The organism is Crossiella sp. SN42, assembly GCF_023897065.1.
GTDB lineage: Bacteria > Actinomycetota > Actinomycetes > Mycobacteriales > Pseudonocardiaceae > Crossiella.
Map to the genome: position 1 here is coordinate 172206 of NZ_JAMHIV010000016.1, position 45632 is coordinate 217837.

Genomic DNA, 45632 nt, shown 5'->3' on the forward strand with positions numbered 1-45632 from the left:
GGGTCTTCTACTTCGACGACCACTTCCTGGCGTTGTTCAAGAGGACCAAGGACCAGCAGGGGGCCAAGGCCTATCTGGACCGGCTGATGGCCTTCATGCCGCTGGACCTCTCCGACCCTCCACAGTGGACGAACCCGGTGGAGCGCGGACTGGCCGACCTCTGGAGGCGCACCGCACCGCACATGTCGATGGACTGGCGTGCGCGGTTCGCGGTGAGCACGGAGAACCTGTTGGTGGACTGCGTGTGGGAGCTGGACAACATCGCCAACGGCCGGGTGCCGAACCCGATCGACTACCTCGGCATGCGCCGCAAGGTCGGCGGCGCGCCGTGGTCGGCGGGCCTGGTCGAGTACACCGAAGGCGCGGAGGTCCCGGAACGGGTGGCGCACAGCCGCCCGCTCCGGGTCCTCCGGGACACCTTCGCCGACGGGGTGCACCTGCGCAACGACATCTTCAGCTATCAGCGGGAGACCCAGCAGGAGGGTGAGGTGAACAACGGCGTGCTGGTGCTGGAGACCTTCCTCGGCTGCGGCCCGCAGCAGGCCGCGGACACCGTCAGCGACATCATCACCTCACGGCTGCGGCAGTTCGAGCACACCGCGCTGACCGAGCTGCCGCCGCTGTTCGCCGAGCACGCGCTCACGCCCGCCGAGCAGCTCGCGGTGGCCAAGTACGTCAAGGGGTTGCAGGACTGGCAGTCCGGCGGGCACCAGTGGCACCTGCGCTCCAACCGGTACATGAACAAGAACGCGCCCGTGCCCGGCGCGCGGCGGGCAGGCCGGTTCCGCAGCGGGGTCGGCACCGGCTCGCTGCCGATCGGGGGCGGACATGGCTGATGCCACCACGATGCTCGGCCTGACCGGCCCCGGCATGGGCCTGACCCGGATGTCGGCCTTCGCGCCCCCGGTCAACACCGAACCGGTGCAGCCGCACGGGGTGCACTTCGGCGGCGGCGCGCTGCCGGAGTTCTACCTGCCCTACCCGGCCAAGACCAGCCCCCACCTGGAGCGGGCCAGGACCTTCGCCGCGGACTGGACCAGGCGGATCGGCATCGGGCGCGCCGGGGTGTGGACCGACCACTGGGCCGACGCCCAGGACTTCGGGCTGTGGGCCGCGCTGAGCGTGCCGCACGCCCCGGCCCAGGCGGTGGAGCTGGTGGCGGCCTGGGGTGTCTGGGGCTTCCACTACGACGACTTCATCGACGACCGGTTCAAGCGCACCCGCGACCTGGCCGGTGCACGGTCCTATGTGGACAGACTGATGACCTTCCTGCCCGCGGAGCTGTCCGCGATGCCCGTGCCTGCGGACCCGGTGCAGGCCGGGCTGGCCGACCTGTGGACCCGGATGGCGCCGACGCTGCCGCCCTCGGGCCGGGCCGCCTATCCCGGGCAGCTCGGGGAGTTCCTGCGCGGACCGCTGTGGGAGATCCACAACGTGCTGCTGGGCCGGGTCCCGGATCCGGTGGACTACCTGGAGATGCGCCGGCAGACCGGCGGCGGGATGTTCGCCTACGGGCTGGCCATGGCGGCCCTGGGCGGCGACCTGCCCACGGCGGTGCGCGAGCACCGGACCATGCGCGCGCTGGCCGAGATCTTCGCCGAGGCGCCGGGGATCCGCAACGACGTCCTGTCCTACGACAAGGAGATCCGGGCCGGTGACACGCACAACGCCGTGCTGATCACCCAGCAGTTCCTGGGCTGCGACCGCGGCCGGGCGACCGCGATCGTGAACGACCTGCTCACCCAGCGGATCAAGCAGTTCCAGCGGCTGGCCGCGGTGGACGTGCCGCGGCTGGCCAGGGAGCTGGAGCTGGACGCCATCGATCGGGCGTCGCTGACCGGCGTGGTGGACGCGCTGCGCGACTGGCTGGCCGGGGACCACGTGTGGCAGTCCGGCAGCCCGCGCTACCGATGAACCAGTTTCCCTTGCACCAGAACGACAATGGAGGAGTCGCACGATGACCACAGTCCAGCCACGGGAATCCGAGACGGCCAAGCCGGTGCTGCGCAGCGCCTACCAGCGTTCGGTCGCGGAGTACTGGAACGCCGAGCAGGACCCGGTGAACCTCCGGCTCGGCGACGTCGACGGCCTCTACCACCACCACTACGGCCTCGGCGACTACGACCCGGCCGTGCTGGAGGCCCCGGCGGACCGCAGGGACCAGGCGATCATCGACGAGATGCACCGGCTGGAGACCGCGCAGGCGGAGGTGCTGCTCGACCACCTCGGCGACGTCAAGCCCACGGACAAGCTGCTGGACGCGGGCTGCGGCCGCGGCGGCACCAGCATCATGGCCAACCTGCGCTTCGGCTGCGAGGTCGACGGCGTGTCCATCTCGCAGAAGCAGGTGGACTTCGCCAACGAGCAGGCCCGCAAGCGCGGGGTGGCCGACCGGGTGCGGTACCACTTCCGGAACATGCTCGACACCGGGTTCGAGACGGCCTCCCGCAAGGCCATCTGGAACAACGAGAGCACCATGTACGTGGACCTGCACCAGCTCTTCGCCGAGCACGCCCGGCAGCTGGAGATCGGCGGCCGCTACGTCACGATCACCGGTTGCTACAACGACGTCACCGGCGGGCGGTCCAAGGCGGTCAGCCAGATCGACCAGCACTACACCTGCAACATCCACCCCCGCAGCGAGTACTTCAAGGCCATGCAGGCCAACAACCTGGTGCCGATCAGCGTGATCGACCTGACCGCGGCCACCATCCCGTACTGGGAGCTGCGGGAGAAGTCCTCGGTCGCCACCGGCGTGGAGGCCCCGTTCCTGCAGGCCTACCGCGAGGGCAGCTTCCACTACCTGCTCATCGCGGCCGACCGGATCTGACGCCATGTCCGAGGCAGTGGCCCCCGCCCCGACGCGCCCGGCCTGGCTGGCCGGGCCGTCGGGGCTGGGCACCTCCGCGGCCCGCGTCGCCGCCGTGTTCGGCCAGGAACCGCCGCCGGTGGCGGTGGCCGAGCCGCCGCCACCAGCTGTCCCGGAACCGGCGCCCAGCGGCGATCCCGCCTACGCGTACCGGTCCTGGGGCGAGGGGAACTTCTCGCCGGTGTACGTGCCGGTGGTGGAGCGGATCAACCCGGCGCTGGGCACCGAGGTGGACCTGCGGGTGGTGGACTGGGCGCTGGCATGCGGGTTCTCCGAGCAGGAGAGCGAGCTGATGGGCAAGGGCGGGTTCGGCAGGCTGGCCATGCTCTGCCATCCGGACGCCGAGGACCCGGACCAGCTGCTGATCTCGGCGCGGCTGAACGCGGCCTGGTGGGCCGCGGACGACCTCTACGCCGACAGCACCGAGCACGGGGCCACCCCCACCGAGCTGCCCGGCAGGCTGATGCTGGCCATGGCCGCGATGGACCCGGTGCCCGACGCCAGGGAGTTCACCCCGCCGCTGGAGGAGAAGATCGCCGGTGAGCGGGTGCTGGTGGCGCTGCGCTCGGGCATCGAGCACCTGGCCGCGCGCAGCACGCCCGCGGTGGTGCAGCGGGTGAACTACTCGACCTTCGCCATGTTCGTCAGCTGGACCGCCTACGCGGCCTGGCGGCACACCGACTCCTACCCGCCGGCCTGGGAGTACCTGGCCGCGCGGCAGCACGACAACTTCTACACCTCGATGACGCTGATCGACGCGGTCGGCGGCTACGAGGTGCCTGCCAACCTGTACAACGCCCCGGAGGTCCGGGAGGCCGCGTTCCAGGCGGGTCTGGCCAGCGTGCTGGTCAACGACCTGTTCTCGGTGGCCAAGGACGCCGCGGACGAGCTGCCGGTGTGCAACATGGTCTTGCAGATCGCCGCCGACCGGGGCTGCTCCATCGAGGAGGCCACCGAGGTGACGGTGGAGCTGCACAACGAGGTCGTGCGCGACTTCGAGGCCGGGCACCGGCGGCTGGCCGCGGTGCCCTCGCCGGAGCTCCAGCGGTTCCTGCGCGGCCTGCGGGCCTGGATGGGCGGCGGGTTCGAGTGGCACCACACGAATCCCCGCTACCGGACCTGATCCCCACTGTTTTCTTCAGTTTCGATTCCTGTTGACCTGTAACGAGACTTGGCGGTGTGCACGGTGACAGAAGCGTTGGAGTCCGACGTCCGGACCAATGGCAACGGGAACGGCAACGGCGCTCAACTGAGCCTGGGCACGGCGGCGGCGCGGAACCTGGCGTCGACCACCAAGTCCGTGCCGCAGATGCAGGGCATCAGCCCGCGCTGGCTGCTCAAGGTGCTGCCCTGGGTGGAGGCCAGCGGCGGCGCCTACCGGGTGAACCGCCGGATGACCTACTCCATCGGCGACGGCAGGCTCACCTTCAGCAACGTCGGCACCCAGATCCGGGTGGTGCCGCCGGAGCTGTGCGAGCTACCGCTGCTGCGTGGGTTCGAGGACCAGGAGGTGCTCGCCGCGCTGGCCGACCGGTTCGAGCAGCAGGGCTTCGAGAAGGGCGAGGTGCTGGTCACCCAGGGCCAGCCGGCGGACCGGGTGATCCTGGTGGCGCACGGCCGGATCACCAAGCTCGGCGTCGGCGAGTTCGGCAACACCACCTCGCTGGGCACCCTGGTCGACGGCGACCACTTCGGCGACGAGGCGCTGCTGGGCGAGGCCACCTGGCAGTTCACCGCCCGCGCGGCCACCCCCGGCACGCTGTTGTCCTTGCCCCGCAGCGTGTTCCAGCAGCTGGTGGAGCAGTCCCCCGCGCTGCGCGAGAAGGTGACCGCCTACCGGCTCAGCCCGCGCAAACCGCAGAACGCCAAGGGCGAGGCGGAGATCGACCTGGCCTCCGGGCACGAGGGCGAGTACGAGCTGCCGGGCACCTTCGTGGACTACGAGCTCTCGCCGAGGGAGTACGAGCTGGCGGTGGCGCAGACCGTGCTGCGCGTGCACACCAGGGTCACCGACCTGTACAACCACCCGATGAACCAGCTGGACCAGCAGCTCCGGCTGACCATCGAGGCGCTGCGCGAGCGCCAGGAGCACGACATGCTCAACAACACCAACTTCGGCCTGCTGCACAACGCCGACCTCAAGCAGCGGGTGCCCACGCACAGCGGCCCGCCCACCCCGGACGACCTGGACGACCTGTTGTGCCGCAGGCGCAAGACGAAGTTCATGCTGGCTCACCCCAAGGCGATCGCCGCCTTCGGCCGGGAGTGCAACAAGCGCGGGGTCTACGCCGAGACGGTGGACTTCGAGGGCACCAAGGTGCAGGGCTGGCGCGGGGTGCCGATCCTGCCCAGCAACAAGATCCCGATCACCGAGACCGGGTCCACCTCGATCGTGGCCATGCGCGTCGGCCAGGAGGACCAGGGCGTGATCGGCCTGCACCAGACCGGCATCCCGGATGAGTACCAGCCGGGGCTGAACGTGCGGTTCATGGGCATCAACGACAAGGCGGTCACCTCGTACCTGGTCAGCACCTACTACTCGGTGGCGGTGCTGGTGCCGGACGCGCTCGGTGTGCTGGAGAACGTCGAGATCGGGCACTGACGAACATGGCGAGTGTGGAGACGACCCCGGTTCTGGGCACGGACACCATCGGTGAGGTGCTCGCCTGGAGCCGGGGCATGATCGAACCCGCCATGCGGGAGGCGGTGGAGCGACTACCGCAGTCCATGCGGCGCATCGCCGGGTACCACTTCGGCTGGTGGGACGAGCAGGGCAGGCCGAGCGAGGGCAGCAGCGGCAAGGTGATCCGGCCGGCGCTGGTGCTGCTGACCGCGGAGGCGGTGGGCGGCATCCCGGCCGCCTCGGTGCCCGCCGCGGTGGCCATCGAGCTGGTGCACAACTTCTCGTTGCTGCACGACGACGTGATGGACGGCGACACCACCCGGCGGCACCGGGCCACCGCGTGGAGCGTGTTCGGGCTGAACGCGGCGATCCTGGCCGGGGACGCGCTGCTGACGGTGGCGATGGAGGTGCTGGCCACCAGCAGGCAGCCCAGCGCGGCGGAGGCCACCAAGGTGCTCAGCGGGGCGGTGCTGGACCTGCTGGACGGGCAGTTCAACGACCTGTCCTTCGAGGACCGGGCCGATGTGGACGTGACCGAGTGCGTGGCGATGGCCATCGGCAAGACCGCCGCGCTGCCCAGGGCGGCCTGCGCGCTGGGCGGCATGTTCGGCGGCGGCAGCGCGGAGCAGGTGGCGCACCTGGCCCGCTTCGGCGAGGACGTCGGGCTGGCCTTCCAGCTGGTGGACGACCTGCTCGGCATCTGGGGCGATCCGGCGGTCACCGGCAAGCCGGTCTACTCCGACCTGCAGAACCGCAAGAAGTCGCTGCCGGTGGTCTTCGCGCTGACCTCCGGCACCCCGGCGGCCCGCGAGCTGGCCGCGCTGTACCAGCGCACCGATCCGCTGGCGCCCGCCGAGCTGGCCAAGGCGGCCGGGCTGGTGGAGGCCGCGGGCGGGCGGGCCTGGGCGCAGGAGAGGGCGGACGACCTGCTCGCGCAGGGGTTGCAGCACCTGGCGGCCAGCTCACCGCGGTCGCGGGCGGGCGGCCAGCTCACCATGCTCGCCCGATTGATCACCCAACGGGACCGGTGAGGCTTTTCGCCGCACACCAACGATTCTGGGCCGTTCGCGCACTTACCCCGCGCGGACGGCTCAGTTCCGTTTTGTCCCCCGATAGAGTGGATGGATGCTCAACGAGGCCGCGCTCGCGGTGGGGCGGCAGGTGGTCCGGCACACCGTGCGTGCCTGGCTGGACCAGCGCAAGGCGCAGTCGGACCGGCACACCCCGCTGTCCGAGCTGATCGCGGTCGCGGTGCCGGACGCCTTCTCCCGGCGCAAGTTGGAACGCCGGCTGGCCGACATCGGCGACCAGGCCGCGCACCGGCTGCGGCCCTGGTACGACGTGGAGTTCCGGGACCTGCCCGAGCACGAGCGGCGGGCCGCGCTGGACGCGGTGGCCGACGCGCTGGCCGAGGCCGACCTGTCCGACCGGACCCTGTTCGAGGCAGACCTGGACCCGGCCAAGCTGGCCAGGCTGGTGCGCGACCGGGTGCCCTCGGCGGTGGTGCGGGCCGGGCTCAGCGACGCGGCCGCGGACCTGTACTCGGCGGTGCTGGACGAGAGCTGCATGGCGCTGGTCAGTGTGGTCCGGCAGTTGCCCGCCTTCAGCCAGCGCGCGGACGCGGAGTTCCTCAGCCGGTTCGCCGCGGTGGCGGAGAAGATCGAGCTGGTGCTGCACCGGCTGCCCAGGACCTCGCTGGACGCCCCGCAGGGCAGCGCGCACGACGCGGAGTTCCGGCGGCGCTACCTGGGCTACCTGAGCGAGACGCTGGACGAGCTGGAGCTCTTCGGCGTGGACACCCGGCGGTACCGGCCGCACACCTCGGTCTCGGTGGCCTACCTGAGCCTGCGCGTGACCAGCGCAGGCGGGGAGGACGAGGACTTCTCCGCCTCGGGCTGGCGGGCGGCCGACGGCGGGCAGCGGGTGGAGTCCGCGCTGGCCGACCGGTCCCGGACGCTGCTGCGCGGGGACGCCGGGTCCGGCAAGACCACGCTGATGCAGTGGCTGTCGGTGTCCGCGGCCCGCGGCACCTTCACCGGGAAGCTGGCGCCGTGGAACAACCTGGTGCCGTTCCTGGTGCGGCTGCGCGGTTACGCCGACACCGAGCTGCCCGAGCCGCAGGACCTGGTGGCGGCCAACGCCGGGCCGATCGCCGGGCTGGCCCCGACCGGCTGGGTGCACCGGCTGCTCTCCGACGGCCAGGCGCTGCTGCTGGTGGACGGGGTGGACGAGCTGACCGCGGACCGGCGGCCCAGGGTGCGGCGCTGGCTGAAGGGCCTGCTGGCGGCCTACCCGGACCTGCGGGTGGTGGTCACCGCGCGGCCGAGCGCGGCGGACCGGAGCTGGCTGGACGCCGAGGGTTTCCGCGCGGTGCGGCTGGAACCCATGACACCGCTGGACATCGCCGAGTTCACCCGCCGCTGGCACGAGGCCATCCGCGGCGCGGCCCTGCCCTGCGAGCCGGAGGAGCTGGACGAGTACCGCACAACCCTGTTGCGGCACTTGGAGTCCCGGCCCGCGCTGCGCATGCTGGCCACCAGCCCGTTGCTGTGCGCGCTGTTGTGCGCGCTGAACCTGGACCGCCGCAAGCAGCTGCCGCCGGACCGGATGAAGCTGTACGAGGCGGCCCTGGAGCTGCTGCTGGACCGCAGGGACGCCGAACGCGAGGTGCCCGCGGCGCAGGAGCTCACGCTGGAGCCGGCGACCAAGCTCGGCGTGTTGCAGTACCTGGCCTGGAGCCTGAGCATGTGCGGCCGCACCCAGCTGGACCTGGCGGATGCCTCGGGTCACGTGCAGCGGGCGCTGGCCAGGATGCCCTCGGTGGAGCTGCACCCGGCCACGGTGTTGCAGCACCTGCTGGAGCGCAGCGGGGTGCTCCGCGAACCGGTGGAGGGCAAGGTCGACTTCATCCACCGGACCTTCCAGGAGTACCTGACCGGCAAGGAGATCGCCGACCACCACCTGGTCGGTTTCCTGGTCCAGCAGGCACATCTGGACACCTGGCGGGAGACCGTGGTGCTGGCCGCGGGGCACTGCTCGGTGCCGCTGCGGGCCGAGCTGCTGGACGGCATCCTGGACCGCGCGGACGCCGAGCGGCGGCACGCGCGCAAGCTGCGGCTGCTGGCGGCGGCCTGCCTGGAGACCACGCACACGGTGCCAGAGCAGGTGGCGGCGCGGGTGGACGCGGTGCTGGACCAGCTGGTGCCGCCGCGGGACAGCCGCGAGGTGCGCTCGCTGGTGCTGGCCGGGGAACAGGTGCTGCGCAAGCTTCCGTCCACTGTGGACGGTCTGAGTGACGCGGTGGCCACGGCCTGCGTGGAGACCGCGGCACTGGTGAACGGACCGGCCGGGCTGCGGGTGCTGAGCCGGTACGCCTCCGATCCGCGGATCTCGGTGCAGCGGGACCTGGCCTGGGCCTGGCGGCACTTCGATCCGGAGGAGTACGCGGTCCAGGTGCTCGGCAACGCGCCGCTGGCCGACGGCAGCGTGCTGGTGACCGAGTACAACCAGCTCCCGCACCTGCACCACCTGCGGCACCTGCGCTGGACCCGGATCAACGTGATCGACTCAAAGCGGACCGACCTGGAGTTCCTGGCCGGGGTGCCGCACCTGCGCTCGCTCAGCCACACCAACGATCCCGCGGCCGACCTGCACGAGCTGACCGAGCACCCACGGCTGGCCTACCTGCGGCTGCACCAGCGCTGCCGCAGCCTGGACTTCCTCAGCGCGCTGCCCAGGCTGCGCACGCTGAAGCTGACGCCGCCGGAGGGCCTGACCGACCTGTGGTTCCTGGCCGACCTGCTGGAGCTGCGCGAGCTGGACCTCAACGGCTGTCACGAGCTGACCGACCTCACCGGACTGGCCACCTGCAAGGACCTGGACACGCTGAGCCTGGGCCAGGCCTGGACGCTGACCGACCTCAGCCCGCTGGAGCTGCTGCCCAAGCTCACCGACCTGTCGCTGGACCAGCTGACCGAGCTGCCGGACCTGTCCGCGCTGACTCCGCTGATGCCCCGGCTCACCCGGCTGTGGCTCTCGGAGCTGAACGTGCCCGATCTCGAACCGCTGGCCGGGAGCTCGTTGAGCGAGCTGGACCTGCACCAGATGCCGGAGGTGGACCTGAGTCCGCTGGCCGGGCTGGCCGGCCTGCGGCTGCTCGACCTGGGCAACACCGAGGCGGTGTACGACCTGGCTCCGCTGGCCGGGCTGAACCAGCGGATGACGCTGCGGCTGTTCGTGAACCAGGAGGTCCGCAACGAGGACAAGCTGGGCCCGAACATCCGCGTCGTGCGCCACTGAGCCTGTCGGTGCCGTGCGCCAGAATGGCCGCGTGGACGAGGAAACCATGGAACGGGTGCGCAGCGCCGTGCAGTCCATCCCGGCCGGACAGGTGGCCACCTACGGCGATGTGGCCGATGTGTCGCGGGCGCCGTCGCCGCGGCTGGTGGGCCGGGTGCTGGCCGAGGACGGGCACGACCTGCCCTGGCACCGGGTGTTGCGCGCCAACGGGACCTGCGCCCCGCACCTGGCCCGCGAGCAGCTGGAGCTGCTGCGGGCCGAGGGCGTGCTGGCCGACGACGGGAAGGTCAACCTGCGCAAGTACCGCTGGGAGGCGGTGCCGGGGCCGGAGGAGCCTCCTGGTCTGTTCTAGATCCGTTCGTCGGTCGCGCCCGGGTGCGGCACGTGCTGTGGCTGGAAGGTGGCCAGGCGACCCGCCTGGTAGTCCTCCACCGCCTCGATGATCTCGGCACGGGTGTTCATCACGAACGGGCCGTAGCGCGCGACCGGCTCGTTGATCGGCCTGCCGCCGAGCACCAGCACCTCCCAGCCCTGCCCACTGGCCTGTGGCTGGGTGTCGCCCGCCCGCAGGGTGACCGCGGACCCGTGGCCGAGCACCGCGAGCTGGCCCTCTTCCAGGGGCTTGGCCTCCGCGCCGACCGTGCCGCGGCCGGAGAGCACGTAGACGAGCGCGTTGAAGTTCTCCGGCCAGGGCAGGTCGAGCCGCGCGCCGGGGCTGACCGTGGCGTGCAGGTAGGTGATCGGGGTCCAGGTGACGCCCGGACCGGCGTGCCCGTCCAGCTCACCCGCGATCACCCGCACCAGCGCGCCACCGTCCACACTGGACACCAGGCCGACGTCGCGGGCGCCGATGTCCTGGTACCGCGGCGGTGTCCACTTCAGCGAGCGGGGCAGGTTCACCCACAGCTGCACCCCGTGGAACAGCCCGCCCCTGGTCACCAGCTCCTCGGTGGGCAGCTCGCTGTGCAGCACCCCGGCGCCCGCGGTCATCCACTGGGTCTGGCCGTCCGCGATCACCCCGCCGCCACCGGTGGAGTCGGCGTGCTGCCAGGCCCCGTCGATGACGTAGGTGACCGTCTCGAACCCGCGGTGCGGGTGCCAGGGCGCGCCCTTGGCCTCCCCCGGCGCGTACTCCACCGCGCCGAGGTGGTCCAGCATCAGGAACGGGTCGGCCATGGCCAGGTCCACCCCGGGGAAGGGCCGCCGGACCGCGAAGCCCTCGCCCTCCACCGAGTGCGTGGCGTGCACCGTGCGCAGCACCGGCCGCCAGGCGGTGAGCTCCTGGGGCAGCTCGGGCAGGCGGGGCAGGGTCAGGGTGTCGGCGGTGACGGCTGGCATGGCTGCCTCCTCGGTCCCCGGCCGCCTCAGCCGGCGGCCGCTGCCCCCGTCAACTAAGTTGACGCTTCAACTATTCCATCCTGGTCTGGGTCAGCCGCCAGTGGTTGCCGAAGGGGTCGCGCAGGCCGACGTCGATGCCGTAGTCGTGCTGTTCCGGCTCGCCGATGAACTCCACGCCCTTGGCCGAGAGCTCCCGGTAGGTGGCCCAGACGTCCTTGGTGCCGAAGCCGCCTGGACACAGCAGGCCCGCGGCCATCAGCTGGCGGAGGTGGGCCGCGCTGGCCTCGTCCACCAGCGGGGGCGCCGGCAGGTTCAGCGCGATGGGCACCTGCGGGGCTTCCGGGGCGGTGACCGACACCCAGCGCATGTGCTCGAACTGGACGTCGCCGTGCGGCGCGAATCCCAGCTTGTTGACGTAGAAGTCCAGTGCCTGGTCCTGGTCGGCGACCCAGACGTGCACCATGTTGACGGCAGTGATCATGCGGTCACGGTAGCCAGGCCGGGTGCGCCGGGGCTTCTCCAAAACTGCTCTTCACGCGGACGGCTCATGGCCCGGACGAAGCAGCCGGGCACCGGGCCGTAGCCGGGGTGCGCGCGGGCCCGGTAGGCGCTCGGGCTCTCCCCGACGAAGCGGCGGAACTGGGTGCTGAAGGAGCCGAGGCTGGTGAAGCCGACCGCGAGACAGACCTCGGTGACGCTGGTCCGGCCCGCGCGGAGCAGGGTTTTCGCCCGTTCCATCCGGCGGGTGAGCAGGTACCGGTGCGGGGTCTCGCCGAAGGCGGCCTTGAAGCGGCGGCTGAAGTGGGACGGGGACACCGCGGCCGCCCTGGCCAGCGCCGGGATGTCCAGCGGCTCGGCGTAGGCGGTGTCGATCAGGTCGCGGGCCCGCAGCAGGTGCCGGGTCAGTGGCGCGTCCATGCGGGCATTGTCGCGCCGGGGTCAGACAGTCGCGGCCAGGTAGCGGTGCACGACCAAGTCGACCACCCGGTCGTGCGCGCCGAGTGGTTCGGCCACCACCGCGTGCCCGGCCACCCGCAGCGCCTGGTGGAACAGCCCGGGAGCGAGCAGCCAGGAGGCCACCGAGACCCGGCGGCCGGTGCGGCGGGCCGCCTCCAGCGCGGTGCCCAGGCCGGGGGCGGCGGTGGTCACGTAGCCAACCTCCACCTGATCGCCCAACCGGTCGCTCAGCTGGGCGGCGGCCGCCCGGACCTCGGTCAGCGCGCCCTCGTCCGAGGAGCCCGCCGCACCGAGCACCACCGCGTCGCCGGGTCGCCAGCCCGCTTCGACCAGGCGCAGGGCGGCCAGTGCGACCAGTTCTGGGGCCGCGCCGAAGGCCGGGGTCACCGTGACGTTGCGGCAGCCGCTGGCCAGCACCTCGGCAGGCACGTCCACCCGGACGTGGTAGCCGCTGGCCAGGAACGCCGGCACCACCACCGCGTCGTCTGCCAGCACCTCGGACAGCCGGGGCTCGCGGACATCGGCGTAGGCGACGGTGACCGGCTGCCCGAGCCTGCGCGCGGTGGCGGCGGCCAGCGCCTCGGTGACCAGCGCGCCCGCCGGGTCCTTGGTGCCGTGCGCGATGAGCACCAGGGGTCTCATCGCAGCGCTCCGGCCGGGGTGTCCAGCGGGATCCGGTAGCCGCGCTTGACCACGGTCTGGATCAGCCGGGGCTCGCCGAGGGCGGTGCGCAGCCTGCCCACCGCGGTCTCCACCGCGTGCTCCTCGCCGCCGGTGGGCAGCGCGGCCAGCAGCTCGGCCCTGGGCACCACCTTGCCGGAGTGCCGGACCAGCGCGCGCAGCACGGCCATCGGGGCGGGCGCGACCGGGCGGTACTCGCCGTCGACCAGCACCGCCTGGCCGCGTAGCTCCAGGTCCTTCCCGGCCACCCGGAGCCGGGGCGCGCGGGCGGCCAGCTCGGTGCCCAGGTGACGGGCCAGCGCGCCGATCCGGCCACGGTCGGGGGCCACCACCGGGACGCCCGCGGCGACCAGCGGGGCGGCGGTGATCGAGCCGACGCAGGCGACCAGCACCTGGGTGCGCAGTGCCTCGATCAGCTCGGCGCGGCGGCCGCGGAGTTCCGCGTGCGCCAACAGGTTCGCCGCGGCCGGCGCGCTGGTGAAGGCCAGCGCGTCCACCTGGCCGAGGCCGATCGCGTCCAGCAGGCGGTCCAGCGGGGCCAGGTCGGTGGGGCGGGACCAGCGGTAGACCGGCACCGGCACGACTTCGGCGCCGGCCGCGCGCAGCGGTTCGACCACCTCCGGCACGGGCGCGCCGTGTTCCTGCACCGCGATCCGGCGGCCGCGCACGCCGGTGGCCAGCAGGTGGGCCAGCAGGTCCGCGTTGGACTCCGAGGCGGGCGAGAAGGCCTCGGTCAGTCCGGCGGCCCTGATCGCGCCGCGCGCCTTGGGGCCGCGGGCGAGCACGGTGGCGCCGGCCAGCCGCTGCCGCAGCGCGGCGGCCAGGCCCCAGCCCTCAGCGGCCTCCAGCCAGCCGCGGAAGCCGATCGCGGTGGTGGCCACCACCACGTCCACCGGGTTGTCCAGCACCGCCCTGGTGGCGCCGATCAGCTCGGCGTCATCGGCCAGCGGGGTGATCCGGATCGCCGGGGCGTGCAGCACGGTGGCGCCCCGGCGTTCCAGTAGTGCGGCCAGCTCCTCGGCCCGGCGAGCGGCGGTCAGGCCGATCGTGAACCCGGCGAGGGCGGGCAGCGCACCGTCCACAGAGGACGGTGTGCTGTTCACGGCAGCTCCACGTAGACGGTGCCCGCGTCCACTTTCACCGCGTAGCGCGGCAGCGACACCGCCGCGTTGTCCAGGCACTCGCCGGTGCGCAGGGCGAAGGGCTGCTTGTGCATGGGCGAGGTGACCACCGGCTCGCCCGCCCGGTCGCCGACGATGCCACGGGAGATCACCGCGGCCTGGCTGAACGGGTCCACGTTGCCCAGCGCGTGCACCTCCCCGTCGTGCGTGCGGAACAGCGCGACCTGCGCGCCACCCGGCAGCAGGGCGGCGGCGCCGCGCTCGGGAAGCAGGGCGGTGTAGCGGCACACCGGCACCCAGGCGTCGATAGCGGTCATCGTGCAGTCACCTCCGGTATACCCAGCCGCACGGGCACGGGCTGCCCGCGCTCGCTGCGGAACGAGATGCTCGGATCGGGTGTGCCGGGCGCGTTGACGAAGGAGGCGAAGCGGCTCAGCTTCTCCTCGTCCTCCAGCACCCCGCGCCACTCGTCCGTGTAGTTCTCCACGTGCCGCGCCATCGCGGTCTCCAGCTCCTCGGCGATGCCGAGGCTGTCCTCGACGATCACCGCGCGCAGGTGGTCCAGGCCGCCGTCCATGGCCTCGACCCAGCTCGCGGTGCGCTGCAAGCGGTCCGCGGTGCGCACGTAGAACATCAGGAACCGGTCGATCAGCCGGATCAGCGTCTCCCGGTCCACGTCGGCGGCCAGCAGTTCGGCGTGCCGGGGCGTGAAGCCGCCGTTGCCGCCCACGTAGAGGTTCCAGCCCTCCTCGGTGGCGATCACGCCGAAGTCCTTGCTCCTGGCCTCCGCGCATTCCCTGGCACAGCCGGAAACCCCGGCCTTGATCTTGTGCGGGGAGCGCAGGCCGCGGTAGCGCAGCTCCAGCTCCACCGCCAGGCCGACGGAGTCCTGCACGCCGTAGCGGCACCAGGTGTCGCCCACGCAGGACTTCACCGTGCGCAGCGCCTTGCCGTAGGCGTGCCCGGACTCGAACCCGGCGTCCACCAGCCGCCGCCAGATCAGCGGCAACTGGTCCACGGTGGCCCCGAACAGGTCGATCCGCTGCCCGCCGGTGATCTTGGTGTAGAGGTCGAAGTCCCTGGCCACCTCGGCGATGACGAGCAGCTTGGCCGGGGTGATCTCGCCGCCGGGGATGCGCGGCACCACCGAGTAGGTGCCGTTGCGCTGGATGTTGGCCAGGAAGTGGTCGTTGGTGTCCTGCAAGGAGGCCTGCTCGCCGTCGAGCACGTGCGGGGAGCCCAGCGAGGCCAGGATGGAGGCCACCACCGGCTTGCAGATGTCGCAGCCGCGGCCGGCGCCGTGCTTGCCGACCAGCTCGCTGAAGGTGCGGATGCCGGTGGCGCGCACGATCTCGAACAGCTCGGCGCGGGAGTGCGCGAAGTGCTCGCACAGCGCGGTGGACTGCTCCACCCCGCAGGCGGTGAGCAGCTGCTTGAGCATGGGCACGCAGGAGCCGCAGCCGGTGCCCGCCTTGGTGCAGGACTTCAGCGAGGGCACGTCCGCGCAGCCGTCCTCGGTGATGGCGCAGCGGATCTGCGCCTTGGTCACCGCGTGGCAGGAGCAGACCTGGGCGTCATCGGGCATCGCGCCGATGCCGACCCCGCCGCCGGAGCTCGGCCCGGCCAGCAGCGCGCCGGGTTCGCCGGGCAGCGCGCGGCCGACCAGCGGGCGCAGCAGCGCGTAGGCCGAGGCGTCGCCCACCAGCACGCCGCCGAGCAGGGTGGAGGCGTCGTCGGAGACCACGAGCTTCTGGTAGCGGCCGGACACCGGGTCGCTGTGCACGACCTCCAGGGCGTTGGGCGCGGTGGCGTGCGCGTCGCCGAAGCTGGCCACGTCCACGCCGAGCAGCTTGAGCTTGGTGGAGGTGTCCGCCCCGGTGAACTCGGCCGCGCCGCCCAGCAGCCGGTCCGCGACCACCTCGGCCATCGCGTAGCCGGGCCCGACCAGGCCGTAGACCTGGCCGCCGGCCAGCGCGCACTCGCCGATCGCGTAGACGTGCGGATCGCTGGTGCGGCAGGCGGAGTCGACCGCGATCCCGCCGCGCGGGCCCACTTCCAGCCCGGCCGCGCGGGCCAGCTGGTCCCTGGGCCGGATGCCCGCGGAGAACACCAGCAGCCCGGTCTCCAGCTCGCCACCGTCGGAAAGGGCCAGCCGCAGACCGGGTTCCACCCGCTGCACCGACACTCCACAGTGGACGGTGATGTCCAAGCTCTCGATCTTGCGCCGGAGCAGCGCGCCGCCGCCCTCGTCCACCTGCACCGGCATCAGCCGCGGCGCCAGCTCCACCACCGAGGTGGCCAGGCCCAGGCCGCGCAGCACGTTGGCCGCCTCCAGGCCGAGCAGCCCGCCGCCGACCACCACGCCGGAGCGCACGCCCTCGGCCGCGATCCGGATCTCGTCCAGGTCGGCGATGGTGCGGTAGACGAAGCAGCCGGGCAGGTCGTGGCCGGGCACCGGCGGCACGAACGGGGCCGAGCCGGTGGCCAGCACCAACGCGTCGTAGCCGATGATCCGGCCGGCGCTGGTGACCACCGTGCGCTCGGCGGTGTCCACCGCGGCCGCGGGCTCGCCCAGGCACAGCTCGACGCGGTCGTCGCCGTCGAACTCCGCGCCGGGCAGCCGCAGCGCCAGCTCATCCCAACTGTCCACATAGGACGAGAGTGCGACCCGGTCGTAGGCGGGGCGCGGTTCCTCGGCGAGCACCACGATCCGCCAGGTCCCGGCCAGGTCGCGTTCCCGGACCGCCTGCACCAGGCGGTGGCCGACCATGCCGTTGCCGACGACGACGAGCGTGCGAGTCATGCACTTCCTCCTCATCCGCCGGTGCCGGGTCCTGCCGCCATGGTCACGAGCGGCCGTGTCGGGCCCGGGTCACCGGTGTTGCACCCGCGTTACGAAAAGCTCCCGCTCCAGGTCAGAGCGGCGTGCGTCACACTCCGGCGTGCGCGAGGCTGGGCACCCGCACCGCGAGCACCCGTCGCCGCAGGTAGCACCACCAGGTCACGGCCAGGCAGAGCCCGTAGAAGCCCAGGAAGGTGTACAGCGCCGGGGCCAGCGAGCCCGAGCCGGTCAGCGACATGGCGAAGGCCCTGGTGATCAGGAACCCGCCCAGCGCGCCGACCGCGCCCGCGATGCCGATCACCGCCGCGGCCTGCCGTTTCGCCTGCGCGGGCTCGGCCACCCTGGCCGCGAAGATGGCCGGGATCATCCGGTAGGTGGAGCCGTTGCCCACGCCCGCGGTGATGAACAGCCACAGGAACGCGCCCAGGAACAGCGGGAAGCTGTGCTGCGCCAGCCCGGCCAGCACCCCGGCCACCCCGATGCCCATGGTGACGAAGGTCCACAGCGTCACCCGCCCGCCGCCCCACCGGTCGGCCAACCAGCCGCCGAAGGGCCGGGAGATCGAGCCGACCAGCGCGCCGAGGAAGGCGAAGTACCCGGCCTTGGACTCCGGGAAGGTGGAGTTGATCAGCAGCGGCAGCGCGGCCGAGTAGCCGATGAAGGAGCCGAAGGTGCCGATGTAGAGGAAGGACATCACCCAGGTGTGCGGCTGGAACACCGCGGCGGCGTAGGAGCGGAAGTCCGAGCGGGCCACGGTCAGGGAGTCCATGAACAGCCAGGCGCAGGCCGCCGCGATGATGATCACCGGCAGCCACATCAGCCCTGCGTAGGCCAGGTTGATCCCGGTGCTCGCGGAGATCACCAGCGGCACCGCCAGCTGCACCACGGCCACCCCGAGGTTGCCGCCAGCCGCGTTCAGCCCGAGCGCGAAGCCCTTGCGCGACTCCGGGTAGAAGAAGGAGATGTTGGCCATCGAGGAGGCGAAGTTGCCGCCGCCCAGCCCCGCGGTGCCTGCCACCACCAGGAACATCCAGTACGGCGTGGTCGGGTCGGAGACGCACCAGGCGAGCAGCCCGGTGGGGATGAGCAGCAGCGAGGCGCTGATCGCGGTCCAGGCCCGCCCGCCGAAGCGCGGCACCGCGAAGGTGTAGGGCAGCCGGAGCAGCGCGCCGAGCAGGTTGGGCACCGCGACCAGCCAGAACAGCTGGTCGACGGAGAAGGCGAAGCCCGCGGCCGGCAGGCTGACCGCCACCACGCTCCACAGCAGCCACACCGAGAAGCCCAGGTGTTCGGCCAGGATGGAGAAGACCAGGTTCCGGTTCGCCACCCGGCGCCCGGTGCGCGCCCAGAACCCGGGGTCCTCGGGTTCCCAGTGGTCGATCCAGCCTCGTCGGGCGGTGCGGTCGGCGGTGGTCACGGCGGCCTCCGGTGGTTGGGGACGCGCCGAAGTTAGGCAGCCCGGGTTACCCGGGACGTCGCCGCGTGTGACACGGCCGCGAACTCCTCCGCACGGCGCCGGGGTGCCGGGTGTGAGGTCGGCACGGCACGATCGGGTGATTCAGCCAGGTGTGAACTCGTTGCCGGGGCCGCTGCCGGTAGTGATACTCGCTGACCGTCCATTGTGCACACAGCAGATGAGGATCTTGTGATGATGCGGAACCTGGGTCGCCTCGGCGCCGGCCTGGCACTGCTCGCGGCCTTCGCGGGCACCGGTGTGGTCTCCGGTGGCGAGGCCGCCGCGGACCCGTGCGGACACTGGCGCAAAGAGACGATCTTCACCATCGACCACTACTACACGCACTGCGGCCCGACCAGGGTGTGGGTGAACATCAACGACCAGAAGGTGGGCATGCGGCCGAGCACCTGCTTCGACGCGTGGGAGACCCGCTACATCGGCAAGCTGGTCACCTACGCGCACTCCACCGGCGCGCCGTGCTGAGGTAGCTCTGAACAGGCCCTAGCTCTCCTTGGCCGGGGCCTGCTCCTCCACCACTTCCTCCAGCGGACCAGGCTGGCGCTGCCACTTCAGCTTGACCTCGAAGTGCCCCTGCACCCCGGTCCGCGCGATCACCGCGCCGGCCTGGGCGTCCAGCTTCACGCCGAACTTCAGCTCCACCTCATCCGGCCCCAGCTCCTGGAACTGGCGCAGCGCCGCCTCGGCCGCGGTCCGCACCTCGCTGAGCGCGTCGGTGAAACCGGCCCGCGCCTTCTGCAGCACCTGGCCCGGCCGGGCCGCGCGGACCACGCCGGGCTGCTCCTCCAGCTCCACCGTGACCTCGCCGCCCCCGGCCAGCTCGAAGCGCACCAGCTCGCTCATCCGCACTCCTTCATCTCACCGTCCACAAGAGACGGTCACCCAGCTGTAGCGGCGGTCTTGGTCGTCCTGCAGGGTCCGGCGCACCTGTTCCAGCCGCCTGAGCAGCTCGTCCAGCTTGGTCCGGTCGGCAACGTACTCCAGCACCGCGCGGTAGAACATCGTGCGCAGCTCCACCGGCATCAGGTCGGAGCCGTCGAAGCACAGCGTGTCCTGACCCGCGAGCCGCTCGCGCAGGCGGTCGGCCAGCTCCGGCGGGCCCGGTTGCGGCCAGGTGTGCCCGGCCAGGTGCTGGAGCAGCAGGGTGGCCGCCGGGTTGTCGGTGAAGCGGGCGGCCAGGTCGGCGGAGAACGGGCTGGCCGGGGCGACCCCCGGGAAGGCGGGGAACGGGCGGAAGTCGAAGTGTTCGCCGTACTCCGGGGCCGGGGCTGGACGGCCGCCGTAGCCGGTGGCGATGAAGGAGGCCTGGTGCTCGCGGCGGCAGCCGGGCGGATCGTCGAACATGGCCCGGCCGGCGTCCCAGAAGTCGGTGAACAGCGCGGCGGGCGCGCGCGGGCCCAGCACCCGGCCGAAGTCGGTCCAGGCCTGGTGCACCCGCTCATCGGTCCACGGCAGGTCACCGGCCACCCAGCGCTGGTAGACCTCCGCGCCCGCGCGTTGCAGCAGCAGGTTCTCCACCCAGTCGGTGCCCGGCCAGCCCGAGGTGGCCCCCGACTCCAGGCCGAGGCACCAGTCACCGGCGGCCAGCAGCTCCTCCGCGCGCTCCGGGCCGGGAGCCCGCGAGAAGACCAGGCCCTTGAGGTCGACCTTGACCGGCACCGCGTACTGCTTGGCCAGCCCGCCCTGCCGCAGCCGCCGCCACTGCTCGTTGTCCGCCGCGGGCGCGGTCTCCACCGGCCGGACCTGCCCCTGGCGGATGTAGGGCATGAGGTCGCCGAAGCCCGGCAGCACCGCGATGTCCGGCGGCCGCCCGCCCGCGACCTCGGCCTTGAGCACCTGCCCGAGTGCGCGAGTGCCCCGGTACTCGACCCGGATGCCGGTGTTCTTCTTGCGGAACTCCTCCAGGATGCCGGTGAAGGTCGCCTCCTCGGCCCCGGTCCAGGAGGCGAGCAGGCTCACCTGGGCCTCGGCCCGCGGCGCGGTGCAGCCCGCGGCCACCAGCAGCGCCGCGAGGAAGATCAGCAGTGCCCTGGTCATCGGCGCACCCACGTCCCGTACTCGGCCAGCCTGGCCCGGAAACCCAGCGCCACCAGCAGCATCACCAGCACGGCCAGCCCGGGGATGGCCGGCCACCAGGCCCCGCGCCCGCCGACCTCGCGCACCTGACCGGCCAGCTCACCGGCCTTTCTGGCCAGCTCCGGCTGCTCAAGGCCGTCCGGGGGCTGGCGCTGCCCGGCCAGGAAGGCGCGCACGGTGGGGCCGCAGTCCGGGCACTGCCGCTGGATCAGCTCGGCCAGCCAGCGCTGCCCCTCGGCGTCGACCTCCTCGTCGTGCCGCTGCCGCTCCTCGGTGAGCCGGTCCAGCCCGGCCTCGGCGGCGTCCATCCGCTGCTGGGAGCTGAACACCACGCTGGTCAGCGTCAGCAGGGCGAGCACGGCCAGGCTCGCACCGAGCAGCCACGGGTTGAGCCTGCGGCGGAACCGCCTGGCCAGCACCAGCTGGGTGGCGATCAGCAGCAGGAACAGCAGCCCGCCCGGCACCGCCCAGGACAGCACCCGGACCACGGTCGGCTCGGCCGCGTCCAGCGCGGCGCCGAAGGCCTTTCGCTGCAACTCGGCGACCTCGCCCAGCTGGCCCAGCACGCCGTCGCGGCTGTGCAGCAGGCGCGATGCCTGCCACAGGTCGGCGGCACCGAGCACCGGTCCGTTGCCGGGCAGCCGCTGCTGGGTGGCGGCCTGTTCCACCGAACCGGAGTAGGCGGCGAGCAGGCTGTCCACCAGTTGCAGCTGCCGCAGGCCCTCGTCCCCGGCCAGGTTCAGCCCGGCCACCCTGGTCAGGCTCTGCGCGGCGATGGCCAGTTGGTCCCGGTAGCCGTCCCCGGCCCCGGTCAGCGCGGCCGCGCCGGTGCGGAAGCTGCGCATGGCCTCCCGGTCGGCGTTGAGCAGCGCGGTGCGCGCGGTGCCGACCTCGCGCAGCACCGGCACCGCCTGACCGCTGGCCTGCTCGGCCGCGGCGTGCACCTCCAGGTAGGCCAGGGTGGCCGCGAGCAGCGTGAGCAGGGTCAGCCCGAGCAGCGCCGAGCGCAGCGCGAGCAGCAGTCGCCGGGTGTCCAGCCGCATCAGCCCAGCGCCCCCTTACACGCCTCGCAGAACCGGTGCGCACCCGGCCAGACCAGCTCGCACACCGGGCAGACCCGGTCCGGCAGCGGCTCGCTCGCGGGCGCGGGCAGCTGCCTGCCGGGCACGACCGAGATCCCCGAACCGCCCTCCAGCCAGCGAAGGTCCACTTTGGACAGTTGCTCCTTCAGCCTGATCCGCCCGGCCGCCGCGTCCTCGATCTGTGCCACCTGGCCGATCCGGTCCAGTTGCTCGGTGTTGCCGGAGGCGGCGGCCAGCCGGACCGCCTCGCCGAGCAGCTCGGCGGCCGCGCCCCGGTCGCCCGCGTCGAGTGCCTCGCAGCCCTCGATGACCAGCCGTCGCAACCGTTCCTGCCCCCGGTAGTGCCCGTCGTAGGGGTCGACCTGGCTGAACCGAGCCTCGTCCTCGGTCCAGTGCACCAGCAGCGGTTCCGGCTCGCCGACCTCCTCGGCCGTGGTGCTCCCCGGCGGGACGGCCAGCAGCCGCACCGAGCCGACCGGGAGGTCCCGCTGGTGCGGCGCGCCTGCCGGGTCGACCGTGAGGCCGAGGTTGAAGTGCCGGAGGTCCGCGCTCCACGAGCCGGTGCTGAACTCGGTGACGCCCTCGCCCACCGCCACCGCCTCCGCGGTCAGGTCGGCCGCGACCGGGAACACCTGCCGCAGGAACCGGATCTCCGTGCCCGGCCTGGTCTGCACCCGGATGCGCACCTCGGGCACCACCTTGCGCATCGCCTCGGCGACCATGCCGGTGAAGTCCTCGGCCAGGTCGGCCTCGGCGCGCACCGCGTCCGCCCGGCCGCGCAGCGCGGCGGTGATCCGGCGCAGCTCCGCGGGTTTCCAGTCCGCGCCGATTCCCCTGGCGTCGCAGGTGAACTCGCCCGCGCACGCCCGCAGCGCCGCCTCCAGCTGCTCGGGGGTCTCGCCGACGTTCTGGCCGTCGGTGAGCAGGATCGCGTGCCGGATCGCGCCGGGATGGGCGGCGAGCAGGTCGCGGGCCAGCAACAGCCAGCTGCCCATCGCGGTGCCACCGCTGGCCACCATGGCCGCCGCGGCCTGCCGGGCCTCGGCCCTGCTCCGCTCGTCGGCGGTGGCCATCCGCGGCGCCAGCGGGTACAGCAGGCGGGCCGTGTCGGTGCCCGCGACCAGGGCGAAGCGCACGCCGTCGCGCAGCGCGTCCACCGCGGCCGCGGTGGCCCGGCGAGCGGCGGCGATCTTGCTGGGCGGCAACGACATCGAGCCGGAGCAGTCCACGATGATCACCTCAGCCGCGGCGGGCGGGGTGTCCGCGCCGGCCAGTCCGGTGCCGTCCACCACCAGCACCGCCGAGAGCAGGTCGTCAGTGGTGGACAGCCAGCGGTGGGCGTGCAGCGTGGTCCGGAAACGCATGTCTCACCTCCAGGTTCTCGGTCGGACCGCGTTGGCCAGGTCGACCAGCCGGACCACCTCGCCGGTACTGCCGGCGTGCCCGGCCAGCCGCCGGTAGGAGCTCTCCAGCAGCCGGCGCAGGCTGGCCTCGGTGGGCGCGGGACCCAGTGCCCTGCTCTCGCCCAGCTCGGCGAACTCCTTGCCGCGCAAGGCCACCGCCTGCACCAGCGCGGTGAGCCGGGTCCGGCCGGAGCCGGTGGGCTCGCCCGCGTCCAGGTACAGCTCGGGCAGCCGGGCCGCCGCATCGCGCACGTCCGCCGCGGTGGGCGGCACCGAACCGATGACACCGCACAGGATGCGCAGCGCGGCGATCCGGGCGGCCGCGTGGTGCAGGGACACCTGCGGCACCTCGTCCAGCACCCGCACCGCGTCCGCCCGCTTCCCTGCCCGCAGCCGCAGCCTGGCCAGTCCGAAGGCCGCGCTCACCCGTAGCCGGTCGCGTTGCCACACCGCCTGGTAGCGGCCCTCGGCCTCCTCGGTCTCGCCCTGGTGCTCGGCGCAGAAACCCAGTGCCAGCTTGGGCGCGGCCTCCCCGGCGAGCAGTCCGGTGATCTTGTGCAGGCAGGCGGTCGCGGCGGGCAGGTCGGCGCGGGCCAGCGCGACCAGCGCCTGGTGCCAGGTGATCCGCCAGTTCGCCCCGGCCGGCCGGTCGTCCGCGCGCACCGCCTCGGTCAGGGTGTCCGCGGCCAGCTCCGGCCAGCCCAGCTCCAGCTGCGCGCGGCACTCGGCGAGCAGCACCCCGGCCGAACGGTGTTGCGCGGTGCCGAGCTTGGCCAGCAGCGCCCTGGGCTCCTCCGCGCGCACCGCGGTGAGGAAGGCGGCCGCCGGGTCGGCGGGATCGGGCCGCGGCACCGGCAGCCTGGTGGCCCCCTCGGCCAGGGTGGGCAGGCCGAAGTCCAGTGGCGCCAACGGATCCTGCCCGGGGTCGGTCCACACTTCCAGCAGCGGCACCGCGCCCAGCCCGGCGTCGAGCACCCGGGGACTCGGCCGGAACAGCGACCCCGGCAGCGAGCGCTCCCGGCCGTCCCGCAGCGACTGCACCTCGAACAGCAGCCCGGTGAGCTGGTCGGCCAGCTCGGCCGCGGAGCCGAACCGGCGCTCCGGCACCGGATCCGCGGCCCGCCCGATCAGCGCGAGCAGCGAGTCCACCGGGTGCGCCAGCGGCCCGCGCGGACGGCGGTGCGTCTCCAGTGCCTTGCCCTCCGGGGTCACCTTGAACAGGCTCTCCAGGGTCTTGCCCACCGAGTACAGGTCGGAGGCGACGCTGAGCCCCCGGGTCTGGAGCTCCTGCTCCGGCACCTGGTACCCGCTGGTGCCCACCGACAGCGTGGTGCGGTCCTCGATCCGGCGCACCCCGCCGAAGTCGATCAGCTTGATCCGGTCCACGCCGCGGATCACGTTGCTGGGCTTGAGGTCGCAGTAGAGCAGCTTCCGGCCGTGCAGGTAGCGGAAGGCGGCCAGCACCTCCAGCAGGTACATCAGCACGTGCTCCAGCGGCAGCGGCTCCTCCTGCCGCAGCGCGCGCAACCGCAGCTCGTGCAGGGACAGCCCGCCCACGTGCTCCATCACGATGTACTGGTTGTCCTGTCCGGCAACGGGATCGGGGTGCCGGACGAAGTTGATGATGCGCACGATGTTCGGGTGGTCCAGCACGGTCAGCGCGTGCCGTTCCCGTTCCGAGAGCGCCGCCGCCGCGGCCGCCGCGCCACCGGTGTTGATCAGCCCTTTGAGCACCACGTGGCAGCCGAGGTGGTTGTCCCAGGCCAGGTACACCCAGCCCTGGCCGCCGCGGGGCAGGCAGCCGCGCACCTCGTAGCGCTGCTCCACCACCACGCCAGGGGCCAGCTTCGGCGAGAAGGAGTAGGGCGCCTCGCAGCTGCCGCAGTAGCCCTCGGTGCGGCCGGGCCTGCCCGCGTAGCCGCGGCCGACCGGTTGGTGGCACTCCTCGTTGCCGCAGTACCGGTCCTTTTCCGGCACCGGCCGCGGCTCGGCCAGCGTGGACTCCGGGTCCGGCACGCTCAGCCGGGGCAGCTGGAGGAAGTCGCCGCTGGTCCAGCGCATGCCGGGGTCAGTCATCGCGCACCAGCCGCACCACCGCGCGCAGGTAGTCCTGCACCGCGGCCTCCGCCTCGGCCAGCACGCACGGCCGGATCATGGTGCGCCGCAACGCTTCCCGGTACCGCGCGTCCAGCCCGGTGTCCTCGGCCAGCCCGTGCTCGGCGGCCATCCGCTGGTAGGCCTGGATCAGCCCGCGCAGCTCGCGCAGCCGCTGCCGCAGCACCAGCAGCCGGTTGCGCGCCTCGGTGGCCTTGCGCAGCGCCCGGTCCACCCGCGGCGCGCACTCGGCCAGCCGCGGCCCGCGCTCGGCCTCGGGCAGCCTGCGCACCGCGCTCAGCCAGGGCCGCAGCCGCCCGGCCCGGTCCGGCGGCTCCGGCTCCCCGGCGAAGCGCGGGCCGTCCTCGCCCCACAGCCGCCGCACCTCCGCCTCCAGCGCGGCCAGCGCGGCGATCCGCGCCCCGAGGGTGTCCGTGCGCGGCGGGGAGACCCGGGTGCCGGAGACCGTGCCGGGCGCGCGGATCGCGGCCAGGCTGGGCGAGTCCGCCGCCCGGTACCCGGCGACCACCGCGACGCCCCGCTCCGCCAACGGGTTCAGCACCTCGGTGACCAGCGCTTCCGGTTCGGCCGAGGCGTCCACCCCGACCAGCACCACGGTGATCCCGCCCGCGAGCGGCTGCCCGGTCCGCTCGGCGATCAGCCGGCCCGCCTCGGCCGCGGTGAGCCCGGCCACGTCGATGACCACCAGCGCCGAGCCCAGCCGGGCGGCCAGCGCCAGCAACGCCTCCGACCGCGCCGAACCCGCCTCGCCGGTGATCACCACCAGCACATCGCCCGGTCCCCGGTGCGGCAGCCAGCCGTCCAGTTCGGGCAGGCGCACCGGCGGCAGCGGCGCGCGGTCCACCCACTCGGTGACCACCGGCAGGTACCGGGCGATGGTGCGCACCGGCTGCATCCAGGCCACCACCGAGCCCTCCGCGCTGTACTCGCTGACCACCAGCCCGACCACGTCGCCGCTGGCCTCGTCCAGCACCCCGGCCCCGCTGAACCCGAGCCGCACCCGGTTGCCCGGCTGCAACGCGTCCAGCTGCACCCACTCCGCGCCCGGCCCGGCCGCCCTGGACAGCTCGGCCCGCGCCCACATCCCGTGCGGCGCGCCGACCGGGAACCCGTAGGCGGCCACCGGACGCCCGGGCGCGAGGTGCCCGTCCCGCAGCCGCGCGCCCCAGGCCGCCGGCAGCTCCTCGGCCAGCTCCAGCAGCGCGAGGTCGCCGGTGCCGTCCTCCTCCAGCGGCGCGAGCTGGTCCTCGATCACCCTGGCGGGCAGCGGCTCCCGGCCGCCGTGGCCGCTGAGGTCGACCAGCACCTCCCGCCCGGGAAGGACGTGCGCGCAGGTCAGCACGTACCTGCCGCCGAGCAGGGCGCCGGCGCCAAGGACCCGGCCGTCCTCAGCACACAGGCGCAGCCGCCAAGGCTGCTCCGCCCGTGTGCCGACTGCCTGGTCCCCAGTGCCAGCCCCCACCCGCTCGACAATACGTTGGGTAGCCGACCGATGTCGGTCGGTCAGCGAAACCGCAACACTCAGGCGGCCACCGGCATGCCGGTCAGTCCCCGGAACGCGGCCGATCGGCGGAACACCGGCTGCCCGGTGCGCCGCAGGTTCGGCATCCGCTCCACTAGCGCGCGCAGCGCGATCTCCCCTTCCAGCCGGGACAGCGGCGCGCCGATGCAGAAGTAGCGCCCCGCGGTGAAGGTGAGGTGCTCGGCCGCGTTGGCCCTGGTGATGTCGAAGCGCTCCGGCTCGGGGAAGACCTCGGGGTCGTGGTTGGCCGCGGCCAGCAGCACCAGCACCGGGGTGTCCGGTGGCAGCACGTGCCCCTCGATCTCCACCTCCTGGTGGGTGAGCCGGGGGACCATCAGCGTGGAGGAGTCGAACCGCATGGTCTCCTCCAGCGCGTTCGCCGACAGCGCGGGGTCATCCTTCAGCCTGGCCCACTCCCCGGGGTGGTCCAGCAGCGCGTTGACCGCGTTGCCCATCACGTTCACCGAGTTCTCCGAACCCGCGATCAGCGCGGTGACCAGCAACGCCTGCATCTCGCTGAGCGGCACATCCTGCTTCGTCGCGGCAAGCAGGAGACTGCCGATCATGTCCGTGGGCTTGTCCTCGACGCCCTCGGCCTTGCGCTCGGCGATCAGCGTGGCGAAGAGCTCCTTCAGCTCCACCAGCAGCGTGCGCAGCTCGCGGATCTTGGCCACGCCGTTGAGCTGGTCGGTGACCAGGCCGACCCGCATCGCGCACCAGCCGAGCCGTTCCCGGTGCCGCTCCGGCACACCGAGCACGTCGGCGATCACCAGCAGCGGGATGGGCTGGGCGAAGTCGCGGACCAGGTCGAAGGAGCCCTGGCGCTGCGCCTTGTCCAGCACCTCGGTCACGATCCGCTCGATCCGCGGCCGGTACGTCGTGTTGGCGCTGGGCGAGAAGCTCGGGTTCATCAGACCGCGCATCCTGGTGTGCACCGGCGGGTCCACGCCCATGAACGGGTCGAGGTCCAGCCCTTCCAGCGCGGTGGCGATGGTCCCGGCCGAGGACCGGTTCTGGGTGTCCCGGACGCCGAAGCGCCGGTCGCGCAGGATCGAGTTGGCGGTGCTGTGCCGGGCCGTGGTCCACAGTCCGGCCTTGCTGCGCACCAGCGGCGCCTGCGCGCGCAGCCGGGCGAAGTAGGGATAGGGCGAGTCACCGGCGCGCGGTCTGGTCAGTTCACCGGCCGGATCCCCGAACTGGCGTAGCAGCCAGGCCCCGAAGCGGTCGGTCTGGAGACCGGCGGCGAGTCGGAGGTCGGTCGCGAAAGTCATCTGGCTCCCCTTTTTCCGGGCAGCCGCCAGCACTGGACGTGCTCCCCAGAAAACGTGTCAGAATCGGCGGAGGAAATCGTACGCAAATTGACCCGGATTGGTGTAAATGCGTACTACTTCTGTATAGCAGGGGAGCCTGAAGCTAAAAATGGCACGGAAGAGTGGGACCCGGGACGATCTTCGGCCCGGGTCCACTCGGGTGTGTCACACCTTTCGTCGGGTATCAGGCGGCGACCGGAAGTGCTTTGAGCCCGCGGAAGCCCACTGAGGTCCGGTACACCGGGCTGCCCGCCCGCCGCAGGTTCGGCATCCGCTCGGCCAGCGCGCGCAGCGCCACCTCGCCCTCCAGCCTGGCCAGCGGCGCGCCGATGCAGAAGTACCGCCCGGCGGCGAAGGTCAGGTGGTCGCCGGCGTTGGCCCTGGTGATGTCGAAGGTCTCCGGGTCGTCGAAGACCGCGGGGTCGTGGTTGGCCCCGCCGATGAGCACGAGCACCGGGTCGTTGGCCTTGAGCCGGAAGCCCTCGATCTCCACGTCCTCGTGCGGATAGCGTGAGGTGAACAGCGTGGTGGAGTCGTAGCGCATGGTCTCCTCCATCGCGCCCGGCGCCAGCGAGGGGTCGGCCACCAGCTTCGCCCACTGCTCCGGGTGGTCCAGCAGGTTGTGCACCGCGTTGCCGAGCAGGCTGACCGTGTTCTCGGTGCCCGCGACCAGGGTGGCGATCAGCAGCGCCTGGATCTCCCGCAGCGGCACCTCCTGCTTGGTGGCGGCCAGCAGCAGGGAGCCGATCATGTCGGTGGGCTTGTCGTCGATGCCCTCGGCCCTGCGCTTCTCCACCATCTCGCCGAAGAGGGCCTTGGTCTCGGTCATCAGCGTGCGGATCTCGCGCAGCCGGGAGAACCCGACCAGCGGGTCGGTCAGCAGGCCGATCTGCCTGGCGATGTAGGCCAGCCGGGCGTGGTAGTTCGCCGGCGCGCCGATGATGTCCGCGATCACCGCGTGCGGGATGGGCTCGCCGAAGTCGCTGACCACGTCGAACGGGCCGCGGCTGGGCACCCGGTCGAGCACCCGCCGCACGATGGCCTCCACCCTGGGCCGGTACATCTTGTTGGCGCTCGGCGAGAACGAGGGCGCCATCAGCGCGCGCATCCTGGTCTGGCCGGGCGGGTCCAGGCCGAGGAACTCGTCGATCTCCAGCTCGGCCAGCGCCTTGGCCAGCACCGCGGCCGAGGACTCGCCCTCGTTGGTGCGGACGCCGAAGCGGCGGTCCCGCATGATGGCGTTGGCCGTGCTGTAGCGCGCGGTCACCCACGCCCCCGACTTGCTGCGCACCATCGGCGCCTGTTCCCGCACCGTGGCGAAGAACGGGTACGGGGACTCACCGGTCAGCGGCCTGGTCAGTTCCCCGAGCACATCACCGAACTGGCGCAACAGCCAGGCGCTGAGCTGCTCGGCCCGCAGACTGGTGGCCAGACGCGCGTCACCCATGATTGTCATGCTTTCCCCCAGAGGAAATCAGCCATGGGCGGGCTGAGTCCTGTATAGCACGGGGAAAGTCGCGCGGAAAATAACGCGATGAGGTTATGCGGACCTTTCTGCCGGTCCGCCGTCCTGGGCGCCGAGCCAGTCCAGGATGCCGCAGACCGCGTCGGTGCAGCCGCCGCAGCCGGTGGTGGCCCTGGTGCCCTTGGCCACCGCGCCCAGGGTGCGCGCGCCGGTCTTCCAGGCGGCCACGATGCGGCCCTTGCTGACCGTGTTGCACCGGCACACCACCGCGGCGGCGGGCAGGTCGGCCGGGCTGGCCGCGCGCGGGGTCTCCAGCGCGGCGCGGCCGAGCAGCAGGCCGAGCCGGTCGGCGGGCGCGGGCAGGCCGCGGTCGTAGAGCTGGGTGATCAGCGCGGCCGCGTCCGGCGCGCCGAGCACGATCGCACCCGTCACCTTGTCCTCGCGCAGCACCAGCTTGGCGTAGCGGCCGCGGGCCGGGTCCTCCAGCCGCAGCACCTCCGCGCCGGGCGCGTCCACCTCGCAGTGCACCTCGCCGAGCGCGGCCAGGTCCACGTCCCTGGCCTTGAGCCGGGTGACCACCGGGGTGCCCCGGTAGCGGGCGGCCGGGTCGGTGCCGGTGAGCAGGTCGGCCAGCACCGCGGCCTGTTCCCAGGCGGGCTGGACCAGGCCGCCGACCGTGCCGGGGTGGCTGGCGCAGTCGCCGATGGCGTGGATGCGCGGATCGTTGGTGCGCAGGGAGTCGTCGATGAGCACACCGCGGTCGCAGGCCAGTCCGGCCGCCTCGGCCAGCCTGGTCTCCGCGCGCACCCCGGCCGAGACCACCACCAGGTCGGCGGGCACGCTGCTGCCGTCGTCCAGCTTGAGCCCGTCGCCGGGCACGTAGCCCGCGGCCAGCACGCCCAGCCGGAACTCGATCCCCAAGGCCCCCAACGTCTTGCTCAGCACCCGCCCGGCTCCCGGGTCGAGCTGCCGCTCCATCAGGTGGCCGACCGGGTGGATCACGGTGACCAGGTTGCCGCGCCCGGCCAGGCCCCTGGCCGCCTCCAGGCCGAGCAGGCCGCCGCCGAGCACCGCGACCGGCGCGCCGGGCTTGGCCGCGGCCACGATCCGCGCGCAGTCGGCCAGCGTGCGGAAGGCGACCACGCCTTCGGCGGGCCGCCCGTGCTCGTCGGTCAGCCCGTCGGTGGGCGGCAGCCAGGCCCGGCTGCCGGTGGCCAGCACCAGGGCGTCGTAGGGAAGTTCCGCGCCGTCGTTGAGCCGGACCACCCGGTTCGGCCGGTCGATCGCGGTGACCGTGACCCCGGCGCGCAGGTCCACGTGCTGGGTGGCGGCCCAGTCCTCGTCGTGCAGCCGGACCGCGGCGGCGTCCAGCGAACCGGCCAGCACGCTGGAGAGCAGCACCCGGTTGTAGGCGGGCTCGTCCTCCTCGCCGACCACGGTCAGCGCGATCCGCTCGCCCGCGGGGTCGCGGCGGCGGATCTCCTCGGCCACCCTGGCGCCGGCCATCCCGTAGCCGATGACGATCACCCGGCGTGCGTTCATGTCAGGGCCTCCAGTCGAACCGCACAGACCTTGAACTCGGGCATCCGGCTGGTCGGGTCCAGCGCGGGGTTGGTGATCAGGTTGGCGCGCTGGTCACCGGCGAAGTGGAAGGGCAGGAACACGGTGTCCTGGCGCAGGCTGGGCACCGTGCGCACGGCGGCCAGCACCACGCCGCGCCGGGACACCACCCTGGCCCGCTCGCCCTCGCGCAGCCCGGCGCGGGCCGCGGTGTCCGGGTGCACCTCCACGAACACCTCGGGCACCGCGTCGTTGAGCTCGGGCACCAGCCGGGTCTGCGCGCCGGACTGGTAGTGCTGCAACACCCGTCCGGTGGTGGCGTACAAGGGGAACTCCTCATCCGGCGGCTCAGCGGGGCCCCGGTGGTCCACCGGGATGAAGCGGGCCTTGCCGTCGGGGGTGTTGAACCGCTCCAGGAACATCCGGGGCGTGCCGGGGTGCTCAGCCGAGGGCACCGGCCAGTACAGCTCCTCCCCGGCGCGCAGCCGGTCGTAGTCCACGCCGGAGTAGTCGGCCGGTCCGCCCTTGCTGGCCGCGCGCAGCTCGGTGAACGCGGTCTCGGCGTCGGTGGGGAAGCGTTCGGCGGGCTGACCGAGCCGGATGGCCAGCTCGGCCAGCAGGTCCTGGTCCCCGCGCACCCCGAGTGGCGGGCGCAGTGCCTTGCGGCGCAACAGGATCCGGCCTTCCAGGTTGGTCATGGTGCCGTCCTCCTCGGCCCACTGGGTGACCGGGAAGACCACGTCCGCGCGGGCCGCGGTCTCCGAGAGCACGAAGTCGGCCACCACCAGCAGGTCCAGCGCGGCCAGCCGCTCGGCGACCCGGTTCGAGCGCGGCGCGGAGACCAGCACGTTGCTGCCGAAGACCAGCAGCGCCTTGGGTCCCTCGGGCTGGCCGAGCGCGTCGAGCAGCTCGTAGGCGGAGCGGCCGGGGCCGGGCAGCTCCCCGGGGTCGATCCCCCACACCCCGGCCACGTGCGCGCGGGCGGCCGGGTCGGTGATCAGCCGGTAGCCGGGCAGCTGGTCGGCCTTCTGCCCGTGCTCGCGGCCGCCCTGCCCGTTGCCCTGGCCGGTGAGGCAGCCGTAGCCGGAACCCTCGACGCCGGGCAGGCCGAGGGCCAGGCACAGGTTGATCCAGGCGGAGACGGTGTCCGCGCCGCTGGCGTGCTGTTCCGCGCCCCGCCCGGTGAGCACGTAGGCGCGCTCGGCCTGGGCGAGCAGCCGGACCGCGGCCCGCTGGTCGGCCACGCTGACCCCGGTGACCCGCTCCACCTGCTCCGGCCACCAGCGCGCGGCCAGCCGCCAGGCCGCCTCGAAACCGGTGGTGCGCGCGGCCACGTAGTCGGCGGCGAAGTGCCCGTCGGCCACCGCGAGGTGCAGCAGGCCGAGGGCCAGCGCCAGGTCGGTGCCGGGGGCGGGTTGCAGGTGCAGGCTGGCCAGCTCGGCGGTGGGCGTGCGGCGCGGGTCGATCACGATCAGTCCGCCCCGGTCGGCGGCGTTACGCAGGTGCTGGGTGAACGGCGGCATTGTTTCGGCCACGTTTCCGCCGACCAACAGCACCGCGTCCGCGCTGGCCAGATCGGTCACCGGGAACGGCAGCCCTCGGTCCAGCCCGAAGGCCCGGTTGCCCGCCGCGGCGGCCGAGGACATGCAGAACCGGCCGTTGTAGTCGATCTGCGAGGTGCCCAGTGCGACCCTGGCGAACTTGCCGAGCAGGTAGCTCTTCTCGTTGGTCAGCCCGCCGCCGCCGAAGACCGCGACCGAGTCCGGGCCGTGCTCGGCGCGCAGCGCACGCAACTTGTCAGCGACAAGATCCAGGGCATAATCCCAGGTCACCGGCCGTAGCACGCCGTCTTCCCGGACCAGTGGGGTGGTCAGCCGTCCTGGCGTGGTGAGCAGGCTGCCCGAGGTCCAGCCCTTCTGGCACAGCCCGCCCCGGTTGGTCGGGAACTCCCTCGGTTGGACCACGGGAGCCGTTGCGGTCCCGCTGACCGCCATGCCGCACTGCAGCGCGCAGTACGGGCAGTGGGTCGCGGTGGCGATGGCGGTGACGGTCACCCCCACGACGCTAGGTCCGGCCGGTAACCCGCGGATGGCCCCCGGTTTCGTTTGTGCCACCAGCACCGCACAGTCCGGGGGTGCGCCCGGTGAGGCTCAGATCAGGTCGAGCAGCACGTTCGCGGCGCGGTCCAGGCCGGTCAGGGACTGGGCGGTGGAGCGAGGGTGCAGCGCGTGCACGGCCAGCCGGAACAACAGCGCGCGCAGCAGCACCTGCGGCCAGTCGATCAGGTGCGACCAGCGCTGCGGCAGGCCGTTGTCGGCCCCGCCCCAGGCCAGCGCGTCCACCACGACCACCCCGGCGGCCCACTCGGCAGGCCGCCAGTACGGGCTGAAGTCCATGATCCCGGGCGGCGCGTTGCCGGCGAAGAGCACGTTGCCGAACAGGTCGCCGTGCACCACCTGCGGCGCCAGCTTGACCGTCCGCCGCGACCCGGCCAGCGCGCCGAAGAGCCTGCCGCCCTTGTCCGGGGCCAGCGGCACGCCGTCCTCGCCCCAGGCCATCCGGTCGGCCATCGCGTAGATGTCCCTGCGCTCCTCCAGGAAACGCGGCTTGGGCAGCTCGGCGGTGGCGTTGTGCAGGCGCAGCGAGACCGAGACGACCTCGTCGTGCCGGGGTTCGGGCTGCCCGGCGAGGTGGCGGGTGGCCGACCAGCCGGAGACCACCCAGCGCCCGTCGCTGGAGCGCAACGGCCTGGCCAGGCGCAGGTTCTCCACGTCGAGGCTGTCCAGGGTCTGCGCGACCCAGGCGGCCTCGGAGGGGTTCATGGCCGGGCGGATCACCGCGTCGCCGCACAGCCAGGCCGGGCCGGAGCCGACCAGCTCGGGCTCCGCGGTGCGGGCGCCGAAAGCCGCGCGCACGTGGGCGGGCGGCGGTTCCGGGGTGGCTGTCACGCCAGGGACGCTACCCGCTGGCGCGCGAGTTGTGTGGGAGGCGATGTGACGTTCCCGTTGACCCACAGTGGGAAAGTCACACCGCCATGATCACGTACCGTCAGTAGGTCGGCAGACTGGGATCGATCTGCCTGGCCCAGGCGAGCACCCCGCCACCGACGTGCACCGCGTCCCGGAACCCGGCCTGGTGCAGCGCGGCCAGTGCTTCCGCCGAGCGCGCGCCGGACTTGCAGTGCAGCACGATCTGGCGGTCCTGCGGCAGTTCGGAGAACGCCTCGCCGGAGAGGATGCGGTCCTTGGGGATCAGCACCGAGCCGGGGATGCGCACGATCTCGAACTCGTGCTGCTCCCGCACGTCGACCAGCAGGAACTTGTCGTCCCGGTCGAACTTGTCCTTGAGCTCCTGGGGCGTGATCGTGTTGCCCGCGGCCGCGTTCTGCGCCTCGTCGGAGACCACCCCGCAGAAGGCCTCGTAGTCGATGAGCCCGGTGATCGGGTCACCCTGCGGGTCCTTGCGGATCTTGATCGTCCGGTAGGTCATCTCCAGCGCGTCGTAGACCATCAGCCGCCCGAGCAGCGTCTCGCCGATGCCGGTGATCAGCTTGATCGCCTCGGTCACCATGATCGACCCGATCGAGGCGCACAGCACGCCCAGCACGCCACCCTCGGCGCAGGAGGGCACCATGCCCGGCGGCGGCGGCTCCGGGTAGAGGTCCCGGTACTGGATCCCCTCCCGTCCGTCCGACGGGTTGGCCCAGAACACACTGGCCTGTCCCTCGAAGCGGAAGATCGAGCCCCACACGTAGGGCTTGCCGAGCAGCACGGCCGCGTCGTTGACCAGGTAGCGGGTGGCGAAGTTGTCGGTGCCGTCCAGGATCAGGTCGTAGTCCCGGAACACGTCGAGCACGTTGCCGGACTCCAGCCGCAACTGGTGCAGGTTGACCTTGACGAACGGGTTCAGCTCCGCGATGGCGTCCCTGGCCGACTCGGCCTTGGGCCGGTCGATGTCGGACTGCCCGTGGATGATCTGGCGCTGCAGGTTGGACTCGTCCACCACGTCGAACTCGACGATGCCCAGCGTGCCGACACCCGCCGCGGCCAGGTACATCAACGCGGGGCTGCCCAGCCCACCGGCGCCGACCACCAGCACCTTGGCGTTCTTGAGGCGTTTCTGCCCGTCCACCCCGACATCCGGAATGATCAGGTGGCGGCTGTAGCGGGCGACCTCTTCCTTGGTCAGCTCCGCGGCTGGCTCCACCAGGGGCGGCAACGTCGAGCCCGACATGGGCGCTCCTCCTAGTCCGGTGCACGGGGGCCCGGGTTCCGGCCTCCTTCGGGTGCAACGACCTGGATACACCACTTCTTCCGACCTGGGACGTCATCCCAGTGGGTGGACGTCGAGTTGTCCATGCTGTGGGTGCCCAATTGGGTGGCCTCCAGCTACATCGCGGCCATCCGGCACGGGGCCACCGAACCGTGGGAGCTGATCAACGCCGCGCACACCATCGAGGTCACCCGGATCAACCCCTAGACAGCGCGAAACCGGGGGTCCCGTCATCCGGCGGGCACTTTCCCCGGTTCACTTCTGGCCGCGTCCGCGGACCGACCAGCACACCCCCACTGTACCGCCCCCCACGAGCGACCCGTCAACTCCATCCACAGCCGAGCCGCCGCCGTCGTTCAGGTGACCGGCCAGGGGTTCGGGCGGCAGACCTTGCCGTCCTTGGGCACGGCGTTCTTGTCGCCGCCGTCCACCTGGTTGAGCTCCCACACGTAGTCGTTGGCGGTGCCGAAGGACTGCTGCATCATCACCGGGGCCAGCGCGCCGTTCTCCGCGCACGGCTTGTGCCGCTGTCCGAAGGCGTGCCCGATCTCGTGGTTGATCGCGTACTGCCGGTAGAGCAGGAAGTCGCTCTCGAAGGCGACCGCGCCGTAGCGCCAGCGGGCCAGGTTGATCACCAGGCGCTTCTTGCCGCTGTTCCAGCAGGAGGCCTCGTACTTGATGGAGAAGTTGCAGTAGTCGGGGCGGCGCGCGGTGTCCGAGGTGGTCAGGCTGATCCTGATGTCGGCGTTGCCGGAGTCGACCCGCTGGAGGCGGACGTTGCCGCCGCCGATCCAGCTGCGCTCGTCCTGCAGGGTGCCGTCCACGGTCTTGGCGAAGGCGTCGTCGCCGCCGTAGGTGGAGGCGTCGATGCCGTTCTCGATCTCGACGGTGTACTTGTACAGCTTGCCGCCCTTGCCGAAGACCGGCGTCGTGCCGCGCAGCACGTTCCAGGTGCCGCTGCCCTTGTCCTTGTACTCCTTCATCCCCGGCAGCTCCGCGCTGGGGATGTTGGCGGTGAGCTTGCCGGAGGGGGCCTCGCCCATGATCGGCGGCTCCGGCTCCTCGCCGGCCGGGCCGGTCGGGATGGTCTCCTTGGGCTGGGCCGTGTTGTCCGGGGCCGGGTCGTTGACGTTCATCAGGGCCAGCACGGTGAGCACCACCAGCACCGGCACCGCGTAGATCCGCCAGCCGTAGGTGCCCAGGATCCCGCTCTTCTTGCGTTTGGGCGGCGGGGTGTCCTGTTGGGCGGGGTCGGGGCGCCAGGAGGCGGCCAGCGGCTCGCCGCCGGTGCGGCGCTGGCCACGCTGGTACCGCCCGTCGTCGGGGCTGCCACCACGCCGGGTCACGGCGTCACGGGGTCCTTGCGTCGTCCGGGCCACGCTCCCCAGATTGCCACACCCGGCAGTCCGGGCCGGTACTCACCACACCCGCACGGACGGGTGCCGGTCACAGGTACCCGTCCAGCTCGCGGCCCAGCAGCTGGGAGAACTCCAGGCGCAGCGTGCCGAGGTAGGCCAGCACCACCTGGTCGACCTCGGCGTCGGAGACCGGGCCACTCCAGGAGCCGGGGGCGAACACCGAGCCGAACCGCCAGCCCGACGGCACCCGGTCGATCAGCAGCACGCCTTCGGGCTGCTCGAAGGAGTCGTCGTCAAAGCTGAAGCTCGGCCGGTTCGCCACCGGGGTGGCCAGCCAGCGGCGCAGCTCACCGGCCAGCTTGACCACCGGGAAGTCCTGCTCGGCGTAGAGCTCCCGGCCGTCCTCGCACAGCCGCAGGTCGCCCTCGACCAGCTCTTGCACTTCGGCAACGGAATGCCCGTTGAGGCCCGCGCTCTGCAACGCGGTCAGCTCCAGCTCGACCATCACCACTCCCCGCGGTCAACGGCCTCCATCATGCCCAGGCTGGCCCGCGCCACGGTCAGCGGCTTCTCCATCTGCGCCACGTGCCCGGTGCGCGGCAGCACCAGCAGCCGGGCGCGCGGCAGCAGCCGCACCGTGCGCGGCGCCTTGCGCACGCTGACCAGCCGGTCCTCATCGCCCCAGATCACCAGCGTGGGCGTGCTCACCTTCGGCAGCAGCCGCCACAGCGAGCCCTGGCTGAACTCCAGCCAGCTGCGCAGCAGGCCCATCGTGGCCCGGCCCAGCGCCTCCCCCGCCCAGCGCATGTCCCGGCGTTCCAGGTACTCCGCCTCGGCCTCGGCCATCCGGTGCTCCGGCACCAGCTCGGGCTGGGCGAAGCACAGCCGGACCAGCTGTTCGGCCCGCTGCCGTGGCGTGACCTCGGCCAGCTGCCTGCGCACCTTGCGGCCGACCAGGGGCAGCATGGCCAGCACGTACCTCGGGTCGGACAGCCTGCGCGGGTCCGGTCGCAGGTCCGGCACGGCCGGGGAGACCAGGGTCAGCGTGCGCACCAGGTCCGGGCGGCCCGCCGCGACCAGCAGCGAGACCACCCCGCCGAGGGAGTTGCCGAACAGGTGCACCGGGCCGCGGTCCAGGCCCTCGATGAACCTGGTCATCAGGGCCGCGGTGGAGCGGACCGAGTAGTCGTGGCCGTCCAGCGGCTCGGTGCGGCCGAAGCCCGGCGCGTCCGGCGCGAGGCCGTTCATCCGGCCGGACAAAAGATCGGACAGATCGGTCCAGTTGGTGGAGGAGCCGCCCAGGCCGTGGATGTAGACCGCGGTCTCCTCGGCGGGGCCGGGCGTCTCGCGCACGTGCAGGCTCACCCCGCCCGCCGTGCGTACCCGCCCTGGCCAGGGCTTTCGGCTGAAGTCGGGCTCCGGCAGCTGGGTGGTGGACAGCGGAGCGCGGCCGAGAGTCGCCCGTACCGCGCCACCGGCCGTCGTCAGGGACGGTTTGGTCATCAGACCAGGATGCGTCACGGACCTGAGATCCGCCTGAGTGGGAAAGGCATGCCCAACCGGGGACTACTTGCGAGTAAGGTTTCCCTTCGAACGAGCACCAGGGTGTGGAGGGCAGCATGACCGACACGGCGCAACCGGGCACCGACCAGGTCGTGCGCGGCGTACGACTGCCGCGTACCGCGCGACGCGCCCAGTTGCTGGCCGCCGCCCAGGACGTCTTCGTGGCCAACGGCTACCACGCCGCGGCCATGGACGAGATCGCCGAGCGCGCCGGGGTCAGCAAGCCAGTGCTCTACCAGCACTTCCCCGGCAAGCTGGAGCTGTACCTGGCGCTGCTGGAGACGCACACCGACGCGCTGGTGCAGCGGGTCCGCGGCGCGATCGAGTCGACCACGGACAACAAGCTGCGCGTGCACGCCGCGGTGGCCGCCTACTTCGAGTTCGTCGACGGCGAGGGCCAGGCGTTCCGGCTGGTCTTCGAGTCCGACCTGCGCCGCGAGCCCGCCGTGCAGGACGCGGTGGACCGGGCGACCGCCTCCTGCATCGATATCATCGCCGAGGTGGTGGTCGCCGACGCCGGCCTCACCGCCGAGCAGGCGAAACTGGTCGCGGTGGGCCTGGTCGGGCTGAGCCAGGTGACCGCGCGGTACTGGCTGGACGGCGAGCGGGCGATCCCCAAGGACGAGGCCATCGGCCTGATGTACACGCTGGCCTGGAAGGGCATCGGCGGCGGTTTCCCGCTCCAGCACTGAGACAGCACGGTGCGCGCCGAGGACCTCGGCGCGCACCGTGGGTCACACCCGCTCGGGGACCTCGCTGACCACGTTGACCAGTCGCGCGATCCGCTCGGTGACCTGCACCGAGCGCTCCAGCGGCAGCATGTGCCCCGCGCCGGGGAAGACGATCAGCTCGGCCTGCGGCAGCTCGCGCGCGATCACCTCGGCGCAGCGCTGCGGGGTCAGCCGGTCGTTGCTGCCGGCCAGCACCACCACCGGCAGCCGGCGGAACGCGGCCAGCGCCTCCCGCCGCTCGTGCAGGAACAGGTCGTCCAGGTAGCCGGTCAGCGTCAGCGGACTGGTGCCGGCGATCACCGCGGTGGTCTCCCGCACGTCGATCTTCTCCGGCTGCCGCCCGAACAGCATCCAGCGCATCGCGGGCCGCAACGGCGTCGGGTACTTGCTCAGCCGCCGCACCCTGCGCTTGACCAGGGCCTTCCCGAACGCGCTCTGGCCGCGGATGACGGTGCGGCCCAGCGGTGCGGGCAGGCCGAGGGTGCTGCCGCTGAGCCCGCCGCAGGCAGTGGCCACCAGCGCGACCGCGGCGACCCGCTCGGCGAAGAGCTCAGGGTGCCGCTGTGCCAGCGCCATTGTGGTCATGCCGCCCATCGAGTGCCCGGCCAGCACCACGGTGCCGTGCGGGACCAGCTCGGTGAGCAGCTCGGCCAGGTCGTCGGCGAGCTGCTCGATGGTGGTGCCGCCGGGCTTGGCCTGGTCGGACTGGCCGTGGCCGCGCAGGTCGTAGCGGAGCACGCGGATGTCCCCGCACCGGCCGGGCAGCGCGTGCGCGACCCGGCGCCAGCTCTGCCGGTCCAGGGTCCAGCCGTGCACCAGGACGACCGTGACGGGGGCATCCGCGCGCCCCTGCTCCTCGACGGCAAGGCAGGCGCCGTCGCGGGTGGTGAAGGTGAACACGCCCATCTCACTCACTTCCCGAGGAATCCGGAGGCCTGCCACAGCTTGCGGCCGGGGTTGCCGATGAGTCCGGCCTCGTCCAGGAAGCTGACGATCCGCTCGCCCGCCCAGCCCATCGTCTCCCGGAAGTGCGGGTTGCCCAGCGCGGCCCTGCGCGCTTCCTTGGGGTCCAGCCCGACCTGGCGGTAGACCTCCGGGTGCACCAGCGAGCGGGAGACCACGAAGGCGGCCCGCGCGGTGACGAAGCGGTGGTAGCGCAGCGCGGCGCCGGAGCAGGTCCGCATCGAGCGCAGCAGCTCCTCGCGGGCGTAGCGCACGTGCCGGGCCTCCTCCAGCACGTGGATGCGGTTGACCATGCGCACCAGCGGCTGCACGGACTCATCCGCGGTGGACTCGCGCTGCAGGCGGTCCAGGATCTCCTCGGCGATCAGGATGCTGGCGAACATGGACGGGCCGCGGCCGATGGTCTTCATCAGGTTGCCCAGCGCGTGCGGCAGCCGCTGCGGGCCGTAGGCCGGCACGTCCAGCTTCTCCACCAGGCGGGCGAACATGATCGAGTGGCGGCACTCGTCGGCGATCTCGGTCAGCGCGTACTGCACGTGCCGCTGCTTGGGGTCCAGGTGGTAGACGTGCCGGACCAGCAGCTCCATCAGGATCACCTCGAACCAGATCCCGACGCTGGCCACGCAGCCGACCTCGTGCTTGGACAGCTCGATCCGCTGCTGCCTGCTCATCCGCTCCCACAGCGGGGTGCCGTAGAGCGAGACCCGGTGCTCGGGCACGAAGAACTTGTCCTCGGCCAGCGGGGCGTCCCAGTCGATGTCGACGTCCGGGTCGTAGGAGTTCTTCGCGGATGAGTTGAGCAGCCGCTCGGCGGTCTTCTCCCGGTCCGGCACCTGCAAGCTCCGGCTCATGGCGTCGTCACCCTCCTACTGGATGAAGTGTTACCCGAAGTAACAGCTACCAGTGGTAACGTCTCGTGTATGGCGGATTCTGTCAAGGGCCAACCGAGCAAACGGGGCGACGCCCGGCGCGAGCGCTGGAAGGAACACCGCAGCGTGCGCCGCGCGGAGTTCGTGGAGGCGACCATCAAGGCGCTCGCCACACACGGCCCTGACGTGGGCATGGACGAGATCGCGGCCGAGGCCGGGGTCACCAAGCCGGTGATCTACCGGCACTTCTCGGACAAGGCCGACCTCTACCTCGCGGTCGGCGCGCGGGCCACCGAGATGCTGATGGAGCGGATCGTGCCCGCGATCGAGCGCAGGGGCAGCCCGCGCGAGCGGATCAGCGCGGTGGTGGACGCCTACCTGAGCACCATCGAGGAACAGCCCGAGCTGTACCGCTTCATGACCCGCCGCTCCTTCGCCGACCGCCCGGTCGACGCGGACCCGGCCAGCCGCACCGAGGCGATGATCGCCTCCCGGCTGGCCCGGCTGCTCGGTGAGTACATGCGCCTGCTCGGCCTGGACTCCGGCGCGGCCGAGCCGTACGCCTTCGCCGTGGTCGGCGCGGTGGAGAAGGCCGGTGACTGGTGGCTGGAACGCCAGACCATGAGCCGGGAGAACCTGCGCGACTACCTGGTCAACATCGTCTGGCACGCCATCGACGGCTTCACCAGGATCAGCGGCGTGATCATCGACCCGGACATGCCGCTGGACTTCGACCTGCCCGCCGCCCAGCTGCGGATCGTGCGCGGGGACGGCGAGACCGAGCAGCGGGAGACCTCATGAGCGAGCATGAGCACGAGGAAGAGGGCTACCAGGGCGCGGCCACCCTGCTGGTGGAGGGCGCGGAGCTGCCGGTGGAGGTGCGCCTGCGCGGGCACTTCGAGCCGATCGACGGCCGCTACCACTGGTACGGCCGGATCGCCGCGCACACCGGGCTGACCGAGCTGGTGCAGCAGCGCCGCCCGGCCGCCACCCTGCGCACCCCGGCTGGCGAGGCCGAGGGCGACCTGTCCGACCCCGACCCCTGGGGCCGCTACCGGATCACCGGCCTGGGCCGCCCGCCGTTCGAGGTGGACGACCTGAACAAGGTCCCGCCGGCGGAGTAGAACTCCGGACGCAGCGCGGCCCGGTGACCGAGTTCACGGTCACCGGGCCGTTCGCTGTTTTGCCTGGCCTCAGTTGCCGACGGCGAAGCCCACCCGGCGGCCGTCGGAGACGCCGATCTCCACGTAGGCGACCCTCGCGGAGGGCACCACGTAGCGCTTGCCCTTGTCGTCCACCAGGCTCAGCAGGCCCTTGGTGTCGCGCAGCGCCTCGGAGACCACGGCCTCGACCTCGTCCTGCGACAGCGCGCTCGAAACGACGAGCTCCCGCGGGCTGTCCGCGACGCCGATCTTGACCTCCACACCGACCTCCGTGTGCTCAGAGTATTTGTACTGATCGTCAGCCTAGTCGCGTCCGCCTGGCGTGCGGGGACCGCCCGCTCCGCCCTGGGCGAACACGATCGTGCGTCAGCCCAGGCCGAGCGCGGTCATCCGCTGGGAGTGGCCGCTCTGCAGCCGCTTGAACAGCGCCGCGATCCCGGACAGGTCGCCGGAGGCGCGCACCAGCAGCTCGGCCAGCGCGTCCCGCTCGGCCACCACGTACTGGGCCTGGGTGAGCGCCTCGCCGAGCAGGCGGCGGCCCCACAGCGCGAGCCGGTCGCGCACCTTGCGGTCGGCCGCGCAGGCGGCCTGCACCTCGCGCTCAGCGAAGGCGGAGTAGCCGGTGTCGGTGAGCACCTCCAGCACGAGCTCCTTGCTCGGCGACTCCAGCCAGCCCGCGATCTCGCGGTAGAAGTCGGCCGCCAGTCCGTCGCCGACATAGGCCTTGACCAGGGACTCCAGCCAGTTGTGCGGGGCGGTGGAGGCGTGGAAGGCGTCGAAGGGGGCCACGAACGGGGTCATCGCCGTCTCCACGGCCACCCCGCGCAGCGCGAGGTGCTGCTCCAGCAGCCGGTAGTGGCCGATCTCGGCGGCGGCCATGGTCGCCAGCGCGGCCCGGCCGGACAGGGTGGGGGCGGTCCGCGCGTCCTCGGCCAGCCGGTCGAAGGCCGACAGCTCGCCGTAGGCCAGCACACCCAGTAGATCGACGATGCCGGCGTCGGCACTGCCCGTCTCGGTCATGCGGGAGAGCGTATCCGGCCACGACACCCCCTGGAGAAGCGTTCCAGCGGCTAGAATGCCTCCGGACGCCCTGTGCGCGCTGCCGAGAAGAACGATGAGGACACTGCGCGGCGCGGGGCCACGTGATGACGGCGACAGCAGTCGCCCAACGGAAAGGTGCGCGTACGCCTCGCCCTCCCGTGCCGCAGGCAAGAGTGACCGAACCTGGTCACCGCCCGGCTCGGTCGAGCGCAAACGCTGGCTGTACGTGCTGGTATGAGAGAGGCGATCACGCTGACCTTCGACAACAACACCGCCGACCTACGCGAACTTGATCACAGCGAGGCCGGCCTGCCCGAGGAGGACCACACCTCCCACCCGCTCCGCGGAGACGCCCCGGTCACGCCGGACGCGCCCACCTTCGCCGAGCTCGGCGTGGACGAGCGCATCGTCCGCGCGCTGGCCGAAGCCGGCATCGAGCGGACCTTCGCGATCCAGGAACTGACCCTGCCGCTGGCCCTGCGTGGTGAGGATCTCATCGGCCAGGCGCGCACCGGCACCGGCAAGACGCTGGGCTTCGGCGTGCCGCTGCTGCACCGGCTCACCCTGCCGGGCGATGGCACCCCGCAGGTGCTGGTCGTGGTGCCCACCCGCGAGCTGTGCCTCCAGGTCACGCAGGACCTCAAGGACGCGGGCAAGCACCTGGGCGTGCGGGTCCTCGACGTCTACGGCGGCCGCCCGTACGAGCCGCAGGTGGCGGCGCTGCGCAAGGGCATCGACGTGGTGGTCGGCACCCCCGGCCGCCTGCTCGACCTGGCCGAGCGCCGGGACCTGGTGCTCGGCAAGGTCCGCGCCCTGGTGCTGGACGAGGCCGACGAGATGCTCGACCTGGGCTTCCTGCCCGACATCGAGCGGATCCTGCGGATGGTCCCCGACCAGCGGCAGACCATGCTGTTCTCGGCCACCATGCCGGGCCCGATCATCACCCTGGCCAGGACCTTCCTCACCCAGCCCACGCACATCAGGGCCGAGGAGGTCGACGCCGGGCAGACGCACGAGCTGACCGAGCAGTTCGCCTACCGGGCGCACTCGCTGGACAAGATCGAGGTCGTCGCCCGGGTGCTCCAGGCCACCGACCGCGGCCTGACCATGATCTTCACCCGGACCAAGCGCACCGCCCAGAAGCTCGCCGACGACCTGGCCGAACGCGGTTTCGCGGTCGCCCCGGTGCACGGCGACCTGGGTCAGGGCGCGCGGGAGCAGGCGCTGCGGGCCTTCCGCAGCGGCAAGGTGGACGTGCTGGTCTGCACCGACGTGGCCGCCCGCGGCATCGACGTCGGCGGGATCACGCACGTGATCAACTACCAGTGCCCCGAGGACGAGAAGGCCTACGTGCACCGGATCGGCCGCACCGGCCGCGCGGGCCGCACCGGCGTCGCGGTCACGCTGGTCGACTGGGACGAGGAGGCTCGCTGGAAGATGATCAGCGACACCCTCGGCCTCGGCAAGCCGGAGCCGGTGGAGACCTACTCCACCTCGGAGCACCTGTTCACCGACCTGAACATCGACCCGAAGTCCTCCGGCAGGCTGCCGCTGTCCCAGCGGACCAGGGCAGGCCTGGACGCCGAGCACCTGGAAGAGGACGCCCCCAAGCGCGGCCGCGGCCGCAAGCGCGTCGGCCGGACCACGGGCAGCGACAAGCCGGCGGGCGGCACCCCGGACCAGCCGGAGTCGGACGACACGGGCGCCCGCCCGGCCACCAAGCGCCGCAGCCGCAGGCGCACCCGCGGCGGTCAGAACGTCGAAGGCGAGGCCACCCCCGCCGAGACCACCGACGCGCCGGAGGCCGCGGAGACCAAGACGCGGACCCGCACCCGCACCAGGTCCCGCGCCAAGACCGAGCCCAAGGCCGAGCCCGTGACCGAAGCCCCGGCCCCGGCCGAGGCCCAGGCCCCGGCCGAAGCTCCGGCAGCGGTCGAAGCTCCGGCAAAGGCCCCCGCCGAGCCCAAGGCCCCCAGGAAGCCGAAGGCGACCAAGGCCACCACCACGGTCACCTTCGCCGCCCCGGAGCTCCCGGCCGAGCCCCCGGCCGACGCCGACGCCGACGCCGAGGCCCCCGCCCGCAGGCGGCGCCGCCGCCGGACCGGCGAGACCCCGGCCGAGTAAGCACGCCACCAGGAACGGCCCTTCCCGTCGGGGAGGGCCGTTCCGCGTACCCGAGCAACCGAGGAGGCTACGGTGGTCCCCGTGCCGCCCGAGCAGAACGCCGCGCCCGAGGACCCCACCAGCGCCGCCGAGCAGCCCAGCCCCCCAGCGCAGCCCAGCGCCGCGACCCCGGCCGCCGCCGCTACCCGGGACGACACGCCCGATGCCGCCACCTCGCCGGTCCCGGCCAAGCCCCAGAGCGAGCCGCCCAGCGCCGCCGCGCCCGAGAGCGCCGCCGAGGCCCCGGACCAGGCCCCCGCACCGCCGAGCGAGGCTCCCAGCACCGCCGCCTCGCAGGCCGCGGCCGCCCCCCGCGACACCGCGGTCCCGCCGAGCGAGGCCCCCAGCACCGCCACGGCGCAGAACGCGACCCGCGACGTCGCCGAGCCGAGCGAGGCCTCCGGCACTCCCGCGCCCCAGGACGCCGCCGAGCCGTCGAGCCAGGCCCCGGAAGCCGCCGCGCCCCAGGACGCACCCGCCCTGCCAGCGACAACCCTCGAAGCCGCCGCTTCCCCGGACGCAACCGCCCCGCCGGCCATGGCCCCCGAAGCCTCCGCGCCCCTCGCCGCCGCGCCCCGGGACACGCCCGCCACGCCGACCACAGCCCCGGAGGCCACCTCTCGCGCCGCAGTCCCTGAGGCCACCCGCAGCGCCGCCGCCCTCGAGGCCACCCCCAGCACCGCGGCCCCCGAGAGCAACCCCAACGCCGCGGCCCCCGGCGCCATCCCCAGCGCCGTGGTCGCCGACACCGCTCCGCCCGCCGCAGCCACCA

General features: G+C 72.6%; 41 protein-coding genes and 1 pseudogene (1 of these 42 only partly in view). 15 read left to right on the forward strand and 27 right to left on the reverse strand.

What is annotated here, in order from left to right; all coding sequences use genetic code 11:
• From M8C13_RS20560 to M8C13_RS20595, 8 genes are all read left to right on the forward strand, one after another.
• Window positions 1–836, forward strand: partial view of a hypothetical protein gene (locus tag M8C13_RS20560; RefSeq protein ID WP_308202831.1) — the 3' portion only. 256 nt of this gene lie to the left of the window's left edge; 836 of the gene's 1092 nt are visible here — the last part of the coding sequence; its start codon lies beyond the left edge, outside the window; its stop codon occupies window positions 834–836.
• Window positions 829–1914, forward strand: a complete 1086-nt coding sequence (locus tag M8C13_RS20565; protein WP_252482262.1) for a hypothetical protein — start codon at window positions 829–831, stop codon at window positions 1912–1914. The genes M8C13_RS20560 and M8C13_RS20565 overlap by 8 nt, the downstream gene beginning before the upstream one ends.
• Before the next feature lie 43 nt (window positions 1915–1957).
• A complete protein-coding gene (locus M8C13_RS20570; protein ID WP_252482263.1) occupies window positions 1958–2830 on the forward strand; it encodes a geranyl diphosphate 2-C-methyltransferase in 873 nt (290 codons plus the stop codon).
• 4 nt (window positions 2831–2834) lie between these two features.
• Entirely contained in the window at window positions 2835–3992 is a 1158-nt protein-coding gene (locus M8C13_RS20575; RefSeq protein ID WP_252482264.1) for a family 2 encapsulin nanocompartment cargo protein terpene cyclase, read from the forward strand.
• Between the two features lie 63 nt (window positions 3993–4055).
• The gene (locus M8C13_RS20580) at window positions 4056–5471 is read left to right on the forward strand and encodes a family 2B encapsulin nanocompartment shell protein (protein WP_374213109.1); all 1416 of its coding nucleotides are present in this window, start codon (window positions 4056–4058) and stop codon (window positions 5469–5471) included.
• Between the two features lie 5 nt (window positions 5472–5476).
• Complete coding sequence (locus M8C13_RS20585) at window positions 5477–6523, forward strand: family 2 encapsulin nanocompartment cargo protein polyprenyl transferase (RefSeq protein ID WP_252482265.1); 1047 nt, start codon at window positions 5477–5479, stop codon at window positions 6521–6523.
• 94 nt (window positions 6524–6617) lie between these two features.
• Window positions 6618–9791, forward strand: coding sequence for an NACHT domain-containing NTPase (locus M8C13_RS20590; RefSeq protein ID WP_252482266.1), 3174 nt, complete (start codon window positions 6618–6620; stop codon window positions 9789–9791).
• Between the two features lie 31 nt (window positions 9792–9822).
• Window positions 9823–10143: an MGMT family protein gene (locus tag M8C13_RS20595; RefSeq protein WP_252482267.1), complete on the forward strand. Its 321-nt coding sequence runs from the start codon at window positions 9823–9825 to the stop codon at window positions 10141–10143.
• On the opposite strand, the gene M8C13_RS20600 is transcribed toward M8C13_RS20595, so the two are convergent.
• The 8 genes from M8C13_RS20600 to M8C13_RS20635 form a co-directional block, all read right to left on the reverse strand.
• Entirely contained in the window at window positions 10140–11129 is a 990-nt protein-coding gene (locus tag M8C13_RS20600) for a pirin family protein (RefSeq protein WP_252482268.1), read from the reverse strand. The two genes, M8C13_RS20595 and M8C13_RS20600, sit on opposite strands and share 4 nt — an antisense overlap.
• A gap of 70 nt (window positions 11130–11199) precedes the next feature.
• Entirely contained in the window at window positions 11200–11610 is a 411-nt protein-coding gene (locus tag M8C13_RS20605) for a VOC family protein (RefSeq protein WP_252482269.1), read from the reverse strand.
• Complete coding sequence (locus M8C13_RS20610) at window positions 11607–12047, reverse strand: helix-turn-helix domain-containing protein (protein ID WP_252482270.1); 441 nt, start codon at window positions 12045–12047, stop codon at window positions 11607–11609. Before M8C13_RS20610 ends, M8C13_RS20605 begins: the two co-directional genes overlap by 4 nt.
• A gap of 21 nt (window positions 12048–12068) precedes the next feature.
• The gene (locus tag M8C13_RS20615; protein ID WP_252482271.1) at window positions 12069–12728 is read right to left on the reverse strand and encodes a sirohydrochlorin chelatase; all 660 of its coding nucleotides are present in this window, start codon (window positions 12726–12728) and stop codon (window positions 12069–12071) included.
• Window positions 12725–13849 (reverse strand): uroporphyrinogen-III synthase, encoded by a 1125-nt coding sequence (locus M8C13_RS20620; RefSeq protein ID WP_252482307.1) that lies wholly within the window; start codon window positions 13847–13849, stop codon window positions 12725–12727. Before M8C13_RS20620 ends, M8C13_RS20615 begins: the two co-directional genes overlap by 4 nt.
• 17 nt (window positions 13850–13866) lie before the next feature.
• A complete protein-coding gene (gene nirD / locus M8C13_RS20625) occupies window positions 13867–14205 on the reverse strand; it encodes a nitrite reductase small subunit NirD (RefSeq protein ID WP_252482272.1) in 339 nt (112 codons plus the stop codon).
• Window positions 14202–16691: a nitrite reductase large subunit NirB gene (nirB, locus tag M8C13_RS20630; RefSeq protein WP_252482273.1), complete on the reverse strand. Its 2490-nt coding sequence runs from the start codon at window positions 16689–16691 to the stop codon at window positions 14202–14204. Before nirB ends, nirD begins: the two co-directional genes overlap by 4 nt.
• A 127-nt stretch (window positions 16692–16818) precedes the next feature.
• The gene (locus M8C13_RS20635; RefSeq protein ID WP_252482274.1) at window positions 16819–18147 is read right to left on the reverse strand and encodes a NarK family nitrate/nitrite MFS transporter; all 1329 of its coding nucleotides are present in this window, start codon (window positions 18145–18147) and stop codon (window positions 16819–16821) included.
• A 231-nt stretch (window positions 18148–18378) separates the two neighbouring features.
• Here M8C13_RS20635 and M8C13_RS20640 point away from each other — a divergent pair, with 231 nt between their 5' ends.
• Complete coding sequence (locus M8C13_RS20640) at window positions 18379–18669, forward strand: hypothetical protein (RefSeq protein WP_252482275.1); 291 nt, start codon at window positions 18379–18381, stop codon at window positions 18667–18669.
• Window positions 18670–18687: 18 nt separating this feature from the next.
• Here the strand turns inward: M8C13_RS20640 and M8C13_RS20645 are convergent, their stop codons facing one another.
• The 12 genes from M8C13_RS20645 to moeZ form a co-directional block, all read right to left on the reverse strand.
• Entirely contained in the window at window positions 18688–19047 is a 360-nt protein-coding gene (locus M8C13_RS20645) for a CU044_2847 family protein (protein WP_252482276.1), read from the reverse strand.
• Window positions 19048–19062: 15 nt separating this feature from the next.
• On the reverse strand, window positions 19063–20241 hold the full coding sequence (locus M8C13_RS20650) for an ABC transporter substrate-binding protein (protein WP_252482277.1): 1179 nt from the start codon (window positions 20239–20241) through the stop codon (window positions 19063–19065).
• The gene (locus M8C13_RS20655; protein ID WP_252482278.1) at window positions 20238–21323 is read right to left on the reverse strand and encodes a hypothetical protein; all 1086 of its coding nucleotides are present in this window, start codon (window positions 21321–21323) and stop codon (window positions 20238–20240) included. The genes M8C13_RS20650 and M8C13_RS20655 overlap by 4 nt, the downstream gene beginning before the upstream one ends.
• Window positions 21323–22726 (reverse strand): VWA domain-containing protein, encoded by a 1404-nt coding sequence (locus M8C13_RS20660; RefSeq protein WP_252482279.1) that lies wholly within the window; start codon window positions 22724–22726, stop codon window positions 21323–21325. Before M8C13_RS20660 ends, M8C13_RS20655 begins: the two co-directional genes overlap by 1 nt.
• Before the next feature lie 3 nt (window positions 22727–22729).
• Entirely contained in the window at window positions 22730–24841 is a 2112-nt protein-coding gene (locus M8C13_RS20665) for a serine/threonine-protein kinase (RefSeq protein WP_252482280.1), read from the reverse strand.
• Window positions 24834–26342 carry a serine protease gene (locus M8C13_RS20670; RefSeq protein ID WP_252482281.1) on the reverse strand — a complete coding sequence of 503 codons (1509 nt, stop codon included), beginning with the start codon at window positions 26340–26342 and terminating at the stop codon, window positions 24834–24836. The genes M8C13_RS20665 and M8C13_RS20670 overlap by 8 nt, the downstream gene beginning before the upstream one ends.
• A 59-nt stretch (window positions 26343–26401) precedes the next feature.
• Window positions 26402–27673 carry a cytochrome P450 gene (locus M8C13_RS20675; RefSeq protein WP_252482282.1) on the reverse strand — a complete coding sequence of 424 codons (1272 nt, stop codon included), beginning with the start codon at window positions 27671–27673 and terminating at the stop codon, window positions 26402–26404.
• Between the two features lie 223 nt (window positions 27674–27896).
• A complete protein-coding gene (locus M8C13_RS20680) occupies window positions 27897–29159 on the reverse strand; it encodes a cytochrome P450 (protein WP_252482283.1) in 1263 nt (420 codons plus the stop codon).
• A gap of 93 nt (window positions 29160–29252) precedes the next feature.
• Window positions 29253–30719 (reverse strand): FAD-dependent oxidoreductase, encoded by a 1467-nt coding sequence (locus tag M8C13_RS20685; protein WP_252482284.1) that lies wholly within the window; start codon window positions 30717–30719, stop codon window positions 29253–29255.
• On the reverse strand, window positions 30716–32791 hold the full coding sequence (locus M8C13_RS20690; protein WP_308202832.1) for a molybdopterin oxidoreductase family protein: 2076 nt from the start codon (window positions 32789–32791) through the stop codon (window positions 30716–30718). Before M8C13_RS20690 ends, M8C13_RS20685 begins: the two co-directional genes overlap by 4 nt.
• A 96-nt stretch (window positions 32792–32887) precedes the next feature.
• Window positions 32888–33685, reverse strand: a complete 798-nt coding sequence (locus M8C13_RS20695; RefSeq protein ID WP_252482285.1) for a TIGR02569 family protein — start codon at window positions 33683–33685, stop codon at window positions 32888–32890.
• Window positions 33686–33785: 100 nt separating this feature from the next.
• Window positions 33786–34970, reverse strand: coding sequence for an adenylyltransferase/sulfurtransferase MoeZ (gene moeZ / locus M8C13_RS20700; protein ID WP_252482286.1), 1185 nt, complete (start codon window positions 34968–34970; stop codon window positions 33786–33788).
• A 105-nt stretch (window positions 34971–35075) separates the two neighbouring features.
• Here moeZ and M8C13_RS20705 point away from each other — a divergent pair, with 105 nt between their 5' ends.
• Window positions 35076–35216: a hypothetical protein gene (locus M8C13_RS20705; protein ID WP_252482287.1), complete on the forward strand. Its 141-nt coding sequence runs from the start codon at window positions 35076–35078 to the stop codon at window positions 35214–35216.
• A 149-nt stretch (window positions 35217–35365) separates the two neighbouring features.
• Here the strand turns inward: M8C13_RS20705 and M8C13_RS20710 are convergent, their stop codons facing one another.
• From M8C13_RS20710 to M8C13_RS20720, 3 genes are all read right to left on the reverse strand, one after another.
• Window positions 35366–36355 carry a DUF3152 domain-containing protein gene (locus M8C13_RS20710; RefSeq protein WP_252482288.1) on the reverse strand — a complete coding sequence of 330 codons (990 nt, stop codon included), beginning with the start codon at window positions 36353–36355 and terminating at the stop codon, window positions 35366–35368.
• 100 nt (window positions 36356–36455) lie between these two features.
• Window positions 36456–36872: a hypothetical protein gene (locus tag M8C13_RS20715; protein WP_252482289.1), complete on the reverse strand. Its 417-nt coding sequence runs from the start codon at window positions 36870–36872 to the stop codon at window positions 36456–36458.
• Window positions 36872–37870 (reverse strand): alpha/beta fold hydrolase, encoded by a 999-nt coding sequence (locus tag M8C13_RS20720; protein ID WP_252482290.1) that lies wholly within the window; start codon window positions 37868–37870, stop codon window positions 36872–36874. The genes M8C13_RS20715 and M8C13_RS20720 overlap by 1 nt, the downstream gene beginning before the upstream one ends.
• A gap of 116 nt (window positions 37871–37986) precedes the next feature.
• Between M8C13_RS20720 and M8C13_RS20725 the strand changes: the two genes are divergently transcribed.
• A complete protein-coding gene (locus M8C13_RS20725; protein WP_252482291.1) occupies window positions 37987–38622 on the forward strand; it encodes a TetR/AcrR family transcriptional regulator in 636 nt (211 codons plus the stop codon).
• Between the two features lie 42 nt (window positions 38623–38664).
• Here M8C13_RS20725 and M8C13_RS20730 read toward each other — a convergent pair whose 3' ends face one another.
• The gene (locus M8C13_RS20730) at window positions 38665–39567 is read right to left on the reverse strand and encodes an alpha/beta fold hydrolase (protein WP_252482292.1); all 903 of its coding nucleotides are present in this window, start codon (window positions 39565–39567) and stop codon (window positions 38665–38667) included.
• Between the two features lie 5 nt (window positions 39568–39572).
• Window positions 39573–40475 carry a diiron oxygenase gene (locus M8C13_RS20735; RefSeq protein WP_252482293.1) on the reverse strand — a complete coding sequence of 301 codons (903 nt, stop codon included), beginning with the start codon at window positions 40473–40475 and terminating at the stop codon, window positions 39573–39575.
• 69 nt (window positions 40476–40544) lie between these two features.
• On the opposite strand from M8C13_RS20735, the gene M8C13_RS20740 reads away from it, so the two are divergent.
• Window positions 40545–41294, forward strand: coding sequence for a TetR/AcrR family transcriptional regulator (locus M8C13_RS20740; RefSeq protein ID WP_252482294.1), 750 nt, complete (start codon window positions 40545–40547; stop codon window positions 41292–41294).
• Window positions 41291–41617 (forward strand): DUF4873 domain-containing protein, encoded by a 327-nt coding sequence (locus M8C13_RS20745; RefSeq protein ID WP_252482295.1) that lies wholly within the window; start codon window positions 41291–41293, stop codon window positions 41615–41617. The genes M8C13_RS20740 and M8C13_RS20745 overlap by 4 nt, the downstream gene beginning before the upstream one ends.
• A gap of 69 nt (window positions 41618–41686) precedes the next feature.
• Here M8C13_RS20745 and M8C13_RS20750 read toward each other — a convergent pair whose 3' ends face one another.
• Together M8C13_RS20750 and M8C13_RS20755 are read right to left on the reverse strand one after the other, a co-directional pair.
• Complete coding sequence (locus tag M8C13_RS20750; RefSeq protein ID WP_252482296.1) at window positions 41687–41917, reverse strand: DUF3107 domain-containing protein; 231 nt, start codon at window positions 41915–41917, stop codon at window positions 41687–41689.
• A 105-nt stretch (window positions 41918–42022) separates the two neighbouring features.
• A complete protein-coding gene (locus M8C13_RS20755) occupies window positions 42023–42676 on the reverse strand; it encodes a ferritin-like fold-containing protein (protein WP_252482297.1) in 654 nt (217 codons plus the stop codon).
• Window positions 42677–42931: 255 nt separating this feature from the next.
• On the opposite strand from M8C13_RS20755, the gene M8C13_RS20760 reads away from it, so the two are divergent.
• Both M8C13_RS20760 and M8C13_RS20765 read left to right on the forward strand, forming a co-directional pair.
• Entirely contained in the window at window positions 42932–44821 is a 1890-nt protein-coding gene (locus tag M8C13_RS20760) for a DEAD/DEAH box helicase (protein ID WP_252482298.1), read from the forward strand.
• 72 nt (window positions 44822–44893) lie between these two features.
• Window positions 44894–45632 (forward strand): annotated as a pseudogene (locus M8C13_RS20765) (hypothetical protein); the annotation flags it as partial.

Coding starts and splice junctions, on each gene's coding strand:
- nirB (WP_252482273.1), bottom strand. CDS start 16,691: ATGACTCGCACGCTCGTCGTCGTCGGCAACGGCATGGTCGGCCACCGC.
- M8C13_RS20735 (WP_252482293.1), bottom strand. CDS start 40,475: ATGAGCCGGAGCTTGCAGGTGCCGGACCGGGAGAAGACCGCCGAGCGG.
- M8C13_RS20600 (WP_252482268.1), bottom strand. CDS start 11,129: ATGCCAGCCGTCACCGCCGACACCCTGACCCTGCCCCGCCTGCCCGAG.
- M8C13_RS20590 (WP_252482266.1), top strand. CDS start 6,618: ATGCTCAACGAGGCCGCGCTCGCGGTGGGGCGGCAGGTGGTCCGGCAC.
- M8C13_RS20740 (WP_252482294.1), top strand. CDS start 40,545: ATGGCGGATTCTGTCAAGGGCCAACCGAGCAAACGGGGCGACGCCCGG.
- M8C13_RS20615 (WP_252482271.1), bottom strand. CDS start 12,728: ATGAGACCCCTGGTGCTCATCGCGCACGGCACCAAGGACCCGGCGGGC.
- M8C13_RS20610 (WP_252482270.1), bottom strand. CDS start 12,047: ATGGACGCGCCACTGACCCGGCACCTGCTGCGGGCCCGCGACCTGATC.
- M8C13_RS20645 (WP_252482276.1), bottom strand. CDS start 19,047: ATGAGCGAGCTGGTGCGCTTCGAGCTGGCCGGGGGCGGCGAGGTCACG.
- M8C13_RS20655 (WP_252482278.1), bottom strand. CDS start 21,323: ATGCGGCTGGACACCCGGCGACTGCTGCTCGCGCTGCGCTCGGCGCTG.
- M8C13_RS20725 (WP_252482291.1), top strand. CDS start 37,987: ATGACCGACACGGCGCAACCGGGCACCGACCAGGTCGTGCGCGGCGTA.
- M8C13_RS20720 (WP_252482290.1), bottom strand. CDS start 37,870: ATGACCAAACCGTCCCTGACGACGGCCGGTGGCGCGGTACGGGCGACT.
- M8C13_RS20570 (WP_252482263.1), top strand. CDS start 1,958: ATGACCACAGTCCAGCCACGGGAATCCGAGACGGCCAAGCCGGTGCTG.
- M8C13_RS20760 (WP_252482298.1), top strand. CDS start 42,932: ATGAGAGAGGCGATCACGCTGACCTTCGACAACAACACCGCCGACCTA.
- M8C13_RS20730 (WP_252482292.1), bottom strand. CDS start 39,567: ATGGGCGTGTTCACCTTCACCACCCGCGACGGCGCCTGCCTTGCCGTC.
- M8C13_RS20575 (WP_252482264.1), top strand. CDS start 2,835: ATGTCCGAGGCAGTGGCCCCCGCCCCGACGCGCCCGGCCTGGCTGGCC.
- M8C13_RS20745 (WP_252482295.1), top strand. CDS start 41,291: ATGAGCGAGCATGAGCACGAGGAAGAGGGCTACCAGGGCGCGGCCACC.
- nirD (WP_252482272.1), bottom strand. CDS start 14,205: ATGACCGCTATCGACGCCTGGGTGCCGGTGTGCCGCTACACCGCCCTG.
- M8C13_RS20715 (WP_252482289.1), bottom strand. CDS start 36,872: ATGGTCGAGCTGGAGCTGACCGCGTTGCAGAGCGCGGGCCTCAACGGG.
- moeZ (WP_252482286.1), bottom strand. CDS start 34,970: ATGTCGGGCTCGACGTTGCCGCCCCTGGTGGAGCCAGCCGCGGAGCTG.
- M8C13_RS20685 (WP_252482284.1), bottom strand. CDS start 30,719: ATGAACGCACGCCGGGTGATCGTCATCGGCTACGGGATGGCCGGCGCC.
- M8C13_RS20565 (WP_252482262.1), top strand. CDS start 829: ATGGCTGATGCCACCACGATGCTCGGCCTGACCGGCCCCGGCATGGGC.
- M8C13_RS20605 (WP_252482269.1), bottom strand. CDS start 11,610: ATGATCACTGCCGTCAACATGGTGCACGTCTGGGTCGCCGACCAGGAC.
- M8C13_RS20680 (WP_252482283.1), bottom strand. CDS start 29,159: ATGGGTGACGCGCGTCTGGCCACCAGTCTGCGGGCCGAGCAGCTCAGC.
- M8C13_RS20755 (WP_252482297.1), bottom strand. CDS start 42,676: ATGACCGAGACGGGCAGTGCCGACGCCGGCATCGTCGATCTACTGGGT.
- M8C13_RS20665 (WP_252482280.1), bottom strand. CDS start 24,841: ATGACTGACCCCGGCATGCGCTGGACCAGCGGCGACTTCCTCCAGCTG.
- M8C13_RS20660 (WP_252482279.1), bottom strand. CDS start 22,726: ATGCGTTTCCGGACCACGCTGCACGCCCACCGCTGGCTGTCCACCACT.
- M8C13_RS20675 (WP_252482282.1), bottom strand. CDS start 27,673: ATGACTTTCGCGACCGACCTCCGACTCGCCGCCGGTCTCCAGACCGAC.
- M8C13_RS20585 (WP_252482265.1), top strand. CDS start 5,477: ATGGCGAGTGTGGAGACGACCCCGGTTCTGGGCACGGACACCATCGGT.
- M8C13_RS20640 (WP_252482275.1), top strand. CDS start 18,379: ATGATGCGGAACCTGGGTCGCCTCGGCGCCGGCCTGGCACTGCTCGCG.
- M8C13_RS20650 (WP_252482277.1), bottom strand. CDS start 20,241: ATGACCAGGGCACTGCTGATCTTCCTCGCGGCGCTGCTGGTGGCCGCG.